This window comes from Kitasatospora sp. NPDC051705, from assembly GCF_044453265.1.
Taxonomy (GTDB): domain Bacteria; phylum Actinomycetota; class Actinomycetes; order Streptomycetales; family Streptomycetaceae; genus Kitasatospora.
The window spans coordinates 1-50,922 of the sequence record NZ_JBITCO010000040.1; the positions used below are offsets into that span (position 1 = coordinate 1).

A 50,922-nucleotide genomic window follows, 5' to 3' on the forward strand; every position below is an offset into this window, starting at 1 on the left:
GCGTTCATCATCGGGATGTGCGGGTGGCGGTCGTGCCAGCGTCGGCAGAGGTCGGCGGGCAGGGCCTCGCCGGTGACCATCAGCCAGCGCAGGTCGGGGAGTTGCGGCGCGGTGCCGTCCACGTCCCAGGCGTCGAGGGCGGCGCGCAGGAGGGAGGGGACGACCTCCAGGACGGCGATCCGCTCGTCGCGGGCCATCCCGAACAGGGCGGTCGGGTCGGCGGCCATCTCGGTGCCGGAGACCCGGACGGTGCCGCCGACGACGAGCGGGGCCAGCATCTGCCAGACCGACACGTCGAAGGTGAGCGGGGCGTTCTGGACGACGCCCTCGCCCTCGGTGAGCGAGAGGTCGTCGACCTTGGCCCAGAGGTGGTTCATCATCCCGGAGCGCTGCACCATCGCGCCCTTGGGCTTCCCGGTGGAGCCGGAGGTGAACATCACGTAGGCGAGGTCCAGGCCCTGGCCGCGGGTCGGCAGGGCCGCACCGGCGATGCCGTCGGCCGGGTCGGTCAGCGGCAGCACGGCGGCCGCCCCGGCGGCGACCTCGGCGGCCTGGTCCCGGTACCCGGCGCCGGCCAGCAGGTGGCGGGCGCCGCTGTCGGTCAGCAGCCCGGTGTTGCGGGCGGCCGGGGCGGTCGGGTCGAGCGGCAGGTAGGCGCCGCCCGCGGCCAGGACGGCCAGGACGCCGGTGACGAAGGGGACGCCGGGCTCGGCGTACATCGCCACCACCGAACCGGTGGTGACCCCGGCGTCGCCCAGCCGGGCGGCCAGGCCGCCCGCGCGGGCGAGCAGCTCGCGGTAGGTGATCCGCTCGGTGCCGTCGGCCGCGGCGACCGCGTCCGGCCGGGCGGCCGCGACGTCGCGGATCCGCTCCACCAGTCCCTGGTCGGCGGCGGCGCCGCGGTCCCAGCCGCCGAGCAGGCCGAGCTGCTCGCCGGTGGCGCCCAGGCCCACCTGGCCCAGCGGGCGGTCCGCCGGCATGGTGGCGAGGGTGCCGAGGAAGGTCTCGAACCGGGCCAGGTGGGTGGCGAGTTCGGCGGCGTCGTACAGCTCGGGGTTGCCGTCGAGGTGGATCTCGACGGTGCCGTCGTCCGCGTTGAGGACCGTCATGATGAGGTCCTTGACGATGCCCGTGGACAGGTTGACCACGACCCCGCGGCAGCCCTCGCCGAAGGCCAGCTCCGGGTCCTGGTTGAGCACGTTGATGAACGGGCCGAAGGCGCGCTGGTCGTCGATCCGCAGACCGATGTCGCGGCGCACCCGGTCCCCGCGGTAGCGCTGGTGCTTCAGGGTGCCGGCGACCTCGATCCAGGCCGCGCGCAGCAGCTCGGTGCGGGTCATCTCCGGGCGCACCCGGACGGCCAGCGGCAGGTAGTTGGCGAGCATGCCGGGGATCTCGCGGCTGACCGCGCCGACCCGGCCGGTGACCGGCAGGGTGAGCAGCGGCGCCGGGACGCCGGTGACGCGCTGGGTGTAGGCGGCCATCGCGGCGACCATCAGGACCGGCATGGTGACCTTGCCGTCCTGGGCGAGGGCGTGCAGCGCGGCGGTGGTCTCCGGGGAGAGCCGGGCGGTCTCGCGCAGGGCGACCCGGCCGGGGGCCGGCTCCTGCTCGGAGAGCGACACCAGCTCGGGCACCGCGCCGTGCCGGGCGGAGGTGAGCCGGTCCGTCCAGTAGGCGCGGTCCTTCTCGACGCTGGTGGAGTCGAGGTACTTGCGCTCGGCGTCCAGCAGCCGGTGGAAGGCCGGCATGGCGTCGGCGTCCAGCTCGTCCGGGCCCTCGCCGGCGGCCAGCCGGGTGTAGACGGCGGAGAGCTTCGGGTACAGCAGCGAGCGGCTGAACCCGTCCGCGAGGATGTGGTGCATGCACAGGTAGAGCAGGTGCCGTTCGGCGTCCAGGGTGATCAGGGCGCCGCGGAACAGCGGGAAGTCGGTGACCTTCATCGGGTCGGCGTGGTCCGCCCGCATCCAGCGCTCGGCGGCCGCCAGCGGGTCCGCCTCGCCGCTGAGGTCCACCGTCCTGAGCGGGATCTGCGCGAGCGGGCGGATGATCTGGCCCGGCGCGCCGTCCTCCTCGACGAACTGGACGCGCAGCCCCTCGGCCTCGTGGCCGAGGCGCTGCAGCGCCCGTCCGAGCAGCTCGGGGTCGAGCGGCCCGCGGATGTCGATGTAGTCCGCCATGTTGTAGGCCAGCGGCCCGTCGGCGAACTGCTCGTCGAACCAGATCTCGGCCTGCGCCGCGGTCAGCGGCAGGACTGCGTTCCGGGTGGTGGTCACTGCTTTGCTCTCCGTCATCCTCGGCCTCGGCCCCGCCGCGACACTCTCGACCTCTGACACCGCTGTTCGCGCCCGTGCGGTCCGCTCAGCCGGACACGGGCTGCAGCCCGGCGGCGACGCCCGCCCCGAGCCCGCGGTGCTCGATCCCGGGCAGCAGGCCCTCCGGGCCGACCGTGTCGCGCACCCACGCGTCGTGGTAGACGGTGTCCATGTAGCGCTCGCCCAGGTCCGGGGCGATGGTCACGGCGGTGATCCGCTCGCGCACCCCGCCCGCGCCGTCGCCGTGGTGCTCGTCCAGCCAGCGCAGCGCCCCGCTGACGGCCGTCCCGGTGGACCCGCCGAACAGGAAGCCGCCGCGCATCAGCTCGCGGCAGGTGCGGACGGTGTCGGCCTCCTCGACGAGGATCGGGGCGTCGACCAGCGTGTCGTCGAGCAGCGGCGGACGGACGCTGGTGCCCAGGCCCGGGATGTGCCGGGTGGCCGGCGGGGTGCCGAAGGTGACCGAGCCGACGCTGTCGACCGGGATCACCCGCACCGAGGGGCGCCTCTCGCGGAAGTACCGGGCGCAGCCCATCAGGGTCCCGGTGGTGCCCGCGCCGACGAACAGCACGTTCAGGTCCGGGAACTCGCGGGCGATGGCCGGCGCGGTGGTCCGGTAGTGGGCCATCCAGTTCCCCGGGCTCAGGTACTGGTTCAGCCAGACCCGCTTCTCGTCGGCGGCGAGCAGCGCCTTGACGTGGCGGATCCGGGCACCGAGGAGGCCCTCGGTCTCGTGCGGCACGTCGATCAGGTGCACCTCGGCGCCGTACGACTCCATGGTGCGCCTGGTCACCTCGTTGCAGCGCGAGTCGGTGACACAGATGAACTTGTAGCCGCGGCTGGCGGCGAGCACGCTCAGGGCGACGCCCATGTTCCCGGAGGACGACTCCACCAGGGTCGAGCCGGGGCCGAGCACCCCGGCGGCCTCGGCCTGGGCGACCATCTCCCGGGCGGCCTTCAGCTTGATGGACCCGGCGAAGTTGAACCCTTCGACTTTCAGGAAGAGACGGTGCCCGAAGAACGGCTGCAGATTCACGAAGAGGTCGCTGACCTCGAATTCGTGCGACGCGGAAATGACCGGCACTTGGAGACTCCTGGCCTTCGGTAACGAATTAGCCTCGGCGGCAAGCCTCTCGTCGCGCGCTGACGAGGGGCTGACGGATTGCTGACGGGGCCCGCCACCAGGGTTTCGGGCCGCCGGGGAGCCGCGCGTCAGCGGTCCGTCAGTTGCCGGTCAGTTGCCCGTCAGCGCCATCGGAAAACGTTTGTTATTCCGCACCATGCAGGCCTTCCATGAGGAGCCCGGTTTGAATCGGCCGTCCGCCATCAGTGAAGTCCTCCCGCTCTCGCCGCTGCAACAGGGACTGCTCTTTCTCTCGGAGTACGACCGCGAGGGGACGGACGTCTACACCATTCAGCTGGTGCTCGACCTCGAGGAGCTGACCGACGCCGACGCCGCAGCGCTGCGCACCGCGGCCGGCCTCCTCCTGGAACGGCACCCCAACCTGAAGGCCTGCTTCCGGCACCGCAAGAACGGCGAGGCGATCCAGGTCGTCCCCACCTCCGTCGAGCTGCCCTGGCGGGAGGTCGCGGTGACGGCCGCCCCGGCGGGGCCGGAGGAGGAGTTCGACCGGCTCGCCGAGGAGGACCGGCTGCGCCGCTTCGACCTCGCCCGCCCGCCGCTGCAGCGGATCACCCTGGCCCGTGCCGGGGGCGGCCGCTGCCGGCTGATCTGGACCGTCCACCACATCCTGGTGGACGGCTGGTCGATGGTCTCGCTGATCGGCGAACTCGCCGCGCTCGCAGAGGAGTTGAAGGCCGGCGGTACGCCGTCGAAGGAGCCGCGCACCGGCGCCGCCCGCTACCAGGCGCACCTGGCCTGGCTCGGCGCGCAGGACAAGGAGGCCGCCCGGCGGGCCTGGACCGGCGCCCTGGCCGGAGTGGTCGACCCGACCCGGCTGGTGCCGGCGGGCCGGGCCCGGGCCGAGGGGGCCGGCGCGCTGCCGCAGGCCGTCCCGCTGGACCTGACCCCCGAGGTCTCGGCCGCGCTGACCGCCTTCGCCCGCTCGCGCGGTCTGACCGTCAACGCCGTGGTGCAGGGCTGCTGGGCGCTGCTGCTGTCCCGGCTGACCGGCCAGGACACGGTGCTGTTCGGCGCGGTCACCTCCGGCCGCCCGGCCGAGGTCCCGGACGTCGAGCGGATGGTGGGCCTGTTCGCCAACACCCTGCCCGTCCGGGTGGACGTCGACCCGGCCCGCACCCCGGCCGAGCTCTTCGCCGACGTGCAGCGCTCGCAGGCCGACCTGCTGGCGCACGAGCACCTGACCCTGGCGGAGGTCCAGCAGCTGACCGCCGTGCGCGGCGAACTCTTCGACACCGCCCTGATGTTCCAGAACTACCCGATGGGCGGCCTGCCGCTGGCCACCGCCGGCGGCCCCCGGGTGACCGGCGCCGACGTCCGCTCCGCCACGCACTTCCCGCTCACCCTGACCGTCTTCCCCGGCACCCCGTTCGGCCTCGCGGTCAACCACGTGCCGGCGCTGGTGGACCGGGCGGAGGCCGAGCTGGTCGGGCGGCGCTTCGCCCGGCTGCTGGCCGCCGCGGTCACCGCGCCCGACGAGCCCTGCGGCCGGCTGGACGTGCTGGACGAGGCCGAACGGGACCGGGTCACCGAGGACCGCAACGCCACCGCGACGCCGCTGTCCGGGCACTGGCTGGCCCCGCTGCTGGACGCCCGGGCCGCCCTCGCCCCCGACGCCCCCGCGGTCCGCTGCGGCGACGAGCGGCTGACCTACCGCCGGCTCCACGAGCGCGCCGACGAACTGGCGGCCGCGCTGACCGCCGCCGGCGCCGGGCCCGAGCAGGTCGTGGCGATCGCGCTGGACCGCTCCTGCGACCTGGTGGTGGCCGCCCTGGCCGTCCTCAAGTCCGGTGCCGCCTACCTGCCGCTGGACCCGGACTACCCGGTCGACCGGCTGCGCTACATGCTGGCCGACGCCGCCCCGGTGGTCACCCTCACCCACCGCCGGGTCCGCGAGCTCCTCACCGCGGACGGCGGCTCGGCCACCGGCGAGCTGTGGGTGCTGGACGGCACGGAGACCGGGGCCGGTGCGCACGGGCAGCGCGCACGCACGGCCCCGCTCGCCGACCACCCCGCGTACGTGATCTACACCTCGGGCTCCACCGGCCGCCCCAAGGGCGTGGTGGTGCCGCACGGCGCCCTGGTCAACCTGGTCGAGGACATGGTCGCCCGCTTCGCGGTGACCCCCGCCGACCGCTTCCTCGCCGTCACCACCTTCGGCTTCGACATCGCCAACCTGGAGCTGTTCGTCCCGCTCGCCGCCGGCGCCGAACTGCTGGTCGCCGACCGCGGGACGGTCCGCGACCCGGCCGCGCTGGCCGACGCCGTCACCGGGCTGGACGCCACCCTGCTGCAGGCCACCCCCAGCCTCTGGCAGTCGCTGGCCGCCGACCACGCCCCCCGGCTGGCCGGGCTGCGCGCCCTGGTCGGCGGCGAGGCGCTGCCCGAACCCCTGGCCCGTACGCTCACCGCGCACTGCGCGTCGGTGACCAACGTGTACGGCCCGACCGAGACCACCATCTGGTCCACCGCCGCACCCCTGACCGACCCCGAGGCCGGCCCGCCGCCGATCGGCGGCCCCATCGCCAACACCCGGGTGTACGTCCTGGACGGCGCGCTGCGCCCGGTGCCCGACGGCACCTTCGGCGACCTCTACATCGCCGGCACCGGCCTGGCCCGCGGCTACCTGGGCCGGGCCGGCCTGACCGCCGAGCGCTTCGTCGCGGACCCGTACGGGCCGTCCGGCGCGCGGATGTACCGCACCGGCGACATCGTCCGCTGGGACGCCGCCGGCGCCGCCCTGGAGTACGCGGGGCGCAGCGACCACCAGGTGAAGATCCGTGGCTACCGCATCGAGCTCGGCGAGATCGAGTCCGTGCTCGCGGCGCAGCCCGGAGTGACGCGGGCCGTCGTCACGGCCCGCACCGACCGGGCGGGGGACGCCCGCCTGGTCGCCTATGTCGTACCGGCAGGGATCGACCGCGACCGGTTGCGGGAGCGGGCGTCATCGGTGCTGCCCACGCACATGGTCCCTGCCGTGTACGTTCCCTTGGACGATCTGCCGCTGACCCCCAACGGCAAGATCGACCGCAAGGCCCTGCCCGCCCCGCCGGACGAGCGGGCGGGCACCGGGCGCGCGCCCGTGGGCGAACGCGAGGAGCTGCTCTGCGCGGTCTTCGCCGAGGCCCTCGGCCTCGACCGGGTCGGCGCGGACGACGACTTCTTCGAGCTGGGCGGCCACTCGCTGTCCGCGACGAGGGTCGCCAACCGGCTGCGCGCCGCGCTCGGCGCCGACGTCCCGGTGCGGGCGCTGTTCGACGCCCGGACGGCCGAGGCGCTGGCCCGGGCCCTCGACCCGGAGGCGCCCGAGGCGGCCGGCGAACCGGCCGGCCCCCGGCGCCCCGCGCTGCGGGCCGTCCCCGACCGGCCGTCCTCGGTGCCGCTCTCGCACGCCCAGGAGCGGCTCTGGTTCCTGGACAAGATGGACGGCCCGACCGGCACCTACAACATCCCGCTGGCCGTGCGCCTCACCGGCCCGCTGGACGCCACCGCGCTCGCCGCCGCCGTCCGGGACGTGGTGGCCCGGCACGAGAGCCTGCGGACCGTCTTCGCCGAGGCCGACGGGCTGCCCTCGCAGCTGGTGCTCTCCCCCGGGGAGGCCGACGGGGCCGGCGCCCGGCTGGTCGTGGTGGACCTCGCCGAATCGGAGCCGGGCGCGCTCGGGGCGGCACTGGCCGCCGAGGCCGCCCACCCCTTCGAGCTCTCGGCCCAGGTGCCGCTGCGGGCCCGGCTGTTCGTGCTCGGCCCGGACGACCACGCACTGGCCCTGACGGTGCACCACATCGCCGCCGACGGCTGGTCGCTCGGCCCGCTCGCCCGGGACCTCTCCACGGCCTACCGGGCCCGGCTGGCCGGTGCCGCACCCGGCTGGGAGCCGCTGCCGGTGCAGTACGCCGACCACGCGCTGTGGCAGCGCGAACTGCTCGGCTCCAAGGACGACCCGGACAGCCTGGCCAGCGCCGAACTCGCGCACTGGCGCGAGGCGCTGGCGGGCATCCCGGAGGAGCTGGAGCTGCCCACCGACTTCCCGCGGCCGGCCCGGGCCGGGCACCGCGGCGGCGAGGTCGGGTGCACCGTGCCCGCGCCGACCCACGCCCGGCTCGCCGAGCTGGCCCGGCGCGGCGGCGCGAGCCTGTTCATGGCCGTCCAGGCCGGTCTCGCCGCCTTGCTCACCCGGCTCGGCGCGGGCACCGACATCCCGCTCGGCAGCCCGGTGGCGGGGCGCACCGACGACGCCGTCCGCGACCTGGTCGGCTTCTTCGTCAACACCGTGGTGCTGCGCACCGACACCTCGGGCGACCCGAGCTTCACCGACCTGCTCGGGCGGGTCCGGGAGAGCGACCTGACCGCCTACGCGCACGCCGAGCTGCCCTTCGAGCACCTCGTCGAGGAGCTCAACCCGGTCCGCTCGATGGGCCGGCAGCCGCTCTTCCAGGTGATCCTGGCCTTCGAGAACAGCGCCGACCCGCTGCCCGCGATGCCCGGCCTGACCGCCGAGGTGCTGCCGGTCGGCTCCACCACGGCCAAGTTCGACCTGTCCTTCCAGGTGCTGGAGCGGACCGGCCCGGACGGCTCCCCGGCCGGGCTGGACATCCGCCTGGAGTACCGCGAGGACCTCTTCACCGGGGCGACGGCGGCCCGCCTCGCCGGGGCCCTGGCCACCCTGCTCGGCTCCGCGGCCGGCACCCCCGACGCCCCGCTCAGCGCCCTCGACCTGCTCACCGCCGAGGAGCGGCGGGTCCTGCTGGAGGAGTGGGCCGGCCCGACCGCCCCGCTCACCCCGGTCACCCTGACGGAGCTGTTCGAGGGCCTGGCCGCCGCGGACCCGGAGCACCCGGCCCTGATCGGCCCCGACGGCGTGCCGGCCGGACCGGCCACCATGCGGCTGTCCTACGCGGCGCTCAACGAGCGGGCCAACCGGCTCGCCCACCTGCTGCTGGAGCGCCGGGTCGGCCCGGGCGACGTGGTCGCGCTGGCCATGCCGCGCTCCGCGCCGCTGGTGGTCGCGCTGCTCGCGGTGCTGAAGACCGGCGCCGCCTACCTGCCGGTCGACCCGCAGTACCCGGCCGACCGGATCGCCTACATGCTGGGCGACGCGGCGCCCGCCCAGGTGCTGACCGTCGAGGCCGTCGCCGACCGGCTGCCCGGGCTGCCCGACGGCGTCGTGCCGCTGGTCCTGGACTCGCTCGCCACCCGCTCCGACCTGACCGGCCGGCCGGACCACGACCCCGTCGACGCCGAGCGCACCCGTCCGCTCGGGCCGGACGACGTCGCCTACGTGATCTACACCTCGGGCTCCACCGGCCGCCCCAAGGGCGTCGTGGTGCCGCACCGGGGGGCCGCCAACCTGGTCGCCAACCACCGGGCGCGGATGGGCGCCGGGCCGGACACCCGGGTGCTGCAGTTCGCCTCGTTCAGCTTCGACGCCACCGTGTGGGAGCTCGGGGTCTCGCTGTTCTCGGGCGGCACCCTGGTGTGCGCCACCGACGAGAGCAGGGTCTCCGGGGAGTTGCTGGGCGCGCTGCTCGCCGAGCACCGCGTCAACCACGTGGTGCTGCCGCCGACCGTGGTGGCCGGCCTGCCGGACGACGTGGTGCTGCCCGAGGGCCTGCACCTGCTGGTCGGCGGCGAGGCCTGCCCGCCCGCGCTGGTCGACCGCTTCGCCCCGCTGACCGAGTTCCGCAACGCCTACGGCCCGACCGAGGCCTCGGTCTGCGCGACCTGGAGCGACCCGCTGCTGCCGGGCAGCGGCCGCCCGCCGATCGGCCGCCCGCTGGACAACCACCGCCTGTACGTCCTGGACGCGGCGCTCGCGCCCGCGCCGGTCGGCGTCACCGGGGAGCTGTACATCGCCGGCACCGGCCTGGCGCACGGCTACCTGGGCCGCCCGGTCACCACGGCCGAGCGCTTCGTCGCCGACCCGTACGGCCCGGCCGGCACCCGGATGTACCGCACCGGCGACCTCGTGCGCTGGCGGGCCGACGGCACGCTCGACTACGTCGGCCGGGTCGACCACCAGGTCAAGCTGCGCGGCTTCCGGATCGAGCTCGGCGAGGTCGAGGCCGCGCTGGTGCGCCACCCGGTGGTGGTCCAGGCCGCGGTGCTGGTCGTCCCCTCGCCCACCGGGGTGCCCCAGCTGACCGGGTACGTGGTGCCGCTGCCCGGCGTCGCCGCCGTGGACGTGCCGGTGCTGCGCGCCTTCGTCGCCGAGTCGCTGCCCGCGCACATGGTGCCCGCGACCCTGGTGACGCTGCCCACGCTGCCGCTGACCGCGAACGGCAAGCTCGACACCCGCGCGCTGCCGGCCCCCGGCTCGGCGCCCGCGGCCGGCCGGGGCCCGGCGCAGCCGCCGAGCACCCCGGCCGAGGAGGCCATCGCGGGGGTCTTCGCCGAGATCCTCGGGCTGGACGGGATCGGCGCGGACGACGACTTCTTCGCCCTCGGCGGGGACAGCCTGCGCTCGGTGCAGATCGTCAGCCGGGCCGCCAAGGCCGGTTTCACGCTCTCGCTGGCCGACGTCTTCACGCACAAGACGGTGGCGGCGCTCGCCGCGGCCGCCCGGCCCTCCGGGCCGGCCCCGCGGGTGACGCAGGAGCTGCTGGAGCCGGTCCTGGCGATCCGCCCGACGGGCTCCGCCGAGCCGCTGTTCTGCGTGCACGGCGGGGTGGGCTTCGGCCTGCCGTACGCCGAACTGGCCCCGCACGTCGATCCGGACCGGCCGGTGTACGCGCTGCAGTCCGACGGCGTCGCGGCCGCCGAGGGGGAGTGGGACCGGCCGGAGAGCGTCGAGGAGCTGGCGGAGCTCTACCTGGCCAGGGTCCGCCGGGTGCAGCCGCACGGCCCGTACCACCTGCTGGGGTGGTCCTTCGGCGGCCTGGTGGCGCACCAGATGGCGGTCCGGCTGCAGGCGGAGGGCGAGCGGGTGGCCTTCCTGGCGGCGCTGGACGTCTTCCCGGTGCGCGAGGGGGACCACGACCCGACCGACGAGGAGATCCGCTCGGCCTTCCTCGCCCACCACGCCGCGGGGGCCGGCATCGACGACCGGGAGCTCGGCCGGCTGATGACGGTGATGCGCCACCACACCGACATCGCGCGGGAGTTCACGCCCGGGCGGTTCGACGGGTCGCTGCTGCTGTTCACCGCGGCGGACGAGGTCCAGGGCGCCCCGGCCGCCGAACTGGCCGACCGCTGGCGCGCGCACCTGACCGGTGCCCTCACCCTGCACGAAGTCCCGTGCGGGCACGAGGAGATGCTCGCCCCGGCGGCGGCCCGCCGGATCGGCGCGGTGGTCGACACCGGGCTGCGCGGGTCCTGAAACGCCCGGTGGCCGGGCCCGGGAGACCGGGCCCGGCCACCGCCGGAGCGACGCACGAGAACGACACGCGCCGGAACGACGCGCAAGAACGCCGGCGGCCCCTGACGGAGCCGCCGGCGGACGGGGCGAGCTGCCCTCGCCCCGGGAGTCACCCCGGGAGCTGTCCGGGACCTACAGGGAGGGATCCTGCATCAGGATCGCCTGGTAGAGGTGGTGGAGCCGGCGGCTCGGCTTGAGCCCCAGCTCCTCGTCGAGCCACTTCCGCGTGCGGTGGAAGATGTCGACGGCCTCGGACTGTCTGCCGCACCGGTAGAGCGCGATCATCAGCTGCTCGCTGAACCGCTCCCGTTCCGGGTACTGCGCGAGCAACTGCTTCAGCTCGGCCACCACCGCGGCGGCCTCGCCGGCCTGGAGCTGAGCCGCGATCAGGTCCTCGCGGGCCGTCTTGCGCTGTTCGTCCAGACGCAGCGCGACGGCCCGGCACCAGGGCCCGTCGCTCGTGTCGAGCAGGGCCGGTCCGCGCCACATCGCGAGTGCCCCGCGGAGCGTGTCCATGGCTTCGTACGGCCGGTCGCCGACCAGCTGCGCGCCCTTCTCCGCCGTCCGCAGGAACCGGTACGCGTCGACCGACTCCTCCGAGACGTTCAGCATGTATCCGTTGTCGACCGTGCGGATGACCTCCTGGTCCGGTCCCTCCAGGCCGAGCTCCGCCAAGGACTTGCGCATGCGCTTGACGTTGGCCTGCAGCGCGTTGCGTGCGTTCTTGAGCGGTGCCTCCCCCCACAGTTCGTCGATCAGCTCGTCGAACGCGACGACCTGGCCGGCGTTGAGCGCCAGCATGGTCAACATCACGCGGTTCTTCTTCGCCCTTAGACCTACTGTGCGTTGACCGTCGCCGATCAACAGTGGGCCCAAAATGGAGATGTACACCAATTTCCCCGTCCCTAGCGGTGAACTCCAGCCACAAGCTTTTCTGTTGAGACCTCAGGCCCGCCACTACGAACAGCGGTCGACTTGTTTAGGGGGGCCTGAAAATGGGGAAAAGCCTGGGTATCATTCGCGCTGGTCAAGTATCGGTCACACGTGGCTCGTGCGGCCATGTACCTTCGTACATGAGTTGGTGGACCTGGGCCACCAGCCCTACCTGAAGCCGCGACTCCACACCGAGCTTCGCCAGGATGTTGGCCACGTGGGCCTTCACCGTGCGCTCGGTGACGTGCAGTCGGGCGGCGATGCCGCGGTTGGAGTGCCCGGCCCCGATCAGGTCGAAGACCTGTCGTTCCCGTCCGGACAGCGTCCCGACCCGGTTGAGCTCCTCATGCCAGCGCGTCGAGGCGAGGCTGCCGTCACTGTGCATGGCCACCCCCCTGACCGCCCCCTGCTTCCCCGTTGTGCGGTTGCCGGCCCGCCTCCCCCCTCGGAAGGCTCTCACGCACCGGCGAACGCGCATGCGATTCTACAACTCCCGTAACAAACCACCACAGGATAGGTGGAGTCAAACACCTTGTCATGGCCGTTATCAGACGGGTATGCGCACGAAAACGGCCGGGGGGAAGGATAGCCCTTCCCCCCGGCCGGTACGGGTGGTTCCGGTGTTACGGAAGTGTCGTCCGGGCTGCCGAGGCCGCCGCGGCGGCCGCCACGATGGCGGGGATCCGCGGGGTGCGGGTGGTGGTCTGGCGGGCCAGCCGCGAGGGCCACCAGGTCTTCCAGCCGAGCAGGGTGACCACGGCCGGCAGCACGACGATCCGGATCACCGTGGCGTCGAGCAGCACCGCGCAGGCCATGCCGACCCCCATCTGCTTCATCTCGATGAAGTTCAGCGAGGCCAGCAGGGCGAACACGCAGACCATCACCACCGCGGCGCTGGTCACCACCCCGGCGGTGCGGGTGATCCCCTGCTCCACGGCCTCCTTGACGGACAGTCCGCCGCGGGCCGCCTCCCGGATCCGGCTGACCACGAACACGTGGTAGTCCATCGAGAGGCCGAGCAGGATCACGAAGAGCATCAGCGGCAGCCAGGCGACCACCCGGCCGGTGGACTCGAAGTGCAGCAGGTCCTCCGCCCAGGTGTGCTGGAAGATCAGCGCGAGCAGGCCGAAGGAGGCCGCCGCGGACAGCACGTTGAGCACCACGGTGATCAGTGCCAGCATCACCGAGCGGAAGGCCGCGGTCATCACCAGGAAGGTCAGCACCAGGGCCACCCCGAGCACCCAGGGCATCTTGCGCATCACGTTCGCCCGGTAGTCGACGTCGAAGGCGACGTCGCTGCCGCCGACCGCGAACTGGGCGCCGGCGATCGCGCCGAGGGTCTGCGGGGCGAGGTCCTCGCGCAGCCGGGCGAGCGAGGCGCGGGCCTCCGGGGAGCCGCTGTCGAACCGGGTGCCGATCGCCACGGTGGCCACCGTCCCGCTCTGCGAGGTGCGCACCACCGGGGCGGGGGAGTGCACGAAGAGGTCGTCCCGGGAGGTGAGGTCGACCAGCGCGGTCACCGCGGTGGCCAGCTCCCAGGCCTTGCCGTCCGGGACCTTCACCGCGACGGTGTGGGTGTCCGCCGGGCTCGGGAACGACCTGGTCAGCCGCTCGTTGGCCTGCATCGCCGGGATCGAGCGGGGCAGGTCGTCGATCCCGGTGGCCTTGAGCTTCAGGCCGAGGGCCGGCACCGCGAGCAGGAGCAGGGCGCCGACCGAGAGCACCAGCGCGATCACCGGGTGGCGCAGCGAGGGCTTGAGCATCGTCGACCAGAGCCGCGGCTTCACCCCGCCGGCCTGGGTGAGCCGCCACACCAGCGGCACCCGGGGGGCGTCCAGGAAGCGGCCGAACCGGGAGAGCATGGCCGGCAGGACGGTCAGCGAGGAGATGATCGCGATCCCGACCACCAGCACCGCGCCGGTGGCCATCGACTCGAAGGCGATGTGACCGGCGAGGTAGAGCGCCCCCATCGAGATCATGACGACCACGCCGGACACCAGCACCGAGTGCCCGGAGGTGGCGGCCGCGATCTCGATGGCGTCGATGTTGTTGGCGCCCAGGGCCCGTTCCTCGCGCTGGCGCTTGAGGTAGAACAGCGAGTAGTCGACCCCGATGGCCATCCCCATCAGCACGATGACGTGGGTCACCGGCCCCGGGTCGGGCACCAGCTGGGAGGCCACCCCCCACAGGCCGAGCCCGGCGAGCACCGAGGACAGGCCGAGCACGACCGGGACGCTCGCGGCGACGATCGCACCGAAGACGAAGACCATGACGAGCAGGGTCACCGGCAGGCTCAGCACGGTGGCCTTGCCGAGGTCCTTGCTCAGCATCTCGTTCAGCCCGGCCTTGATCGACCCGGCGCCGACCAGCTCCATCCGCAGGTCGGTGTGCGACTCGTGGGTCCTCGCCACGGCGTCGATGATCGGCTGCACCCGGTCGGAGGCGGTCTCCGGATCCCCGTCCAGGGTCACCGGGACGAGCATCGCCGAGCCGTCCGGGGCGGACACCGGCTCGTCCACGGCGCTGATGCCGGGCACGTCGCGCAGGTCGCGGGCGGCGTCCGAGGCGGCCGCCCCGGCCCGGACCGGGTCGAGCTGCCCACCGCCCCACGGGGTGATGAGGACGTTCTCCACCGCGCGCTCCTGCAGACCGCCGCTGCGGGCGATCTCGGCCGCCCGGCCGGACTGCCCGATGGAGAGGTCGGAGGTGGTGGCCTGCCGGGTGCCCGTGACGCCGCCGACCACCAGGGCCCCCACGACGAACACCACCCAGAGCGTTATCGCCCACCAGGGGTGGACGGCGCTCCACCGAGCGGCCCTGGTGATCACGTTCCTGCCTTCCACGATCACGTTCCCCTCCTCAGAAGAAATGCCCGGATCGGCCACGGGCCTGACTTCCGAGTCCGGCCGGTGCGGTGCGACGTTTGCTCGCGTCCCTGAATCTAGTGACGCTCCGGCGCATGATCACGGGTACAACTTCGACGATTCGAGGGGGAGTTTCTTCTACTTGACAGCCTCGTCGAGAACCGACTCGGGGCTCGACGCGAGTACCGGTGGGAGAGTGTCGACACCGGATTCCCCAGGCGGAATTTGATACCACATCCGCCGGGACACGTTAAAGGGCCCGTCGCCGGTCAGTGCGACGGACCCCGCGTATCCCCCGGGCAGCGGCAGATCGACGACTCTCCACGGACCGGGCAACGGCCCGGAGCGTGCGTACACGGCGGCCTCCCGGCCGGGGTGGGCGACGGGGATCCCCATGCCCTGGGTGAGTCTGCCGCCGGAGGCCTTCACGCAGGCCTCCTTCCTGGTCCACAGCCGGGTGAAGACCGGCTGCCCGCCGGCGGCCACCGCGGCCCGCTCCTCCGGGGGGAAGAAGCGTCCGGCCAGCCGGTCGACGTCGAGGTCCGGGCGGGCCAGCTCGACGTCCACCCCGACCGGCCGCGCAGCCAGCGCGAGCAGGGCGGTCTCGCCCGAGTGGGAGAGGCTGAAGTGCAGCCCGTCCGCCCCCGCGACGGCGGGCTTGCCCCACGGTCCGCGGGTGAAGCGCAGCCCGTCCGGGGGGAGCCCGAGGCGCTCGCCGAGGACGATCCGGGTGGCGGCGTGCGCGATCACGAAACGGCGCCGCAGGCCGGGCAGCCGCCCGGCCCGGGCGCGCGCCCGCTCCTGCTCGTCGAGCAGCTCCTCCAGGTGCGGCGGGTAGCCGTCCGGGTCGTCCGGCGCGGCGCCGCCGCCCCGGTCCCCGGGGCGGCGCGCGCCGTTCAACGGAATCCTCCAGATCTCGACCGAATCCCGAGCGGAGGACTGTTCGGTCCTGTTCAGAACCGGCCCACCTTTCCGGTGTGCAGCCCCTGGAACAGATTGAGCTTCTGGATGTTCCGTGTCCCTTCCATGAACTCCACGCCCCTTGCGTCGCGGGCGAGTTTGTCGAGGAGCGGATGATCCAGTCGCGCACCCGGTCCGAAGAATCCGAGTGCGCTCATCGTCACGTCCTCGGCGAGTTCGCAGGCGCGGGCCTTCGCCGCGGAGGAGAGGTGTCCGGCGGCCGGCCGGCGGTCCACCGCGAGGGCCGCGCGGTAGGTCAACCCCCGTGCGGCGTCGATCCGCCGGCCGAGCGACTCGAACAGCTCGCGCTCCGCCCCGCGCAGCTCCTTGCGGTTCTCGGCGACGTAGTCGTGCGCGGCGCGGGCGATGCCGAGGGCGATCGCGGCCACGCTGGGGCGGAGCTGGTTGAAGACCGAGACGATGCTCCACATCCCGCGCCGGGTCGGTGGCAGGTGCGTGCCGAGCACCCGCTCGGCCGGCACGTGCACCCGGTCGAGGGTGATCCGGGTCAGCTGGACGCCGCGCAGTCCGAGGGTGGGCAGCGGCTCGGCCCGGAAGCCCGGGTCGGCGGTGTCCACCAGGACGGCCAGCACGCCGAGCCGCTCGGTGCCCGCGACGCGGGCGAACACCGCGCCCAGGTCGGCGCGGGCGGCGTTGCCGACGTAGCGCTTCTCGCCGTCCAGGAGGTACGAGCCGTCGCCGACCGGGGTCAGCGTGGTGGTCATCTCGCCGATGGCCGAGCCGCGCTCGGGCTCGGTGAGGGCGAAGCAGGTCCAGCGGGGGCGCTCGGCGAGCCGGCCGTACACCCAGTCCTTCTGCGCCTGGCTGCCGAGCACGCTCAGCAGGACCCCGCACATCGAGGCTCCGGGCGAGCCGAGCATCATCCCGGCGTCGCCGCGCGCCAGTTCCTCGCTGACCAGGACGCGCTCCAGGGTGGCCAGGCCGTGCGCCGGGCCGGCCCCGGCCTCGGCGGACGCGCGGTCCCAGTCCGGCGGCACCTGGTGCCCGGCCAGGAAGCGCACCGCGGGGAGGTCCAGGAAGCGGTGGACGGCCTCCGGGTCCCGGTCGAGTTCGAGCGCGCCCGCCCGCAGGTCGTCGGCCCACCGCCGCACGTACCGGTGCGTGGTGTCGAGCGAGGCCGGCAGGCTGGTCACGCGTTGTCCTTCCGGGAGGTGGCGTTCGTGGCGGGGACCCCGGCGGGGCCCGGCCAGCCGCAGTAGACGTCGGCGAGCAGCTCGGAGGCGTACGCCGTCCGGCCCGGCCCGTCGGCGGTGAAGCCGTGGGCGCCGAGCAGCCGCAGCAGCGCCCGGTCCGCCTGGGTGATCTGGGCCTGGAGCCGGGCCAGGGCCGCGGCGTCCAGCGGCAGCACGGGGGCGAGCGGGGAGTCCGGGGCGACGCCCTCGGCGAGGTCGTCGAGGACGCCCTCGATCTCGAGGTGGTCGATCAGCACGTCGGCGAGCGCCCCCTTGACCAGCTGCTGCAGCAGCAGCGAGGTGCCCTCGACCTGGCGGGCCGCGAGGTAGGCGGTGCAGGCCTCGCGCAGCCGCTCGGACGCGCCGAGCCGCAGCCAGGCGAGCCCGGTGCCCCAGTCGTGGGAGTCCGGGCCGGCCGGGGCCGGCGCGGTGGCGGCGGGGCCGAGGACGGCGAGTCCCGGCACCGGGTCCGCACCCCCGTCCCCGTCCTCCTCCTCGTCGAACTCGGGGAGGTCCCCGAGCAGTTCGCGCGGGACCACGGCGTGTCCGCGCGGGCCGCGCGGGGCCACCCCGGGGGACAGCGCGCGGGAGAGCAGGGTCAGCGCCGGGACGAGTCCGTCGTTGCGGGCACTCGTCCGTGCCTCCCGCCAGTGCTCGCGCACCTCGGCCGGAACCGTCATCGGACCCTCAGCTCCCCCGTGTCGAGCGTGCAGTAGGCCAGGAGGCCGCGCTCCCGGTCGTAGTCGGCCACCACCACCGGGCGGTCCCGGTCGGTGACGGCGAGCAGGGCGGCCCAGCCGCCGGTGGCGGGCTGCCCGTCCGCCACCCTGATCAACGTCCCGTCGTGCGACGGAAGTTCAGCGCCGGCGTCGGAGAGGCCGGCGCCGGCCACCACCGACGCCCGGTCGTCCCAGTCGGCGAACAGCCCCGGCTCGGGGAGGCCCTGGGCGGCCCCGCCCAGGGCGGCGTCGCCGCCGTCCCAGTGCAGCAGCAGGGCGACCGCGGCGTCCGCGTGGACGGCGGACTGCCCGGTCGCGGGCAGCGGGAACGGCTGGGTGCCCTGGTCCACGACCAGCAGCAGCAGCCGCGACCAGCCGCAGCGCCGGGCGTACTCCACGGCCACCCGCAGCGCGCTGAACGGGGCCAGGACGCCCTGGTCGGACAGCGCGAAGGAGAGCGGCTCGCCGGGCAGCCGCCGCTTCACGCAGGAGGCGACCAGTTCGGCGTGGTCGAAGTCCGGCGCGGCGTAGGCGACCACCACCACCTCGGGGCACTCCTCGGGGGTCAGCGGCCCCAGCGCGTCGAGCGCGCCGTAGGCCAGTTCCACCGAGGTGCGCCGCCCCGAGGCGGCGAACTGGCCGCGGTCGAAGTCCGCCCCGTAGAGCGCCCCGAGCTCGCGGTAGAACTCCTCCCGCGCGCCCTCCGGCCGGTACGGTGCGCCCGGCCCCGGCGGCACGTGGGCGGCCGCCCGGACGAGCCGGGGCAGGGCCGCCGTCGCCAGGGCCGGTCCGGCCGGGCCGTCCGCGCCGACCGGGACGGGGCGCCGTACGGGCGCACTCGCGCGGAACATGCTTAGGCGCTCGCTTCCGCGGCGACGAAGCCGGCCAGCGAACCCACGGTCTCGAAGTGGGTCATGTCCAGCTCGTCGGCGTCGAACTGCACGTCGAGGATCTCCTCGATGGTGATGAGCAGTTCGAGCGCGCTGCTGGAGTCCAGGCCCAGCTCGTCGAAGAGGCGGACGCTCTCGGCCGCGTCGGAGACGTCCTTGTTGAGGACCTCGGACAGGCCCTTGCGGACGGCGTCGACGTACTTGGCGTCGGTGACGGTGGTCTCGGTCATGCTGTTCTCCTCGGTCCGGTCCCGGCCGTCGGTCGGCCGGCGGGTGGTCAGTTCTGGTCGTCGCCGGCGGCGTAGAGCCGCTGGCGGCCGAGCATCGCCTCGACGTCGTCGCGCTCCCGGATCAGGTGCGCCCGCCCGTCCAGGACGAGGACCTCGGCCGGGTAGCCGTGGCTGAGGAAGTGCACCGGCGAGGCGGTCGGCCCGTACGCGCCGGAGCGCTGCACCCCGACCAGCTCGCCGGCCCGCAGCGCCGGCATCGGCACCTTCTTGCCGATCACGTCGTTCGGCGTGCAGAGCGGCCCGGTGATGTGCCAGGGCTCGGTGGCCGGTTCGTCCATCCGCTCCAGCGCGACCATCGGGAAGTTGCGCTTGACGTACGAGCCGATGCCGACCGCCGCCATGTGGTGGTTGGTGCCGCCGTCGGTGACCGCGAAGTTCTCGCCCATCGAGGTCTTGGTGTAGCGCACCCGGGTCACGTAGGTGCCGGAGGCGGCGACCAGGAAGCGGCCCAGCTCCATGATCATGCGGGTGTCGGGGTGCCGCTCGCGGAAGTCCGCGATCAGCGGGTTCAGCCCGGCGGTCAGCTCCGCGACGTCGAGGTCCTTCTCGTTGTCGAAGTAGGCGATGCCCAGGCCGCCGCCGACGTCGACGGTCTCCAGCGGGAAGCCCAGCTCGGTGGAGAGGCGCTCGGCCAGCTCCAGGATCCGGCGGGTGTTCTCGACGACCGACTCCTCGATCAGGATCCGGGTGCCCAGGTAGACCTGGACGCCCATCAGCCGGATGTTGGGGTAGCGGGTGGCGAGGTCCTTGCCCTCGGCCAGCAGCAGCTCCTCGTCGGTGCCGAACTGGCGGGGCTTGCCGCCCATGGTCAGGCCGGAGCCCTTCACCGAGAAGCTCGGGTTGACCCGCAGCGCGACCCGGGCGGTGATCCCGCGCTCCCGGGCCACCTCGTCGATCAGGTCCAGCTCGCCGATCGACTCGCAGACGATGGCGTGGATGTCCTCGTCCAGGCAGGCCGCCACCTCGCCGCGGCTCTTGCCGGGGCCGAGGAAGATGATGTCCTGCGGCGCGACGCCGGCCCGGCGGGCGGTGACCAGCTCGGTCAGCGAGGACACCTCGGCGCGCGAGCCCAGGTCGTGCAGCAGCGCGCAGACGGAGATGTTGGGGTTGGCCTTGAGCGAGTAGAAGATCTCCAGCGCCGGGTGCAGCGACTCGCGCAGCCCCTGGAAGCGGGTGGTGATCTCCTCGCCGTCGTACAGGTAGAGCGGGGTGCCGAACTCCTCGGCGAGCCCGGTGATCCCGAGGCCCTGGACCTCGAATGCGACGCTCACGGTCAGCTCCCTTCCGAATGCGCCGCGAGGCGGCGGGTGATGTCGGTGTCGATCGCCTCGATCTCCTCGTCGGAGGCGCCGACGAGCACGCCGTACAGCCGGCCCTCGAAGCCGTCCGCGCCGGTGCCCGCGGCGGCGTTCACCGTGGCGTAGTTGTTCACGAACAGGCCGCGCGGTCGCGGGCCCCGCTCGGTCAGCAGCAGCCCGTCCAGGAGCTCCGCGAGCTCGGCGAAGGGCAGCGGGCGGGTCAGCCGCAGCGGGAAGTGCCGGGCGACGGCGACCTCCTCGGCCCCGGCCAGGCCGCCCTCGTGCACCACGTTCTGGTACGTGGACATGTTGTTGCGGGCGTTGATCTCGATGACCGGGTACAGGCCCTCGTCCGGGTCGACCATCGCGTCGACGCCGACCACGCCGTAGTAGCCGTCGGCGGCGAGCCGCTCGCCCAGCCGCAGCGCGGTCGCGGCGATCTCGGCGACCTGGCCGTCGGTCAGCCGGGCCGGGATCCGGTGGCCCTTGTGCACGCCGCCCTCGGTGAGCAGCTCCTTGACGAAGTCGAAGTGCGTGGAGCCGTCCCGGCCGACCGTGAACTGGTAGTTGAGGTCGCAGCGCTTGGCGACCCACTCCTCGATCACCAGCGCGGTGCGCGGCGCGCCGCCCTCGGCCTTCGCGGCCTTCTCGGCCTGCTGGACGGCCATCCGGTGCAGCCGGGCCAGCCGGGCCGCGCTGTCCAGCACGACGATGCCCTTGCCGGACACGCCGAACGCGTCCTTCAGCACCACCTTGCGGCCGGCTTCGAGCAGTTCGGTGGCCGCGGCGACCGCCCCGGCCAGCTCCTCCAGCGTCTCGCAGGCCCAGCCGCGGGCCTGCCGGATGCCCAGCTCGTCGGAGAGCCGGCGGCTGTAGACCTTGCTGTTGACCTTCTTGCAGACCGCGGCGGACGGGGCGCCCAGCGCCAGCCCGGTGCGCTCGGACAGCTCCTCCTCCACGGCGGAGATGCCGTGCGCGGTCAGCCGGGCGCCCTCGGCGGCGACGGCGGACAGCGCGCGCAGCAGCGCAGGGTCGGCGAGGGCGTCCTCGCTGACGGTGCGCTGCGGGTCCTGGCCGGCCACCACGTGGACGGTGGGCAGTTCCAGCCCGAGGCCCTCCAGGTAGCCGCGGTAGCCCTCGTCCAGCGGGGTCTTCAGCACGACGTGGTCGTCCTTGCCGCCGAGCAGCAGCGCGAACTCGTCCATCCGGTTCACCACCGCGCTGCCCGCGTGCGAGGCGACCCGGGGCAGCGCGGGCTCACCGATCGCCCAGTGGTTCTCCACCTCGAAGTTGCCCAGGAACACCAGCGGGGTGTCCGCGGAGCCGGTCACGGCGCGCTTGAGGCGCGCGCTGAAGCCGGAGGACGGTAGATGCATGTCGACCTCGTCATTTCTCGTGTGCGCCCGCTCGGGCGGCGCGGCGCGGCGGGCTCAGGGCCTGGCGGCCCTCAGTGCTCGAAGACCATGGCGGCGAAGGTCGCTCCGAGCCCCACGCTGGTCATCAGGTAGCGGTCGCCGGGGCGCAGCCGCCCCAGCTCGGTGGCCTTCTGCAGGTTGATGAAGGGGTCGGCGCAGAAGCAGTGCCCGGTCTCGCCGATCAGGTCGAGGAAGACCTTCTCGAGCGGCAGTCCGAGCGCCTTGCACACGCCGATCCAGGACAGCCGGTTGACGTTGTGCGGCAGCACCAGCGCCAACTCGTCCAGGCGGCAGTCGGCCTCCTCCAGGGCGGCGCCGATCACCTCGCAGAGCCCCGGCCCGTACAGGTCCTGGAACTCCTTGGCGGCGGCGTCGCCCATGATGAACTCGTCGCCGAACTGGGTGTGGGTGCGGGTCGCGTAGCCGATCATGCGGTCGGATCCGTTGCGGTCCGCGCTGACCAGGAAGGCCACCGTCCCCTCGCCCATGACGGTGACGTCCGGGATGGACTGCGTCTGGGTGGTGCACGCCTTCTCCCCGGCCAGGACCAGGGCGAGCGCGTCCGGGTCCGGGTCGGCGGCCAGCAGGGTGCCGGCCATGTCCAGCGCGAGCAGCCCGGAGGCGCACGCGTGGTGCGAGACGACGAACCCCGCGGCGTGCTCCAGGCCGAGTTCGGCCTGGATCGGCTGCAGCGAGGTCATCGGGTACGGCAGCGGCGACGGCATGGTCCGGGCCTGCAGGACGTACTTGACGCGCTGTTCCTGTCCCCGCAGCTCGACCAGCTTGGTGGCGGCGCGCAGCAGCAGCTCGGTCTCGGTCGCCGCGGGGTCGCGGCACACCTCGGCGAGCCCGTAGAAGCGCTGGTAGCGCCGGAGCTGCACATCCGTCAGCTGGAGTTCCTGTTGGAAGCGGGCGATCGGGATGGTGTCGGGAAGACAGCTGGAGACTGCCGTGATCGACGTCATGCCAACTACAGTCGCGTGACGCGCTGACGCTTAGCTGACGCTGCGCTGACCACCCGCTCCGACGGCCGCCGCGGGAGGGCGCGGGCCGGGGCCGGGCCGGCGGATCGCGGCCGGGCACGACGACGGAGGGGCGGGCCTTCCGGCCCGCCCCTCCGGGGGTGTGACGATGATCCGCTCGGTGCTACTCGTCGTCGCCGAGGTCTCCGCCGAGGTCGCCGCCGTCCGGGGTGCCGCTGATCGCGTAGCCCTGGCGGCGGGCCTCGTAGCAGGCCACCGTCGCGGCCGCCGAGACGTTCAGCGAGCCGACCCGGCCCAGCTGCGGCACGAACACCACCTGGTCGCAGAGCGCGAGCGCCTCGGGCGTGATCCCGCGGTCCTCGTGCCCGAGCACGAAGGCCACCGCCGGGGTCAGCTCGGCGGCGAACATCGGCACCGCCTCGTCCGCCAGCTCCAGGCCGACCACCTTGAAGCCGTCCGCCTTCGCCGCCGCCACCGCCTCGGCGACCGTCGGGAAGTGCTCCACCTTGAGGTACTTGTCGGTGCCCATCGCGGCCTTCTGCGCGCCCGAGGAGCGCACCGACGGGGTGTCCCCGGTCAGGTACAGCTTCTCGGCACCCATCGCCGCGCCGGTCCGGACCACCGAGCCGACGTTGAACGGCGACTGCAGGTTCTCCAGGATGATCGCGAGCCGGAACTCGTTGCTGCGCCGCCACGAGCGGTGCAGGCGCTTCAGTTCGGTCCCGCGCAACTGCTTCACGACGACGTTCCCCGTCCACTCTCCGGCCCCTCGCCCGCCTCCGGGCGGGGCCGTGCTTCCAGAATCCGGAACCCGTTGACCGACGCGACGCGGGTGGTCGGGTAGCCCTGGTCGTTCAGCCACTTCTGCAGCGAGTCCGACCCCAGGTGCTTCTGCACCACCAGGAACGCCGAGCCGTCCGGCGTCAGCCGGCCGAGCCAGTGCGTGAGCAGCCCGCGCAGCGCGGCCTTGCCGATGCGGATCGGCGGGTTGGAGTAGATCGTGGCGAACCGCACGTCCTCCGGGACGTCGTCCGGCAGCGCCGCCTGGACGTTGCCCAGGCCGAGCGCCCCGGCGTTCAGCCGCACCAGCTCCAGCGCGCGCTCGTTCACGTCCACCGCCCAGACCGGGAGGCGCTTGCGCCGGCTCGCCCAGGTCAGCGCGATCGGGCCGTAGCCGCAGCCGACGTCCAGGATCGGGCCGCGCACCCGCGGCGGCGGGGCGTGCTCCAGCAGGATCCGGGTGCCCGGGTCGAGCCGGCTGCGGGAGAAGACCCCGGCGTCGGTGGTCAGTTCGAGGGTGAGGTCCGGGAGGGAGACCGTGATCGGCCGGCGCTCGCTGGCGACCTCGGGTGCACCGGTGAAGTAGTGCGAGCCGGACATGCTTTCCCCGTCGTTCGTAAGGGCCTCGGGGCCACCGGGTGGGTGTGGGTAAGCCCTTGGTACGGCACCGATCGTACCCCCGGCGGCCTGCGGCGCGTTCCGCCCGCGGCCCGCCCGCCCGCGGGGGGCCGGTACCCCGGCGCCGGTGCGCCCCGGGCCGCCGGTGGTGCCGTGCCCCGTCGTGGCGGCGGCCCCGGGTGCGCGGCGCACCCCTCCCGGCGGCCGCTCGACCCCCTGCTCCGCGGGCCGGCCCCGGCCCGCCCGGCCGCCCCGGCAACACGCCGGACCGCCCGGGGCTTCGCGTCCGGCCGTCCGGCGGCGGATACTGCGAGTACCGCCATCCGGGCCCCGTGGGAGCCTCCGAACGAACAGTGAGGAAGGACGCCATGCCGCAGAATCACGAGGACTACCTGATCGACGAGACGGTCGAGACCGTCGAGCCCGACGACGACGCGGCCGAGGGGGACGAGTACGACGAGGTCGCCGAGCGGCGGGCCCTCGGCGCCGACCCCGCCACCGACGTCGCGGACGCCGCCGAGCAGAGCCGGGTCGTCCAGCTCGACGAGGACGAGTACCGCGAGTAGCCGGGCCTGGCGAGACGGGCGGCTACGGGCCCTACAGTGCCTTGCGGCGCTGCAGCCAGGTCATCGCCGCCCACCCCGGCAGCACCGGCAGGATCAGCGTCAGCAGGCGGAACATCGCCACCGCCGCCATCGCGCCGCCCTTCTCCATCGACGCGGTCTGCTGCAGCAGCGTGATCAGCGCGCCGTCCACCGCGCCGGCCCCGCCCGGGGTCGGCGCGACGTTGCCCGCGGCGTTGCCCACCAGGAACACCACCGCCACCGAGGCGAACGAGGGGGCCCGGCCGATCGCCCGGGTGCAGCAGTACAGGCAGGCGATCAGGCAGATCGACACCAGCAGCTGGCCGGTCAGGCCGACCGCCAGCCGGGTCGGGCTGCGCAGCAGGTCCAGCAGCCGGGGCAGCACCTCCGCGGTCAGCGGCCGCAACCGGGCCACCAGCCAGCGCCGGGCCGCCGGGACGGCCGACACCAGCGCCAGCAGGGCCGCCGCCCCGGCGAGCCCGCCGACCACCGCGGGCAGCGCGTCCAGCTCCGAACCGCCCGGCTGCAGGTCCAGCAGGTAGACGAAGGCGCCCAGCTGCAGCAGGTGCAGCACCAGGCCCATCAGCTGCCCCACCCCGACGCTGGACAGCGCCTGCGCGGTGGGGATCCCGGCCCGCTGCAGCAGCCGGGTGTTCAGCGCCACGCCGCCGACGCCCCCGGGCGACACCAGCTTCACGAACGCGCCGGCCAGCTGGGCCAGCACCGCGTTGCGGAAGTCCAGCCGCTCCGGCACGAACCCGACGAACCCCATCGCGGCCGTCACGTGGCTCGCCGCGGCCGCGACCAGCGCCAGCGCCAGCCAGGCCGGGTCGGCGTCCGCCACCGCCGCGATCGGGTTGTCCTCGGCGGCGAACAGCTGCGGGATCAGCAGCCACCCGGCCACCACCCCGCCGACCACCGCCAGCAGGGTCCGCGGCCGCAGCCGCTCCAGCCGCACCGGCCGGCCCACCGCCTGCGGCCGGGCCCGCAGCACCTCGGCCCGGATGGCGTCCAGCAGCCCGCTGCCGGCCGCGGCCGGCGCCGGCCCGTCCCCGGCGTCCGTCTCCGCGGCGGCCGGGGCGGGCCCCGCCCCGGCCCGGTCGGCCTGCTTCAGGGCCTGCCGGGTGGGCAGGGCCAGGGCGATCGGCTGGAGCAGCGGGAGGGCGGCGGCGACCGGGTCGGGCCCGAGGACGGCGATGGCGCTGCGGACGGAGCGGGCGGCGCCGGTGCGCAGCGCCAGGGTGGTGAGCAGCTGGGCGATGTCGCAGTGCAGGACGAGTTCGCTGGCCGCGATGTCGCCGTCGGCGAAGTCGACGAGGTGCACCGCGCCGTCGTCGTCGACGAGCAGGGAGGACGGCACGAGGGCCCGGTGGGCGATCTCCCGGCGCTGCAGCCGGGCGAGCTGCCGCCAGGCCTCGGCGAGCAGCTCGTCGGTGATCTCCGGCTCGGCGAGCTGGTCGAGGGTGCGTCCGGGGAGGTGCTCGTAGGCGATCAGCGCGGTGTCGTGGCCGAGCCCGGCGGTGGCCGCGATGCGGCGGGTGCGGACGCCGGCGGCGAGTGCCGCGTAGGTGACGAGCGCCTCGTGCTCGAGGCCGGTGCGGGGCGAGCGCAGGGCCCGCGGGTGCGGGGCGGTGCGCAGCCGCAGGCGGCGCCAGGCGCGTTGCACGGCGGCGGCGGTGACGGCCTGGCGCTCGAGCAGCAGGACGTCGAGGTCGGGCCTGCCGTCGGCCTGGTGGACCAGGTGGTGGTCGGGTGCCACGGCGCGGGCCCCGGTGGGGCGCAGACCGCTCTCGCGCAGGGCGCGCAGGATCTCCCGCGGGCCGGGCAGCGGGTCGGGGGTGCCGACGGCGTAGAGGGTGCCGTGGGCACCGGTCCAGCCGAGCAGCAGGCCGAGCAGGAGGGCGGTGGGGGTGGCGTAGCCGCCGGCGAGCCCGGCGAGGCCGGAGACGGCGAGGACGGCCCAGGGGGCGCGGCGTTCGCGGCTGCCGGAGGCCGTCATGAAGGCGAGGACGGGGGCGAGGTACCCGTAGACGGGCTCGGTGTGGCCCGGGACGCCGTCGGGCAGCGGCTGGGTGAGCGCGGCCAGCAGGGAGGGCGGGGCGTGCGCGTCGGCCCACAGGTCGACGCCGAGGGTGGCGCCGTAGGCGAGGACGGCGGCGAGCAGGCCGTCGGAGACCTGCTGCAGGGCGCGTCGCCGGTCCGGGCCGAGCAGGCGGCGGGCGGCGAGGACGACCGGCAGCAGGAGGACCGCGGCGGTGGTGAGGCCGTTGGCCAGGTGGGCGAGCGGCCGGGGCACCAGGGCGGCGGCCTCGGCGACGTCGGCGGCGATGCCACCGGTGGTGGCGCGGGCGTAGTCGGCGAGCAGCAGGGTGACCGCGACGGCGAGGAGCCCGGTGAGGAGCCGGATCAGGGCGACGGGCTGCCGGATCCGGCCCGACTCGGACACCGCCCGGCTCCGGCCGCCGCCGGTGCGTCCGGGTATGCCCCGGCGCGCTGCTGTGGGCGCCTCGGCGGTCGTGCCCCCGCCGGTGTCGCCGCTCGTACTCCCCGTCACGATCGCCACGGGTGGCATGGTCCCACGCCACCCGTGCCGTCCGGGACCGGAAGCCGGCTTCCGCCCGGCCGCGGGGCAGGCGCGGCCGGGCCGCTTCCGCCGGCCGCCGCCGGGCCGCCCGCCGGTCAGGCCTGCCGGGTCGGCAGGGCGACGAGGTGGCGCAGGTTGACGTGCCGGGGGCGGCTGACGGTGTAGGCGATCAGGTCGGCGACGTCCTCGGCGGTCAGCGCCGGGATGGCGGCGAACATCCCGCCGAGCTGCTCGCGCAGGTCGGGGTTGTCGATGTGGCCGCCGAGCTCGGTGTCGGTCAGCCCGGGCTCGACGGCGCTGACCCGTACGTCGCGCGGGCCGAGCTCGCTGCGCAGGGCGGCGGAGAGCTGGGTGAGCGCGGCCTTGGTGGCGCCGTAGACGGCGTAGTCGGGGAAGACGACGTGCGAGGCGATCGAGGAGACGTTGACGAGGTCGGCGGTGCGGCCCTCGGCGGCGGCCGCGGTGAGGTCGGCGCTGAAGGCGCGGACGATCCGCAGGGCGCCGGTGAGGTTGGTGTCGACCATCCGGGTCCACTCGTCGATCCGGCCGTCGGCGAGCGGGTTGGGCAGCATCACCCCGGCGTTGTTGACCACCAGGTCGACCGGCCCGTAGGCGGCGTGGACGGCCCGGGCGGCGGCGTCCACGGAGGCCTGGTCGGTGACGTCGGCGGTGACGGCGAGGGCCTGCCCGCCGGCGGCGGCGAGCTCGGCGGCGAGGGCGTCGATCCGGTCGGTGCGGCGGGCGAGCAGCGCGACCCGGGCGCCGCCGGCGGCGAGCAGTCGGGCGGTGGCGGCACCCATGCCGCTGGCGGCTCCGGTGACGACGGCGGTGCGGGCGGCGAGGCCGGGGTGGTTCACGGTGGCTCCTGGACGGGGTGTTCGGGTGGACGCCGTCCACTCTGCGCGGCCCGTCGCGGTCCACCCAGGGCCCTGGTCCTCCCCGGTCCGCCGGACCGGGGGTCCGGCAGGGCCACCCTGGCGGTTCACCCGGACGGGTGTGTCCCCGGCCCGCCGGGCGGGCGCCGTCACTACCCTGCCAGCATGAGCGCCTGCGAAGACCTCGCCGCGGCACCCCAGGACATCGCGCCCCTCCCGCCGGCCGGCGGCTGCGCCGACTGCCTGGCCCAGGACCGCCGGGACTGGGTGCACCTGCGGATCTGTCTGGACTGCGGGCACGTCGGCTGCTGCGACTTCTCGCCGCAGCGGCACGCCACCGCGCACTTCCACGACACCTCGCACCCGGTGATCCGCTCCTTCGAGCCGGGCGAGGACTGGCGGTGGTGCTTCGTCCACGAGGTGATGGGCTGAGCCGCAGCGGGGCGCCCCGCCCCGCCCGCCGCCCAAGGCCCGCCCGCCGCCCGCTCCCGGTGGCGGTCGGGGACGATCCGGATAAAATCCGGACAAGACGCCCGTGCGGCCCCTGGCCGACATCCGTCCGGCCGGTGACCGCCGAAGGGAGGCCGACGATGACCAAGCGAACCCCGGGCAGTACCGCCAAGCTCCGCCAGGGCACCCAGGAACTGCTGGAGCGCCGGGGCATGGCGAACCCACCGAGCAGGCTCGCGCCGCGGTCGGGCGGCGGGGCCGCGTCCTCCGCCACCACCGGGTACACCGCCCCCGACGCCTTCCGGCACGGCGGGCGCGACACCGCCGCCTCGGCGCCGCACGGGGCCCCGGCGATGCACGCCGAGCTCAAGGGCCACCGGCACCGCGGCGCGGAGAAGCACTCCGCGCACTGAACCGCGGCGACGCCCCGCGGCCGGGGGCGGGCGGAGCCGTCGGGCCCCGCCCGCCCCCGCCGTCCCTCCCGGGTCCGCACCGGCCCCGCCGTCCGCCGGGCCGGCTGTCGGTGGCCCGGGGTACCTTCGACGCGATCGAGCAGTGCGGGGCGGGAGGACGGGGGCACACCATGGCCGACGTGATCACGGAGGAGCCGGTCGAGCTCCAGCTGGAGCGGTACCGGACGGAGCTGACGGGCTACTGCTACCGCATGCTCGGCTCGGTCTTCGAGGCCGAGGACGCGGTGCAGGAGACGATGGTCCGCGCCTGGCGCGGTCACCGGGGCTTCGAGGGCCGGGCCGCGCTGCGCTCCTGGCTGTACCGGATCGCCACCAACGTCTGCCTGGACGCACTGAACGGCCGCCGGAACCGGGCCCGTCCGATGGACCTCGCCGGGCCCGTCACGGTGGCGACGGCGAGCGAGACCCAGCTGCCCGAGGCGACCTGGATCGGCCCCGCGCCGGACGGCAGGGTGCTGCCCGAGACGGGGGACCCGGCCGACGTGGCCGCCCAGCGGGAGTCGGTGAAGCTGGCCTTCGTCGCCGTCCTGCAACGGCTCGCGCCCCGGCAGCGGGCCGTGCTGATCCTGCGCGAGGTGCTCGGCTGGAAGGCCGCCGAGGTGGCCGAACTGCTCGGCGTGACGGTGGCGTCGGTGAACAGCGCGCTGCAGCGGGCCCGCGGCGTGCTCGCCGGGGACGCGGCCGCCCGTCCGGCGCCGGACCTGGACGACGACCACCGCGCGCTGCTGGACCGCTACGTCCGCGCCTTCGAGGCCTACGACATGGACGGCCTGGCCGCGCTGCTGCACGAGGACGTCACGCTCAACATGCCGCCGTTCGCGATGTGGCTGTGCGGGCGGGAGGAGATCCGGGCCTGGATGCTCGGGCCCGGCCACGGCTGCCGCGGCTCCCGGCTGCTCCCGGTCACCGCCAACGGCGGCCCGGCCTTCGCCCAGTACCGGCCGAGTCCGGCCGGCGGGCACGAGCCGTGGGCGCTGATCGTGCCGGAGGTGTCAGCGGGCCGGATCACCGGGTTCACCAACTTCCTGGACACCGACGTGCTCTTCCCGCTGTTCGGCCTCCCGCCCCGGCTGGACGCCGAGTAGCGCCGTCAGGCAGGGCGGGTCGGCGGCCGCCGGCAGCAGCGCCGCGAGCCCGCTGAACGCGAGCAGTTCGCGCAGCGGGCCGCCGGCGTTCCGCAGCACCACGCCCACGCCGTGGCGTCCGGCGGCGAGCCGGAGCCGGGCCAGGGCGTCGACGACGGCCAGGTCGGGCGCGTCCAGGGCGCCGAGGTCGCAGACCAGGGCTCGGTCCGGCCGGTCGGCCGGGGTGTTCCGGGTTTTCTCCATGCTGCTTGGACCGGTCCGGCGGCCCCGGCTCATCGGTGTGCGCGGAAGTTCCGGCCGGGCCGGCCCGGCCGAAGGGTCTCCGGGCGCCGTGCGAGGCCTCCCCGAAGAAAGTTCCGCGGGGAGCGATGAGTTCGCGGCGCGGCCCCGGTCCACCCCTGTGGAAGCGCCACCGAGGGCGCCGTGACGAGGAAGAGGACCGACACCATGACCGAGAACCCGAGCGAGCTGACCATCACCCGGGAGCTGCCGGCCACTCCGGACGCCGCCTTCCGCGCCTACGTCGAGCCCGAGCAGTTCGTCCGCTTCTGGGGCCCGGTCGGCACGCACGTCGAGCCGTCCACCGTGACCATCGAGCCGCGGGTGGGCGGGCGTTACGACAGCACCCTGACCATCGACGCGACCGGCGACGAGTACCCGATGCGCAGCCGGATCACCGACATCCGCCCGGGCGAGCTGATCGCCCTGGTCGAGGAGGGCGTCGGCATGAGCTCCACGCTGACCTTCCGGGACCTCGGTGACGGCCGCACCGAGGTGGTCCTGCACCAGACCGAGGTGCCCGCGATGTACTGCGGCCCGGAGGCCCGGGCGGGCCTCGACTCCAGCTTCGACCGGCTGGTCGAGCACCTCGCCGCGCGCGGCTGACCGGCACGGCCCCCGCCGCTGCCCGTCGGCCCACCGGGCCACCGGGCCGGCGGGCGGGTGGTGGCAGAGTAGGCGGTCCGAAAGCCCCGTGCCCGAGGAGGACCGCAGTGACGGCTGAGCCCTTGAAGTCCCGCGAGGAGTGGTTGGCCTCGCTGCCCCGGATCTACGCCGCGGCCGGCTGCCTGCTGCGCGACGACTCCGGCCGGATCCTGATCGTGAAGGCCGGGTACCGCGAGCACTGGCAGTTCCCGGGCGGGACGATCGACCTCGGCGAGGGCCCGGTCGAGTGCGCCGTACGGGAGTTGGAGGAGGAGACCGGCATCGTGAAGGAGGCCGGCGCCCTGCTGGCGATCTCCTGGACCCATCCCTCGGCCGAACTCGACCACCCGGCCGAGCACTTGATGTTCGACTTCGGCACCGTCCCGGACGGCACCCCGGTGACCGTGCCGGCCGGTGAGCTGGACGAGCACCGCTGGGCGCCGCTGGACGAGGCCCTGGAGCTGCTCGGGCCGGCCCGTTCGGCCCGGCTGCGGGCGGCTCTGGAGGCGTCCGTCGACGGCCGGGTCCGGATCGTCACCACGCACGTCTCCGGTTTCTGAGGAGCGCGGCGGAGCGCGGCGACCGGGCCGGGCGCCGCGCGGCGCGGCGGGCCGCACCGGCGGGCCCGTGCGGCCGACTGCCGGCCCCCGGGCGGGAGTTCCGCCCGGGGGCCGGTCCGGGTCACGCCTGCTCGGCGTTCCGGGCGGCGATGAAGGCGGCGACGGCCTCGGCGGTGAAGGTCTCCGCCTCGGACTTGTCGACGCTCAGGCCGGCGAGCACGCCGGCGCCGTTCTCCAGCTCCAGCAGGGCCAGCAGGATGTGCTCGGTGCCGACGTAGTTGTGTCCGAGCTTGAGCGCCTCGCGGAAGGTCAGCTCCAGCACCTTCTTGCCCTGCGCGTCGTACGGGATGAGCGCCGGCACCTCGGCGACGGCCGCGGGCAGGGCGGCGGTGGCCGCGGTCCGGACGGCCTCCGGGCCGACGCCCTGGGCGGCGAGCGCCTTGACCGCGAGGCCCTCGGGCTCGGCGAGCAGCCCGAGCAGCACGTGTTCGGCGGTGATCTCGGCGTTCCCGGCCCGCCGGGCCTCCTCCTGGGAGGCCATCACGACGCTGCGGGCCCGGTCGGTGAACCGGCTGAAGCCCTGGTTCGGGTCCAGGTCGGAGGGAGTGCCCGGGTCCTTGGGGACGAAGCGCTTCTGGGCGGCCTGCTTGCTGACGCCCATGCTGCGGCCGATGTCGGTCCAGGACGCGCCGGAGCGGCGGGCCTGGTCCACGAAGTGGCCGATCAGGTGGTCGGCGAGGTCACCGAGGTGGTCGGCGGCGATGACCGCGTCGGAGAGCTGGTCGAGCGCGTCGGGGTGGACCTTCTTGATCGCGGCGATCAGGTCGTCGAGGCGCAGGGGAGTGGTGCTGGGAACGACGGAATTCTCCATGCGTCAACCGTAGGTTGTCGACGCCTCATCGTCAACCATCGGTTGACGATGAGGCGGGAGGGGTTCCGGAGTCGCGGAAGCGGCGCGGTCCGCCGGGCGGCTGCTACTCGGCGGGCAGCAGGCGGGCCCGGACGGCGGCGACCTCGGCGGGGGCGGCCCCGGCGGCGAGCAGGTAGCCGGCCGGGTCGAAGTCGCTCAGCGCCGCCTCCAGGGCGGCCTCGGCGGTGGTGCCGGCCCCGGCGAGCACCGCGTCGATCCGGTCGTACTGGTCCGGGAGGCCCAGCATTCCGTACAGCGGCCGGACGTTGGGGCCGCTGATCAGGTAGTCCTCGACGATCGCGGCCCGCTCGACGCCGGCCAGGGCGAGCAGCAGCAGGGCCGCCAGGCCGGTGCGGTCGCGGCCGGCGCCGCAGTGCACGACCAGGCCGCCGGGGCGGGCGCCGGCGACGGCCGCGACCAGCGCGGCGGCGGCGTGCGGGCAGTGGTCCAGGTAGGGGCGGAGCGCGAGCGGGGTGCCGTCCAGTCGGCCGTAGGCCTCCCACCAGGCGGGGCCGGCCAGTTCGTCCAGCGGGACCCGGATCAGCTCGACGCCCTCGGGGAGCGGGAGGAGCGGCTTGTACTCCTCGGTGTTGCGCAGGTCGACCACGGTGCGGACGCCGTGGTCGAGGAGGGCGTCCCAGCCCTCGGCGGTGAGGCGGTCCAGGTTGTCCGCCCGGACTATCGCCCCGCGGGCGGTCGGTCGGCCGGAGGCGGTGGGCAGGCCGCCCAGGTCGCGGACGTTCAGGCAGCCGTCCCAGACGAGGGTGCGGTCCTCGGCGGTGGTCAGCGCGCGCGTCCGGCTCATGGGGTTCCCCGATTCCTCGACGGGGGTCCCGTTACCCCCTCGTTATGTAAGGACTCCCGGGAGATCCGGATGGTTCCTCGGCGTTCGGATCGCCGGCATCCGGCGTTCAGGACGCGGCGGGCGGTGCCGGGTGGTGCCGGGTGGTGCCGGGTGGTGCGGTCCGGGGCCGGGTCGGGGCCGGGTCGGGGCCGGGTCAGGCGGTGGTCGGGGCCTCGGCCTCGGCGATGACCAGCTTGGCGATCGGGTCGGTGGCGCTCTGGCCGAGCACCGAGCCGGCCGCGATCGCACCGACCAGGAACACGGTGGACAGCCAGGCCATGGTCGACACCGGCAGGGTGAAGGCGCCGACCACCCGGGCCGCGCACTCGGCCAGCAGCGCGGTGCCCCAGATCCCCGCGAACACCCGCTCGTGGCGGCGGAAGGCCCGGGAGCCGGCCGCCGCACCCCCGGTCAGCCGGTGCCAGGCGGCGGTGCGGTCCGCCCGGCCCCGGGTGACGAAGGGCATCAGCATCGGGGTCATCACCGACCGGCCGACCAGCCCCGAGAAGAGGATCGCCAGCGCCACGGTGCCGCTCAGCACACCGTCCTTGGCGATCATCAGCCGGGCGTCGCCGGTGACGAAGGTGAGCGCCAGACCGGCCAGGTTGACGGTGAGCATCAGCGCGGCCCACAGGTTCAGCCGCCGCTCGCGCAGCAGGCCGAGGACGGTCCGGGCGGCCGGGATGGTGCTGCTCCAGGCCAGCGCGGCGAACTCGCTCAGGCCGCAGGCCGAGTGGAGCAGGAAGTAGCCGGCCAGCGGGGCGGCCACGTCGAGGGCGAGCGGGCGGAGCCCGGAGAGCAGCGGGTTCGAGGCCCGGGCCGCGGGAGCGGCGGCGATCGGGGCGGTGGTGGCGGTGTTGACGGGCTGGCTCACGGTGGGTTCCTCCCCGGCTCGGCGGCCGCGGGCCCCTGCCCGCGTCGTGCCTCCAGTCTTTCCGTCCGACCCTCCGTCAGAGCAGTGCCGTCCGTTGCGGGATCCGTGTGACAGCTGTCATGGTGCGGCCCGTGACGACCCGTCCGACCTGCGGGTTTCCCGGGGTGTGCCGCCGCGGGGCGTGCCCCGGCAGCGAGCCCCCGGGCACGCGCGACACGGCCTAACCCCGGTGGGGGAAGGCCCACAGTTCGCGACCCCGGGTGTCCAGGCAGCGGACGGTGCGGTAGCGCTCGTCCCCGGCCGAGAGGAAGCCCCGCGCGACGCCCTCCAGGACGGTCCGGGAGACGGCGTCGCCCCGGGTCCAGGCGCCGGTCAGGACGAGCTCCCCGGCGATCAGCTCGGCGCGCTGCACCCGGGCCACCGAGGCGGTCAGCAGGGCGGCGTTGACGTCCTCCAGCCCGGCGCGGGAGAGGTAGCCCTCTCCGGTGCCGTCCCGGTCCCGCGCCGCCCGGTGGCGCAGCTCCGGCAGGCCGTAGCGGCGGACGGCGGCGACCGCGTCCTCCAGCACCAGCGGCCAGCGCGGCCCGGGCAGGACCTGCCACCAGACGTCCTCGCCGACCGGCAGCACCTCGCCGATCCGCGCCCGCCAGACCTCCAGGCCGTACCGGGTGCGCGGGTCGGGCCGGTGGCCGGGGAGACCGGCGGCGGCCCAGTCGGCCCGGCGGACGGCACTGAGGTCGAAGGTGAAGGAGGTCCGGTCGGCGGAGGGGCGTTCCACCACGCCCAGCAGCAGCCAGTGGGTCTCGTCCGGCAGGGCGAAGGTGCGGCGCCACCCGCGCAGTCCCAGGGCGCGCAGGCCGGGTGCGAGGTGGTGGCGCAGCCCCTCCGCGTGGAGCTGGTGGGCGGTGGTCATCGCGGGCGTCCCTGCTGGTCGTCACTGCTGGTGGGGGCGGCCGGCCCGGCCGCCGGCCCGGGCGCGCGGCGGCGCGGGGGCGGGCGGACGGAGGGGCGGCGCGGCGGCCGGTCGTCGAGGCGGTCCGGGCGCCCGGTGCGCACGGCGGCCCCGGGGCCCGACCGGGCCCGGACTGCTTCGCCCACGGACAACGTAGGCGGCGGAGGGCCTCCGGGGCCGCGGGCGAAGGGCGGCGGCCGACGGGACCTTGGGCCCGGCGGCCCGTGGTCCTTCGACCGGACCCGGACCCGGTCGCCCGGATGGCGCATGATGTGGCGGGTGCAGAGTGCAGAGCGCCCCGGAGCGGGCACCGACAGCCCCGTCGGCCGGTCCGGACCAGTCCCTTCCGCCGGCCCACCACCCGGCGGGCCCGTCGCCCCCGTCGATCTGACCGAGGCCGTCCGGGCCGCGCAGGCGGGGGACGAGGAGGCGTTCCGGCTGCTGTTCCGGACGGTCCAGCCGGGCCTGCTGCGCTACCTGCGGGTACTGGTCGGCGGGCGTCCCGAGGACGCCCAGGACGCCGAGGACATCGCCTCCGAGACCTGGCTGCAGATCGCCCGCGACCTGCGCGGCTTTTCCGGGGACGGGGACGGCTTCCGCGGCTGGGCCGCCACCGTGGCCCGCCACCGCGCGCTCGACCACCTGCGCGCCCGCCGCCGCCGCCCGGTCACCGACCTGCCCTTCGAGTACCTCGCCGAGCTGGCCGCCGGGGACGACACCGCGCGCGCCGCGCTCACCACCGTCGGCACCGCCGACGCACTGGCGCTGATCTCCCGGCTGCCGCGCGACCAGGCCGAGGCCGTCCTGCTGCGGGTGGTGATGGAACTGGACGCCGAGAGCGCCGCCCGGGTGCTCGGCAAGCGGGCCGGCAGCGTCCGGATGGCCGCCCACCGGGGGCTGCGCAAGCTGGCCACGCTGCTGGAGCAGCCCTTCGCGGCCGGTACCGGCATCCCGGCCGCGCGGGCGGCCGCGGAGCCCGCCGAACGACCCGCGGGACGGGCCGCGGGGCGGTCCGCGAAAAAAAGTACTGCGCAGGGTGTGACAGAACGCCGGGCCGCGACGCTGAAGGACATGAGATGAGCACCAACCGATCCCGTCGGATCGACCGTGACACGGCCGAGCACCTGCTCGGCGGTGCCGTGGGCGGCCCGCCGGCCGGGCAGGACGCCTCGCTCACCGGACCGGACGGCGGTCCCGGGGCAGTCGCCCGGGTCCTCGCCGCGGCCGCCGCCCCGGCGACGGTCGACGAGCTGGCCGGGGAGGAGCACGCCCTGGCCGCCTTCCGGGAGGCCCGTCTCGCGTCCGACCCCGTAGTGACCGCACCCGTCCGGAGACGATCGATGGCGACCGCCACGCTGGCCAGGGCCTTCAGCACGAAGGCCGTTGCCGTCGTGCTCGGCGCCACGGCGCTGTGCGGGGTCGCGGTCGCCGCCGGCACCGGGAACCTGCCGTCCCCGCTGGGCGGCCCCGCCGAGCCGGAGCACATGCTCGCCACCGGCGGCGGCAGCGCGTCCGGCCACCCGTCCGGCACCCCGCCGCGCAGTGCCGCGCCGGCCGGGGCGTCCCCGCGCCCGTCCGGCACCGGCCCGTCCGGTGCCCCGCAGCAGGTCGCGCCGTCCACCGCCCCGACGCCCGGCGCCCCCTCCGCCGGTGTCGACGGACGCGGCGCCCGGCAGGTCCCGCCCGCGCTGGTCCCGCTCTGCCGCGGGTTCGCCGACCGGACGGGCAAGGGCGAGCGCTCGCGCCAGCTGCTCACCGACCCGCTCTACGCCCCCCTGGTCGCGGCGGCCGGCGGGGCGGAGAAGGTGGCGGAGTACTGCGCGGACGGCGCCGGGAAGCAGGGCGACGACGACCACCAGGGCGCCGCCCCGCAGCCCCGCGACCCGGGCCGGGCGGTGCCGAGCCCCGGCGCCGGCAAGGGCGGCAACGACAACACCAACGGCAACGACAACGCCAACGGCAAGGGCAAGGGCGGCACGGACGCCGGCACCAACGGCGGCGACGCGGCCAAGCAGCCCGGCAGGGCCGGCGGCACCGCCTCCACGGTGCCGGCCGTACCGGTCGTGCCGGACGCCCGCCCGAGCCCGGTCAAACCGGACCGGCCCGAGGACGACCAGTCGGGCCGGCGGTAACCCCCCGGACTCCGGGTGGGCGGCGGGCGACTCCCCCCGGGCCCGCCGCCCACCCGGATCGCACCACCCGCACCACCCGCAGGACCTGCAGTACCCGCAGTACGCAGGACCACCCGAAGACCCCGGGTGGCCGGTCGGCTCCCCCGTGCCCACCGTCCACCCGGCCGGCCCCGGCCGGACCGGCAGGCGCATCACCCCGGACGCGCCGCCGGCCGGCCGGCCCGGAACGTGCGGCCCGCCCGCCCGCAGTCAGGGCGGGCCGCACCCCCCGTGCCGGCGGCCGGGGGACCGCTGCCCGGTCCCCCGACCGCCTCCCCGCCCCCGGCGGGGCGGTCCGGCCGGGCGGCTATCGTGCACGGGTGCACGAGGCGGCCCGGAACCCCGGGCACGGCACGTGAGGGGAGCTCCAGTGATCGGACGGGCGCTGAACGGGCGTTACGAACTCGTCGAGATACTCGGCGTCGGCGGCATGGCCACCGTCTGGCGCGGCGTGGACCACGTGCTGGGCCGGCAGGTGGCCGTCAAGGTCCTCAACGGAGGCCTCGCCGACGACCCCCGCTTCGCCGAGAGGTTCGGCCGGGAGGCGCAGCACGCCGCGATGCTGGTGCACCCGAGGATCGTCATGGTCTTCGACTCCGGCGTCGACGAGGGCACCCCGTTCATCGTCATGGAGCTCGTCAACGGGCGTTCGCTCGCCGCCGTGCTGGCGCAGCAGCCGGCCCTGCCGGTGGAGCGGGCCGTCGGCATCGCGGCGGCGGTCTGCGAGGCGCTGGCGGTCGCGCACGCGGCCGGGCTGGTCCACCGCGACATCAAGCCCGGCAACATCATGATCACCGACGACGGCGGCGTGAAGGTCGTCGACTTCGGCATCGCCCGGGCCGGGTCCTCCAGCAACCTCACCCAGACCGCGAGCGTGCTCGGCACGGCCGCGTACCTGTCGCCCGAGCAGGCCACGGCCTCGGCGCTGGACGGCCGCACCGACCTCTACGCCGTCGGCTGCGTGCTCACCGAGATGCTGACCGGCGCGACCCCGTTCACCGCCGAGAGCCCGGTGGCGATCGCCTTCAAGCACGTCGGCGAACAGCCGCTGCCGCCGTCGGCCCGCCGCCCCGGTCTGCCGCCGGCCCTGGACGCCGCGGTCCTGCGGCTGCTCGCCAAGAAGCCCGCCGACCGGCCCGCGGACGCGGCCGCGGCGCGGTACGAGCTCCTCTCCACCGTGCCCGGGCTCGCGGTCGGCGACCCGACGACCGAACTCCTCGCCACCGCCGCCGCCACCCAGCTGCTCCCGCCCGTCCCGGCGGCGAACGCCGACCAGCAGCACACCACTCTGCTGCCGCCGCAGGCCGCGGCGCCCGCCACCTCGCTGATGGCCCCCGTCCCGGCGGCCCCGCCGGCGCCCGCCGCCCGCAGCCGGCGCCGGCCGCTCGTGCTGGGCGCCCTCGGGGTGGCCGGGCTCGCCGGGGTCACCGCGCTGGCCGTCACCGCCTTCGACGAGCCGGCCGGCCACGCGACCCCGGCGGCCAAGCCGCCCGCGGCCACCGCCTCCGCCCGCCCGACGGCCACGCCCACCCCGACCCCGACCCCGGCGGCGCCCACCACCCCGGCCGCCCTCCCGACCACGGCGGCCCCCGTCGTCCCCCGCAACCAGGCCCCGGCGCTCCAGCTCAACGCCTTCCGCCAGGCCGTCGCGCAGGCCCAGGTCGGCAAGGACCGCGACCGCCAGGTCGAGCTGCTGCGGATCCTCGACGACGCCTCGGCCCGCCTCAACGAGGGCTCCCCGGACGACGCCGCCCAGGAGCTGAAAGACGCCCAGAAGGTGATCCGCGACATGGCGAAGAAGCACGCCATCGACCCTGCGACCAACGCCAACTGGAACGCCCGGCTGTCGGCCCTGCTGATCACCCTGCACGCGACGGCCGGCGACCAGAACGACTGAGGGACCGGCTGAGGGCCCGGCGCCGCAGGGGTGCTGGCGGGCCGTCACAATGGCGGGATGCTGACTCTCGGATCCGTCGTCCTCGGTGTCTCCGACATGCCGCGCGCGGTCGCCTTCTGGACCGCGGCGCTCGGCTACCGCGCGCGCGACGGCGAGGTCGGGGCGGACTGGACGGTGCTCGTCCCCGCCGCCGGCGGCGGCGTGCAGATCGCGCTGGGCGTCAGCGAGTCGCCCGTCCAGGAGCACCCGCGGGTGCACCTGGACCTCTACGCCGGCGACGCCGGCGACCAGGCCGCCGAGGTCGAGCGACTGGTGTCGCTCGGCGCCCGGCGGGTCGACTGGGACGGCTACCCCGAGGACCCGGACTTCGTGGTGCTCGCCTGCCCCGAGGGCAACCGCTTCTGCGTCATCGACACGAGCCGCTGACCGCGGCGCCGCGGGACCGTCTCAGAGCCAGCCGGCCTGGGCGGCGCGGACGCCGGCCTGGAAGCGGCTGCGGGCGTCGAGGCGCTCCATGAGGTCGTTGGCGATGCGCCGCGCGGTGCGCGGGGACACACCGAGGCGCTTGGCGATGGCCTCGTCGGTGTGGCCGTCGGAGAGCAGGGTGAGGGCGGTGTGCTCCTGCGGGGTGAGGCCGTGCTCGTCGGGGGCGGCGGCGTCGCCCAGGGGCTGCGCGCCGGCCCAGACGGTCTCGAAGAGGGCGCACAGCGCCGTGAGCATGCCCTCGCCGCTGAGGACGACGGCGCCGGCGGCGGTGTCGTCGCTCTGGACGGGGATGACGGCCGTGGAGCGGTCGACGACGATCATGCGGGTGGGGAGCGCCGGGACGGTGCGGACCTGGCCGCCGTGGGTGGCGAGCCAGTTGACGTAGTCGACGGTGTGCGGGCTGTTGCGCACGCTGTCGAGGTAGACGGTGCGCATCCGGATGCCGCGGGACAGCAGGTCCTGGTTGAGCGGCTTGGCGGCCTCGATGTTCTCGGGCTTCTGGGCGCCGTCGGGGGAGAAGGTCATCACCTCGTGGCGCATCTCGCGGGTGAGGGCGGAGAGGCGGTCCCGGATCCGGTCGAGGCCGACGAGGTGCTCGACGTCGGGGTGGGCCTTGGTGGGCCGCAGGTCGGCGTACTCGGCGATGAGCTGGGCGGCCGCGGCGCGGGAGGCCTCGATGCGCAGCTGCTGGGCCGCCAGCTCGGCCTGCTGGCGGGCCATCAGGATCTCCATGCCGACGTCCGGGGAGACGGCCCGCAGCTCGCCGGGGCGTTCGGCGGAGGGGCGCAGCAGGGCGAGCTCGCTGAGCAGGTCGAGGGCGTTCCTGACCTGCTCCTCGGTGAGTGAGAGCCGGGTGCACAGACCCTCCACCCCGTCGTTCGGATGGGCGAGCATGGCCCGGTAGACCGCCTCCGAGGCGGTGTCCAGCCCCAGCGTCGTCAGCATGTCCAAACCCCCGTGATGGACTCGTGTTCGAAGCGTAGACGATCATTCCACAGCAGGTCGGAGGGGTGCCACACCGCCCGGTGGACGGTTTCGGCCAAGGACGGGAGCGTCCATGTTCGGCCCCTGTGCATCGTTTGCCGGGTTCGGCACGCTCGTCGTATGTATCTCGTTCATGCCGTACTGCGGCCCGTGTCCCCGGGGCTGGCGCTGCCCTCCGACGCCCGTGAGCTGCTGCGCGGAGAGGTGTGGCCGGAGGACCGGATCGAGCACCTCGTCGTCCACCCGCACCCGGGCGCGGATCCGGTGCTGGGCGTCTACCTGCTGGCCGACCGGCTGGAGGACGCCGAGGCGCGGACCGACCGCTTCTGCCACCGGGCGCTGACCGCGCTCCCGCAGTTCGCGGGCTGGCGTGCGGCGCGCGGCGCCGCGCCGCTGCTGGCGCCCTTCTACGAGCGGCTGCTGGGGCTCTGAGACGGGCCCTGGCCGGAACGGTCCAGGGACGTTTCCGGCCAGCCGGATTCCCTTCCACTGCCGCTGAGCTGCGACGAAGCTAGTGATCGCCGCCAGGGAGCACCGCTCCGGACGGCGCCGGAGGATCCGTCACCGCGGGACGCGACCACCGGACCCACTCAGCCGTCGCACCCGTAGAAGAGGACACCGTCATGCTCCGCACCGTCATCGCCAAGGCCGCCGCGGTCGCCACCCTCGCCCTCGCCCTGGCCGGTCTGGCCCCCGCCGTCGCCGGCAGCGCCACCACCGCCAGTGCCGCCACCAGCACCACCGCCGGCGTCTCCGGCGCCCCCGTCGTCGCCTACGACATGATCTGGGGCTGATCGAGCCCCGCCCTGCGCAGCGCCGTCCGGGCCGTTCCGCCCGCCCGCTCCGCGTAGTGCCACCCTGCCCACCCCGCCCGCGCCGCCCGGCCCGGGCCGTTCCACCCCGGCCCCACGGGCCGCCGCACCCCGCCGCACCGGCTGCTCCTGCAGGGCAGCCGCCCGGCCGCGGCCCGCACGCCCTCCCCCCTCCGGCGGTTCGACGCCGCCGTCCGCTCCCGCCCGGTCCCGCCCGGTCGCGGGGGAGCACCACCGAAGAACTCTGACCCGATCATGACCATCAAAGGATCCGTCGTGTCCCGTCGCGCCCTCTCCCGCTCCCTCGCCATCGGCCTCGCCGCCGTCTCCGCCTCCGCGGTGTTCTCCGTCATGCCCGCCCAGGCCGACACCGTGGTCGCCTCCTGGCGGACCCCGACCTCGACCGGCACGCTCGGCAACGGCGCCGCCCCCGGCGGCACGGTGACCCGCAGCCAGGCCGTGGCCCGGGCCCAGGACTGGGTGAACAAGGCCGTCCCGTACAGCCCCAACGGCCTGGTCAGCCCGTACGGCTGGTGGGCCGACGCCGAGACCGGCGGTCGCTACCGGCAGGACTGCTCCGGCCTGGTCTCGATGGCCTGGCAGCTGACGGACAGCCTGAACACCAACTCGCTGGTCAACGTCTCCACCCGGATCGGCCTCGACGACCTCCAGCCGGGCGACGCCCTCAACAACATCGACACCCACACCGCGCTCTTCGTCGGCTGGACCGACGGCTCGCACAACGCGGCCAACATCATCGAGGAGTGGAGCCGCTCCGGCCCGACCCGCGCCCGGGTGATGAACCGCAGCGAGATCAACAGCCGGCACTTCTACGCCTACCGCTACAACCGGATCGCGGACGACTCCGCGCCCACGGTCAGCAAGACCAAGGGCCAGTTCTTCCACGGGACCCGCAACGCGGACGGCACCTGGACCGGCCTCGGCGCGCTCAACGGTGTCGCCACGGCCCCGCAGTTCAACGGCACCGAGGAGGCCATCGCGGCCGCGCCCGACGGCTCCTCGCAGGTGGTCGGCATCGGCCTGGACGGCAACGTCTACCACACCGTCCGTTACACCAGCGGCAGTTGGCAGCCCTGGGGTGCCCTGACCGACTTCAACGGCAAGCAGATGGCCGCCAGCCAGGTGTCGATCGCGGTCGGCCCGGACGGCTCGGCCCAGGTGCTCGCCGTCGGCGCCGACACCGTGCTCTACCACGCGATCCGCAGCGCGAACGGCTCCTGGAGCGCCTTCCAGCCGCTCGTCCTCAAGGACGGCTCCCCGATGAAGGCGGGCCGGGTGTCGATCGCGGTCGGCCCGGACGGCTCCTCGCAGACCCTGGCGATCGGCGGCGACGGCGTCGTCTACCACACCGTCCGCGCCGCCGACGGCTCCTGGACCCCGTTCCAGCCGGTGCTCGGCACCGACGGCGGCCCGGTCCACGCGTCCGACGTCTCCATCGCCGCCAACCGCGACGGCTCGGCCCAGCTCCTCGTCATCCCCGGCGACGGCAACGTCTACCACGAGATCCGCCGCTCCGACGGCAGCTGGACCGGCTTCGCCCCGATCGACGGCGTCGGCACCCCCACCATGGCGGCCAGCCAGGCCTCGATCACCATCACCCCGGACGGCACCGCCCAGGTCCTGGCCATCGGCAACGACGGCAACGTCTACCACCGGAGCCGCAACTCGGACGGCAGCTGGACCGGCTTCGCCCCGATCGCCGGCGCCTACGGCGCGAGCACCTTCAACGCCCAGCGCGTCGGCATCGCCGGCATGCCGGACGGCTCCGCCCAGATCCTGGTCACCGGCGGCCGCTGACCTCCACCGGCCCCGCCCGCCCCGTCGGCGGGCCCACCGGCACCGCCCCGCGAGCCCCGCCCGACCAGGGCGGGGCTCGCCGTCGTCACTCCGGGTCGTCACCCCCCGTGACGCCGGCCGCGCCGGGGCCGCCCGCCCGTCCCCTGGGCGATCCGGCTCTCCACGTTGCTGCGGACCGCCTTCGACAGCGTCCCGGCGGCCGCCGCGAGGAAGACGAAGTTGTAGGCGATCTGCATCGTCACGATGAGCCGCGCCGTCTGCCCCGCCGGGGTGATGTCGCCGTAGCCGACCGTCGCCATGGTGACGACCGTGAAGTACAGCGCGTCCAGCCGGGTCTCCAGCCCCGCGAACTCCGACTTGTGACTCCCCATCACGTAGTACGTCGCGGCGAAGATGGTCAGCGCCATGCAGATCAGGAAGATCAGCCAGACCACCGGCCGCTTGGCCGTCCCGCGCATCACGCCGGCCATCTTGGCCAGCAGCAGCCAGGTCATCCCGGCCACCGCCGCCGCGAAGAAGGTCCAGCTCACCACCGGTCGGCGGTTGCCGAACCACTCCAGCGGCAGGGTGAAGTACCCGACCATCAGCAGCGTGAACGCGAGGAGCAGATAGGACCAGGCCCGCAGGTCGACGGGCGCGGGAGGCGGCAGCGGGTTCTCGGACATCCCGCCCAGCCTGTTCCGCCGGGGCCTCCGGCGCCCGCCGGGCTGCTCCGTCCGGGTCGGGCCGTCGGGCCGGGCGCCGTGCGGGTCACCGTACGACGAAGCCCCCGGCGCCGTCGTCGGACGGTACCGGGGGCTCCGGGGGCGAGTGCGGGACTCAGGCGGTCGTCTCGGGCCGCTTCGTCTCGGTGGCCTTGGTCACGTTGGTCGGCGTGACGGCGGGCTGGGGGGCGGCCGTGCTCTGCGCGGTGCCGGCGGCCTGTGCGGCGTCCGCCGGGGCGTCCTCGTCGCGCAGAGCCTTGGTCTCCGCCTTCAGGATGCGCATGGACTTGCCCAGGCCACGGGCCATCTCCGGCAGCTTCTTCGATCCGAACAGCAGGACCACGACCGCCAGCACCACCAGGAGGTGCCAGGGCTCAAGACCGTTCCGCAGCATCCCTGGCCACCGGTCCCTTCTTGTCTAGAGTCACGAGGTGGGCTGTTGCCCGTGCTGGCCAGTATGCCTGGCACTGACGGCGAACGGATACACCGGCCGGGAAACGCTGGCCGAAAACCAGGTGCCGTTCGAGCGGAACGCAAGCGTCGTGTGCGTCGCCGACGCGGCCGCGGGGTCAGCCGGAGTAGCCGATGATCAGCCCGCACAGCACCGCCGCGACCACCGCGACCCCGGTGGACAGCACCAGCAGCACCCGGGTCCGCGGCAACGGCGCGCCCGCCCGCATCGCCGCCTCCACCTTCGTCCACCGCTGGTAGGCCGTCAGCCCCAGCACCGCGCCGCCGAGCGCGCAGACCACGGCCAGGGTGACCCGCAGCGGCTCCGGGGCGATGTCGGGGGTGAGCTGGTCCACCGCGATGCCGCCCGCGAGCAGGCCCAGCGAGGTGCGGATCCAGGCCAGGAAGGTCCGCTCGTTGGCGAGCGAGAAGCGGTAGTCGAGCGGTTCCCGCTCCTCGTCGGCCTCCCCGGGCTCCGGCATCACGGCCTCCTCGCGCTCCTCGCGCCCACTGCGCCAGAGCCTAGACCGCCCCGCCCCGGCCCGCCTTCCGCGGTCCGGCGGCCCGGGGCGGCGGTCGGGGCGGCGGTCGGGAACCGTCGGGAGGCGTACCGCGGCTGCCGGGAACGGCGGAGAGCCCCCGCCCGGGTGGGCGGGGGCTCTCGATGACTCGCGTGGACCGGGCCGGCCGGGTGGGCCGGTCAGGCGGTGACCGTTTCGGCCCCGGCCTTCGGGGCGGGGGCGGCGGCGGGGAGGTGGCCCATCAGGCGGCGGGCCAGCACCGCGGCGCCGAGGGCGAAGACCAGGCCGACGACGGCGGCGACGTGCAGGCCGTCGGTGAAGGCGGTCCGGGCGGTCTCCAGCAGGTCGGAGCCGAGCCGGTCGGGGAGGTGGGCGGCGGTGGTCACCGCGCCGCCGAGGGTGTCCCGGGCGGCCCGGCCGGCCTCGCCGTCGAGCCCGGCCGGGAGGGCGCCGTCCAGCTGGTGGCGGTAGACCGCGGCGCCGGCCGCGCCGAGCAGGGCGATGCCGAGCGAGCTGCCCAGTTCGACGGCGGTCTCGGAGGTGGCGGATGCGGCGCCGGCCCGCTCGACGGGTGCGGCGGAGACGACCATCTCGGCGGTCATGGTCATGGTGCCGACGGTGCCGGCGGCGAGCACGCCCGCCGCCACGAGGATGACCGCCAGCGGGGAGTGGGCGCCGACCGCGGTCATCATCGCGAAGCCCGCGGCGGCGACGAGGAAGCCGCCGCCCATCAGGACCGCCGGGCGGACCCGGCCGGCCAGCGCCGAGGTGATCCCGACGGCCGCACCGACGCCGAGGCTGGGCGCCAGCGACCAGAGCGAGGCGGTGAGCGGGCTCATCCCCTTGACCAGCTGCAGGTACTGCGAGGTGAAGAGGGAGAAGCCCATCATCGCGAACATCGCGATGGTGTTGACGGTGATCGCGCCGGTGAAGGTGCGGATCCGGAACAGGCCGAGGTCGAGCAGCGGGTGGGCGGCGGTGCGCTGGCGCCGGACGAACGCGGCGCCGAGCAGCAGACCGGCCGGGATAGCGAGGGCGGGCAGCGGGTGCCAGCCGTCGACGGCGAGGGTCTTGACCCCGTAGACGAGCGGGAGGATCGCGGCGATCGAGAGGGCGGCGCCGGGCAGGTCGAAGCGGCCGGCGGGGGTGGCGGCGCGGTGCTCGGGGAGCACGGCGGGGGCGGCGAGCAGGACCAGGGCCATCACCGGGACGGCGGGCAGGAACGCGGAGCCCCACCAGTAGTGGTCGAGCAGCAGGCCGCCGGCGACGGGGCCGAGGGTGGCGCCGGCGGTGAGGACGCCGCCCCAGGCGCCGAGGGCGGCCTGCCGCTGCCGCGGGTCGTGGAACATCGTGCGGATCAGCGCGAGCGTCGAGGGCATCACGGTGGCCCCGGCGACGCCGAGCAGGGCGCGGGCGGCGATCAGCCCGCCGGCGGTGTCGGCCCGGGCGGCCAGCAGTGAGGCACCGATGAACCCGGCCGCGCCGACCATCAGCAGCCGGCGCCGGCCGATGCGGTCGCCCAGCGCGCCCATGGTGATGAGCAGGCCGGCGAGCAGGAACGAGTAGATGTCCATGATCCACAGCTGCTGGGTGCCGCTGGGGGCCAGCTCGGTGGAGATGTACGGGACGGCGAAGAAGAGGACGCCCATGTCCATGGCGAGGACGAGCGTCGGGAGCAGGAGGACGGCCAGGCCGATCCATTCGCGGCGGCCTGCGCGGCCGGTGGTTGCGGTCATGGGGATGACAGTACGGATGTGTCAGACGCTTGTCTAGTACAGATGTGTAAATCGATCGTCCAAGACATTCGTGCAAGACATTCGTCCAGACCTTCCGTAGGATTCGGGGCATGGGAAACCGCGAAGACCTGATGGCCGGCGCCAAGCGCTGCCTGTACGAGAAGGGCTACGGACGCACCACGGCCCGCGACATCGCGACCGCCTCGGGCGTCAGCCTCGCCGCGATCGGCTACCACTTCGGCTCCAAGGACGCCCTGCTCAACGCGGCGATGATCGAGGCGATCGGGGACATGGGGGCGGCCCTGGGGGCCGTCGTGGACGCCGCCAACCAGGTCTCGGCCGACCCGGAGGAGCGCTTCGCCGCCGTCTGGGACGGCCTGCGCGGCGTCTTCGCCACGCACCGCGGACTCTGGGCGGCCCAGTTCGAGGCGCTCGCCCAGACCGGGCACGCCCCCGAACTGGCGGAGGCGTTCGCGGGCGCGCAGAAGGAGGGCCGGCTCGGCCTGGCCGCGCTGTTCCAGGGGCTGCCCGAGGTCCCGGACACCGAGGAGGAACTCGTCCGCGGCGCCTTCTACCAGACCCTGCTGGCCGGGTACGCCGCGCAGTGGCTGGCCTCCCCGGACCAGGTGCCGAGCGGGCGGGAGTTCCTGCGCGGGCTGCGCCTGGTCAGCGGCGGGGTGCTCGGCCCGGCCGCCGCCTGAGGGCGGGCGCCCTCACGGTGCGGTGACGGCGGTCACTCTCACGGTGCGGTGACGGCGGGCCTCATACGGTGACGACGGTCAGCAGCACCACCGAGTCGACGTGGGCCAGCAGCCCGTGCCGCTCCTGGGGCACCGGTTCCAGCCGCCCCGTCGGCAGTTCCAGGTGCCGGCCGGCGATGGTCAGCGAGACCCGGCCGCGCAGCACCTGCACGCTGCCGGCGGTGGGCGGGGTGTGCTCGTCCAGCGAGGTGCCGGCGGTCAGGGCGATCACGGTCTGCCGCAGGAGGCCGTCGTGCAGCACCAGGTGGGCGCTGCGCCCGTGCGGGCTCTCGGCCGCGCGGGCGGCGTGCTCCACGGCGAGCTGTTCGAGATCGGGCATCGGGCGTCCTCCCGGCCCCGCCGGCCGGGGTCCTGCGCCCAGGGTCGCGGACGCGTCCGCTCCGCGCACCCGGAGCCGGCGGTCCGCCCCCCGGTCCGCCCGGGCCGTCCACTCCGCCGGCCCGCCCGCCGCGGGCCCGGCGGAGCCTGTCCGGGGCCCGTCCGGGGCCGTCGACGCCCGCCCGGAGTCGTTCGACGTGCGACTCCCGCCGAGTGCCCGCATCGTGGAGGCATGGCGACCAACCAGAATCTTTTCAGCGGCTTCCAGGTCAACCGCCCGATGCTGGCCGGCGGTGCGGTGCTCAGCGGCGTCGGCGCCGTGATCGGCATGGCCGGCGCGGTGATGGTGTGCGCGGCACTGGCCACGGCCGGCCGCAACTGGATGCGCGGGCTCGACACCCCGCCGTCCGCGATGGCCCACCGGGCACTGCACGAGGCGAAGGTGGCGTCCAACGCCGGCTGGGAGGCCTGGCGCACCGAGCACAGCTCGCCCAACTGACCGCGGCCCCGCCGTCCGGGCGCACCCGACCGGCCGGCCCGCGCCGCCACCGCGCGGCGCGGCGGGCCGCCATGGGGGTGCGGCCCGCCGCGGCCGTGAACCGGACCGCGGGCCGGGCGACGCCCGCGGTCCGAGCAGCGCCTACAGCCCGAGCGACTTGGCGATGATGCTGCGCATGACCTCGCTGGTGCCGCCGTAGATCCGGAAGACCCGGTTGTCGGTGTAGAGCCGGGCGATCGGGTACTCCAGGATGTAGCCGTAACCGCCGTGCAGCTGAAGGCACTTGTCGATCACGACGGACGCCGACTCGGTGCAGAACAGCTTGGCGGCGGCCGCATCGGCCACGCTCAGCTCGCCGTTCTGGTACAGCTCCAGCGCGCGGTCGACCATCGACTGCTGCGCCACCACCTGGGCCTCGCAGTCGGCGAGGGTGAACTTGGTGTTCTGGAACTCCGCGACGGCCTTGCCGAACACCTTGCGGTCCTTGACGTACTGCACCGCGAACCGCACCGCGGCGGCGGCGGACGCGTACGCGCCGACCGCGATCGCCAGCCGCTCCTGCACCAGGTTGTGGGTCAGGTAGGCGAAGGCCATGCCCTCCTCGCCGAGCAGGTCCTCCACCGGCACCTTGACGTCGCTGAACGCCAGTTCGGCGGTGTCCGAGGTGCGCAGGCCGATCTTCTGCAGCTTGCGGCCCACGCTGTACCCCGCGGAGGCGGTGTCCACGCAGAGGATGGAGAGCCCGGCCCGGCGGTTCTCCGGGTCGTACGGCGCGGTGCGGCAGACCACCAGGACGAGGTCGGCCAGCACGCCGCCGGTGATGAAGGTCTTGGCGCCGTTCAGGACGTAGTGGGTGCCGTCCTCGGAGAGCCGGGCGGTGGTGGTGATGCCCGCGAGGTCGGAGCCGGCGCCCGGCTCGGTCATCGCGATCGCCGTCATGATGTCGCCGGAGACGAAGCCGGGCAGCCAGCGCCGCTTCTGCTCCTCGTTCGCGTACTCCAGCAGGTACGGCAGGACGAGCCCGGTGTGCACGCCCGAGGAGCCGAAGCTCACGCCGGCTCTGGCGGTCTCCTCGGCGATCACGGCCTGGTACTTGAAGCCGCTCTCGCCGGCGCCGCCGTACTCCTCCGGCACCTCGATGCCGTAGACGCCGAGCTCGCCGAGCTGGCGGTAGAAGTCGCGCGGCGGGTGCCCCTCGGCCTCCCAGCTCTCGTAGACCGGGACGACCTCGTTGGCGATGAAGTCCCGGATGGTCTCCCGGAAGGCCTCGTGGTCCTCGCTGAACACGGTGCGGCGCACGGTGGCGCTCCCTTCGGTGGCGACCGGCCGGTGGGGCCGGCGGAGGCTGAACGTGCCAGGTGATGGCCCCACAAGTTAATCCCGGGTAGCTTCGACTGTCCAGGGTCGACGAGGCCGGAAACGGGCGGTGGTCGCGGGCTCGCGGTGCCGTCAAGTGAATCCTTGCTAGCCTGATCCCAAGAGTCCGGGAGTCCGGGAGTCGGCGGGTCCGGGGGGCCGGCGGCGCCGCGGTCCGGCGGCCGGAGCGGACGGGGGAGGGAGGCGGCCATGGTGGTCCGGAGGCCGCCCGGTCGGCGCGCCCAGATCCTCGCGGTGGCGGCCGACCGCTTCCACCGCAGCGGCTACCACCAGGTCTCCATGAGCGAGGTCGCAGCCGGGGTCGGCATCACCGCGCCGGCCCTCTACCGGCACTTCCGCGGCAAGCCCGAACTGCTCGACCGCGCCGTCCGGTTGGGCCTGGACGCGCTGGCCGACGGGCTGCGCGCGGCCCGCACCGGCGGCGAGCTCGGTGCCGCGCTGGCCGCCGTCGCGGTCGGGCACCGCCCGCTCGGCACCCTGGTGCAGCGCGACGCCCGGCTGCTGCCACCCGCCCGGCGGGCCGAGCTGCGCCGCGAGCTGCGCGCCGACGTCCGGCTGATGGCCGCCGTGCTGGGCGCGGAGCGCCCTGAACTGTCCGCTCCGGACGTCGAGTTGATCTGCTGGTCGGCGCTCTCGGCGGCTGCCGGGCTCTCCTACCAGACGGTCGCGCCGCAGCCCCGCCGAGCCGAGGCGGTGCTGCGCGACCTGGTCGCCGCCGTCCTCGCGGTCGGCCCGGGTACCGCGGAGGCCGGCTCCGCCGCCCGGGGCGCCCGGGTCACCGAAGCCGTCCCGGCCTCCCGGGCCGTCGCTGCCGCCGACCCGCTGCCCGCCCCCCGGCCGCCGGCCCGCCGGGAGGAACTGCTCGCCGCGGCCGTGCGGCTCTTCCACCAGCGCGGCTTCGACAACGTCAGCACCGACCAGCTCGGCGCCGCCGTGGGCATCTCCGGCCCCAGCGTGTACCGGCACTTCGACAGCAAGGCCCAGCTGCTCGCCGCCTCGCTGGTGCGCAGCCGTGAGCGGCTCTGGCAGCAGGTGGACGGCGCGATCACGGCCGCCGACGGCCCGCGGGCCGCACTCGAGGCCGGCCTGGGCGCCTACGTCGGCTTCGCGCTGCGCAACGGGGACTACCTGGGCGCGATGCTCAGCGAGACGGAGCGGCTGGCCCCGCCCGACCGGCGGGCCGCGGTGGACTTCCGGCGCGACTTCCTGCGGACCTGGGTCGGCCTGCTGCGCGAGGTCCGGCCCGGCTACGACGCGGTCGAGGCCCGGATCCGGGTCCACGCCCTGTTCGCGCTGGTCAACGACGGGGTCCGGAACCGTCCGCACAGTGCCCGGCCGGACCTCGGCGAGTGCCTGCTGCGCCTGGGCCGGGCCGTCCTGGGCTCGTCCTGAACGGCCGCGGGCGGGGGGGCGCCCCCCCCCCCCCCGGGGGGGGGGGCCGGCCCCCGGGGGGGGCGGGGGGGGGCGCCCCCCCGGGGGGGCGCGCGCGGGCGGGGGGGGGGCCCCGCCGGGCGCCGGGG

The 50,922-nt window shown here is 74.9% G+C and carries 46 protein-coding genes; 17 read left to right on the forward strand and 29 right to left on the reverse strand.

The genetic code is table 11. The annotated features are described in order from the left end of the window. Both ACIA8Q_RS31710 and sbnA read right to left on the reverse strand, forming a co-directional pair. Window positions 1-2,276, reverse strand: a 2,276-nt coding sequence (locus tag ACIA8Q_RS31710) for a condensation domain-containing protein (RefSeq protein ID WP_396318132.1), incomplete at its 3' end; no start/stop codon positions are given. 85 nt (window positions 2,277-2,361) lie between these two features. Beyond that, window positions 2,362-3,399 carry a 2,3-diaminopropionate biosynthesis protein SbnA gene (sbnA, locus tag ACIA8Q_RS31715; RefSeq protein ID WP_360211127.1) on the reverse strand — a complete coding sequence of 346 codons (1,038 nt, stop codon included), beginning with the start codon at window positions 3,397-3,399 and terminating at the stop codon, window positions 2,362-2,364. A gap of 223 nt (window positions 3,400-3,622) precedes the next feature. Here sbnA and ACIA8Q_RS31720 point away from each other — a divergent pair, with 223 nt between their 5' ends. Then, on the forward strand, window positions 3,623-10,771 hold the full coding sequence (locus ACIA8Q_RS31720; RefSeq protein ID WP_396318133.1) for an amino acid adenylation domain-containing protein: 7,149 nt from the start codon (window positions 3,623-3,625) through the stop codon (window positions 10,769-10,771). A 171-nt stretch (window positions 10,772-10,942) separates the two neighbouring features. On the opposite strand, the gene ACIA8Q_RS31725 is transcribed toward ACIA8Q_RS31720, so the two are convergent. The 13 genes from ACIA8Q_RS31725 to ACIA8Q_RS31785 all read right to left on the reverse strand — a co-directional run bounded on the left by ACIA8Q_RS31725 (window position 10,943) and on the right by ACIA8Q_RS31785 (window position 23,735). After that, window positions 10,943-11,623: an AfsR/SARP family transcriptional regulator gene (locus ACIA8Q_RS31725; RefSeq protein ID WP_360211131.1), complete on the reverse strand. Its 681-nt coding sequence runs from the start codon at window positions 11,621-11,623 to the stop codon at window positions 10,943-10,945. A gap of 214 nt (window positions 11,624-11,837) precedes the next feature. Further along, window positions 11,838-12,128 (reverse strand): helix-turn-helix transcriptional regulator, encoded by a 291-nt coding sequence (locus ACIA8Q_RS31730; RefSeq protein WP_360211133.1) that lies wholly within the window; start codon window positions 12,126-12,128, stop codon window positions 11,838-11,840. A gap of 238 nt (window positions 12,129-12,366) precedes the next feature. Beyond that, entirely contained in the window at window positions 12,367-14,592 is a 2,226-nt protein-coding gene (locus ACIA8Q_RS31735; protein WP_360211135.1) for an MMPL family transporter, read from the reverse strand. Between the two features lie 153 nt (window positions 14,593-14,745). Further along, window positions 14,746-15,507: a 4'-phosphopantetheinyl transferase family protein gene (locus ACIA8Q_RS31740; RefSeq protein ID WP_387901907.1), complete on the reverse strand. Its 762-nt coding sequence runs from the start codon at window positions 15,505-15,507 to the stop codon at window positions 14,746-14,748. Window positions 15,508-15,560: 53 nt separating this feature from the next. Beyond that, the gene (locus ACIA8Q_RS31745; RefSeq protein ID WP_360211139.1) at window positions 15,561-16,721 is read right to left on the reverse strand and encodes an acyl-CoA dehydrogenase family protein; all 1,161 of its coding nucleotides are present in this window, start codon (window positions 16,719-16,721) and stop codon (window positions 15,561-15,563) included. Beyond that, window positions 16,718-17,440, reverse strand: coding sequence for a hypothetical protein (locus tag ACIA8Q_RS31750; protein WP_396318134.1), 723 nt, complete (start codon window positions 17,438-17,440; stop codon window positions 16,718-16,720). The genes ACIA8Q_RS31745 and ACIA8Q_RS31750 overlap by 4 nt, the downstream gene beginning before the upstream one ends. Beyond that, window positions 17,437-18,330: a hypothetical protein gene (locus ACIA8Q_RS31755; RefSeq protein WP_396318135.1), complete on the reverse strand. Its 894-nt coding sequence runs from the start codon at window positions 18,328-18,330 to the stop codon at window positions 17,437-17,439. Before ACIA8Q_RS31755 ends, ACIA8Q_RS31750 begins: the two co-directional genes overlap by 4 nt. Window positions 18,331-18,332: 2 nt before the next feature. Next, a complete protein-coding gene (locus ACIA8Q_RS31760; protein ID WP_360211145.1) occupies window positions 18,333-18,599 on the reverse strand; it encodes a phosphopantetheine-binding protein in 267 nt (88 codons plus the stop codon). A gap of 47 nt (window positions 18,600-18,646) precedes the next feature. Beyond that, window positions 18,647-19,930 (reverse strand): type III PLP-dependent enzyme, encoded by a 1,284-nt coding sequence (locus tag ACIA8Q_RS31765; RefSeq protein WP_360211147.1) that lies wholly within the window; start codon window positions 19,928-19,930, stop codon window positions 18,647-18,649. A gap of 2 nt (window positions 19,931-19,932) precedes the next feature. Next, window positions 19,933-21,333: a hypothetical protein gene (locus ACIA8Q_RS31770; RefSeq protein ID WP_360211149.1), complete on the reverse strand. Its 1,401-nt coding sequence runs from the start codon at window positions 21,331-21,333 to the stop codon at window positions 19,933-19,935. A 71-nt stretch (window positions 21,334-21,404) separates the two neighbouring features. Beyond that, entirely contained in the window at window positions 21,405-22,337 is a 933-nt protein-coding gene (locus ACIA8Q_RS31775) for a 3-oxoacyl-[acyl-carrier-protein] synthase III C-terminal domain-containing protein (RefSeq protein ID WP_396318136.1), read from the reverse strand. Window positions 22,338-22,518: 181 nt separating this feature from the next. Next, window positions 22,519-23,094 carry a TrmH family RNA methyltransferase gene (locus ACIA8Q_RS31780; RefSeq protein ID WP_360211153.1) on the reverse strand — a complete coding sequence of 192 codons (576 nt, stop codon included), beginning with the start codon at window positions 23,092-23,094 and terminating at the stop codon, window positions 22,519-22,521. Further along, entirely contained in the window at window positions 23,091-23,735 is a 645-nt protein-coding gene (locus tag ACIA8Q_RS31785) for a methyltransferase (protein WP_360211155.1), read from the reverse strand. Before ACIA8Q_RS31785 ends, ACIA8Q_RS31780 begins: the two co-directional genes overlap by 4 nt. A 386-nt stretch (window positions 23,736-24,121) precedes the next feature. On the opposite strand from ACIA8Q_RS31785, the gene ACIA8Q_RS31790 reads away from it, so the two are divergent. Then, window positions 24,122-24,319, forward strand: a complete 198-nt coding sequence (locus ACIA8Q_RS31790) for a hypothetical protein (RefSeq protein ID WP_360211157.1) — start codon at window positions 24,122-24,124, stop codon at window positions 24,317-24,319. Window positions 24,320-24,350: 31 nt separating this feature from the next. On the opposite strand, the gene ACIA8Q_RS31795 is transcribed toward ACIA8Q_RS31790, so the two are convergent. Together ACIA8Q_RS31795 and ACIA8Q_RS31800 are read right to left on the reverse strand one after the other, a co-directional pair. After that, window positions 24,351-26,900, reverse strand: a complete 2,550-nt coding sequence (locus tag ACIA8Q_RS31795; protein ID WP_360211159.1) for a lysylphosphatidylglycerol synthase domain-containing protein — start codon at window positions 26,898-26,900, stop codon at window positions 24,351-24,353. Between the two features lie 116 nt (window positions 26,901-27,016). Next, window positions 27,017-27,721 (reverse strand): SDR family oxidoreductase, encoded by a 705-nt coding sequence (locus ACIA8Q_RS31800; RefSeq protein ID WP_387902133.1) that lies wholly within the window; start codon window positions 27,719-27,721, stop codon window positions 27,017-27,019. A gap of 240 nt (window positions 27,722-27,961) precedes the next feature. Between ACIA8Q_RS31800 and ACIA8Q_RS31805 the strand changes: the two genes are divergently transcribed. The 3 genes from ACIA8Q_RS31805 (at window position 27,962) to ACIA8Q_RS31815 (ending at window position 29,804) form a co-directional block, all read left to right on the forward strand. Continuing rightward, window positions 27,962-28,228 carry a UBP-type zinc finger domain-containing protein gene (locus ACIA8Q_RS31805; protein ID WP_360211163.1) on the forward strand — a complete coding sequence of 89 codons (267 nt, stop codon included), beginning with the start codon at window positions 27,962-27,964 and terminating at the stop codon, window positions 28,226-28,228. A gap of 158 nt (window positions 28,229-28,386) precedes the next feature. Then, the gene (locus tag ACIA8Q_RS31810; RefSeq protein ID WP_360211165.1) at window positions 28,387-28,659 is read left to right on the forward strand and encodes a hypothetical protein; all 273 of its coding nucleotides are present in this window, start codon (window positions 28,387-28,389) and stop codon (window positions 28,657-28,659) included. Window positions 28,660-28,829: 170 nt separating this feature from the next. Continuing rightward, a complete protein-coding gene (locus tag ACIA8Q_RS31815) occupies window positions 28,830-29,804 on the forward strand; it encodes a sigma-70 family RNA polymerase sigma factor (protein WP_360211167.1) in 975 nt (324 codons plus the stop codon). Here the strand turns inward: ACIA8Q_RS31815 and ACIA8Q_RS31820 are convergent. Further along, complete coding sequence (locus ACIA8Q_RS31820; RefSeq protein ID WP_360211169.1) at window positions 29,712-30,047, reverse strand: STAS domain-containing protein; 336 nt, start codon at window positions 30,045-30,047, stop codon at window positions 29,712-29,714. The genes ACIA8Q_RS31815 and ACIA8Q_RS31820 overlap by 93 nt on opposite strands. Before the next feature lie 204 nt (window positions 30,048-30,251). Here ACIA8Q_RS31820 and ACIA8Q_RS31825 point away from each other — a divergent pair, with 204 nt between their 5' ends. After that, entirely contained in the window at window positions 30,252-30,689 is a 438-nt protein-coding gene (locus ACIA8Q_RS31825; protein ID WP_360211171.1) for an SRPBCC domain-containing protein, read from the forward strand. A 107-nt stretch (window positions 30,690-30,796) separates the two neighbouring features. Next, window positions 30,797-31,288 (forward strand): NUDIX hydrolase, encoded by a 492-nt coding sequence (locus tag ACIA8Q_RS31830; RefSeq protein ID WP_360211173.1) that lies wholly within the window; start codon window positions 30,797-30,799, stop codon window positions 31,286-31,288. A gap of 121 nt (window positions 31,289-31,409) precedes the next feature. On the opposite strand, the gene ACIA8Q_RS31835 is transcribed toward ACIA8Q_RS31830, so the two are convergent. The 4 genes from ACIA8Q_RS31835 to ACIA8Q_RS31850 form a co-directional block, all read right to left on the reverse strand. Then, window positions 31,410-32,159: a Clp protease N-terminal domain-containing protein gene (locus tag ACIA8Q_RS31835; protein ID WP_360211175.1), complete on the reverse strand. Its 750-nt coding sequence runs from the start codon at window positions 32,157-32,159 to the stop codon at window positions 31,410-31,412. Window positions 32,160-32,262: 103 nt separating this feature from the next. Continuing rightward, the gene (locus ACIA8Q_RS31840; protein WP_360211177.1) at window positions 32,263-33,003 is read right to left on the reverse strand and encodes a tyrosine-protein phosphatase; all 741 of its coding nucleotides are present in this window, start codon (window positions 33,001-33,003) and stop codon (window positions 32,263-32,265) included. A 193-nt stretch (window positions 33,004-33,196) separates the two neighbouring features. Further along, a complete protein-coding gene (locus ACIA8Q_RS31845; RefSeq protein ID WP_396318137.1) occupies window positions 33,197-33,916 on the reverse strand; it encodes a VC0807 family protein in 720 nt (239 codons plus the stop codon). A gap of 220 nt (window positions 33,917-34,136) precedes the next feature. Further along, window positions 34,137-34,829, reverse strand: coding sequence for a hypothetical protein (locus ACIA8Q_RS31850; protein WP_360211181.1), 693 nt, complete (start codon window positions 34,827-34,829; stop codon window positions 34,137-34,139). A 309-nt stretch (window positions 34,830-35,138) separates the two neighbouring features. Between ACIA8Q_RS31850 and ACIA8Q_RS31855 the strand changes: the two genes are divergently transcribed. The 4 genes from ACIA8Q_RS31855 to ACIA8Q_RS31870 all read left to right on the forward strand — a co-directional run bounded on the left by ACIA8Q_RS31855 (window position 35,139) and on the right by ACIA8Q_RS31870 (window position 39,362). Further along, entirely contained in the window at window positions 35,139-35,948 is an 810-nt protein-coding gene (locus ACIA8Q_RS31855; RefSeq protein WP_396318140.1) for an RNA polymerase sigma factor, read from the forward strand. After that, the gene (locus ACIA8Q_RS31860) at window positions 35,945-37,000 is read left to right on the forward strand and encodes a hypothetical protein (RefSeq protein WP_396318138.1); all 1,056 of its coding nucleotides are present in this window, start codon (window positions 35,945-35,947) and stop codon (window positions 36,998-37,000) included. Before ACIA8Q_RS31855 ends, ACIA8Q_RS31860 begins: the two co-directional genes overlap by 4 nt. A gap of 409 nt (window positions 37,001-37,409) precedes the next feature. Then, complete coding sequence (locus ACIA8Q_RS31865) at window positions 37,410-38,936, forward strand: protein kinase (RefSeq protein WP_360211185.1); 1,527 nt, start codon at window positions 37,410-37,412, stop codon at window positions 38,934-38,936. Window positions 38,937-38,993: 57 nt separating this feature from the next. Next, on the forward strand, window positions 38,994-39,362 hold the full coding sequence (locus ACIA8Q_RS31870; protein ID WP_396318139.1) for a VOC family protein: 369 nt from the start codon (window positions 38,994-38,996) through the stop codon (window positions 39,360-39,362). A gap of 21 nt (window positions 39,363-39,383) precedes the next feature. On the opposite strand, the gene ACIA8Q_RS31875 is transcribed toward ACIA8Q_RS31870, so the two are convergent. After that, on the reverse strand, window positions 39,384-40,367 hold the full coding sequence (locus tag ACIA8Q_RS31875) for a LuxR C-terminal-related transcriptional regulator (RefSeq protein ID WP_360211189.1): 984 nt from the start codon (window positions 40,365-40,367) through the stop codon (window positions 39,384-39,386). A 159-nt stretch (window positions 40,368-40,526) separates the two neighbouring features. Here ACIA8Q_RS31875 and ACIA8Q_RS31880 point away from each other — a divergent pair, with 159 nt between their 5' ends. From ACIA8Q_RS31880 to ACIA8Q_RS31890, 3 genes are all read left to right on the forward strand, one after another. Next, a complete protein-coding gene (locus tag ACIA8Q_RS31880) occupies window positions 40,527-40,838 on the forward strand; it encodes a hypothetical protein (RefSeq protein ID WP_360211191.1) in 312 nt (103 codons plus the stop codon). Between the two features lie 191 nt (window positions 40,839-41,029). Next, entirely contained in the window at window positions 41,030-41,200 is a 171-nt protein-coding gene (locus ACIA8Q_RS31885) for a hypothetical protein (RefSeq protein WP_360211193.1), read from the forward strand. A 294-nt stretch (window positions 41,201-41,494) separates the two neighbouring features. Next, a complete protein-coding gene (locus ACIA8Q_RS31890; protein ID WP_360211195.1) occupies window positions 41,495-43,036 on the forward strand; it encodes a hypothetical protein in 1,542 nt (513 codons plus the stop codon). 98 nt (window positions 43,037-43,134) lie between these two features. Here the strand turns inward: ACIA8Q_RS31890 and ACIA8Q_RS31895 are convergent, their stop codons facing one another. The 4 genes from ACIA8Q_RS31895 to ACIA8Q_RS31910 form a co-directional block, all read right to left on the reverse strand. After that, window positions 43,135-43,701 carry a potassium channel family protein gene (locus ACIA8Q_RS31895; protein ID WP_360211197.1) on the reverse strand — a complete coding sequence of 189 codons (567 nt, stop codon included), beginning with the start codon at window positions 43,699-43,701 and terminating at the stop codon, window positions 43,135-43,137. A gap of 154 nt (window positions 43,702-43,855) precedes the next feature. Further along, complete coding sequence (gene tatA / locus ACIA8Q_RS31900) at window positions 43,856-44,134, reverse strand: Sec-independent protein translocase subunit TatA (RefSeq protein ID WP_360211199.1); 279 nt, start codon at window positions 44,132-44,134, stop codon at window positions 43,856-43,858. Window positions 44,135-44,309: 175 nt separating this feature from the next. Continuing rightward, window positions 44,310-44,672, reverse strand: coding sequence for a DUF202 domain-containing protein (locus ACIA8Q_RS31905; RefSeq protein WP_360211201.1), 363 nt, complete (start codon window positions 44,670-44,672; stop codon window positions 44,310-44,312). A gap of 218 nt (window positions 44,673-44,890) precedes the next feature. Next, on the reverse strand, window positions 44,891-46,447 hold the full coding sequence (locus ACIA8Q_RS31910) for an MFS transporter (protein WP_360211203.1): 1,557 nt from the start codon (window positions 46,445-46,447) through the stop codon (window positions 44,891-44,893). A gap of 110 nt (window positions 46,448-46,557) precedes the next feature. Between ACIA8Q_RS31910 and ACIA8Q_RS31915 the strand changes: the two genes are divergently transcribed. Continuing rightward, window positions 46,558-47,148, forward strand: a complete 591-nt coding sequence (locus tag ACIA8Q_RS31915; protein WP_360211205.1) for a TetR/AcrR family transcriptional regulator — start codon at window positions 46,558-46,560, stop codon at window positions 47,146-47,148. 61 nt (window positions 47,149-47,209) lie between these two features. On the opposite strand, the gene ACIA8Q_RS31920 is transcribed toward ACIA8Q_RS31915, so the two are convergent. Then, the gene (locus ACIA8Q_RS31920) at window positions 47,210-47,527 is read right to left on the reverse strand and encodes a cupin (RefSeq protein WP_360211207.1); all 318 of its coding nucleotides are present in this window, start codon (window positions 47,525-47,527) and stop codon (window positions 47,210-47,212) included. A gap of 231 nt (window positions 47,528-47,758) precedes the next feature. Between ACIA8Q_RS31920 and ACIA8Q_RS31925 the strand changes: the two genes are divergently transcribed. Then, window positions 47,759-48,025 carry a hypothetical protein gene (locus tag ACIA8Q_RS31925; RefSeq protein WP_360211209.1) on the forward strand — a complete coding sequence of 89 codons (267 nt, stop codon included), beginning with the start codon at window positions 47,759-47,761 and terminating at the stop codon, window positions 48,023-48,025. Between the two features lie 141 nt (window positions 48,026-48,166). Here the strand turns inward: ACIA8Q_RS31925 and ACIA8Q_RS31930 are convergent, their stop codons facing one another. After that, on the reverse strand, window positions 48,167-49,324 hold the full coding sequence (locus ACIA8Q_RS31930; RefSeq protein ID WP_360211211.1) for an acyl-CoA dehydrogenase family protein: 1,158 nt from the start codon (window positions 49,322-49,324) through the stop codon (window positions 48,167-48,169). 267 nt (window positions 49,325-49,591) lie between these two features. On the opposite strand from ACIA8Q_RS31930, the gene ACIA8Q_RS31935 reads away from it, so the two are divergent. Next, window positions 49,592-50,794 carry a TetR/AcrR family transcriptional regulator gene (locus ACIA8Q_RS31935; protein WP_387901958.1) on the forward strand — a complete coding sequence of 401 codons (1,203 nt, stop codon included), beginning with the start codon at window positions 49,592-49,594 and terminating at the stop codon, window positions 50,792-50,794. The last annotated feature ends 128 nt before the right edge of the window (window positions 50,795-50,922 follow it).

What these genes read in the sequence shown, in the direction of transcription:
- ACIA8Q_RS31895 (WP_360211197.1), bottom strand. Translation starts at nt 43,701, where the DNA reads ATGTCCGAGAACCCGCTGCCGCCTCCCGCGCCCGTCGACCTGCGGGCC.
- ACIA8Q_RS31770 (WP_360211149.1), bottom strand. Translation starts at nt 21,333, where the DNA reads ATGCATCTACCGTCCTCCGGCTTCAGCGCGCGCCTCAAGCGCGCCGTG.
- ACIA8Q_RS31855 (WP_396318140.1), top strand. Translation starts at nt 35,139, where the DNA reads ATGTGGCGGGTGCAGAGTGCAGAGCGCCCCGGAGCGGGCACCGACAGC.
- ACIA8Q_RS31915 (WP_360211205.1), top strand. Translation starts at nt 46,558, where the DNA reads ATGGGAAACCGCGAAGACCTGATGGCCGGCGCCAAGCGCTGCCTGTAC.
- ACIA8Q_RS31825 (WP_360211171.1), top strand. Translation starts at nt 30,252, where the DNA reads ATGACCGAGAACCCGAGCGAGCTGACCATCACCCGGGAGCTGCCGGCC.
- ACIA8Q_RS31785 (WP_360211155.1), bottom strand. Translation starts at nt 23,735, where the DNA reads ATGTCCGGCTCGCACTACTTCACCGGTGCACCCGAGGTCGCCAGCGAG.
- ACIA8Q_RS31870 (WP_396318139.1), top strand. Translation starts at nt 38,994, where the DNA reads ATGCTGACTCTCGGATCCGTCGTCCTCGGTGTCTCCGACATGCCGCGC.
- ACIA8Q_RS31880 (WP_360211191.1), top strand. Translation starts at nt 40,527, where the DNA reads ATGTATCTCGTTCATGCCGTACTGCGGCCCGTGTCCCCGGGGCTGGCG.
- ACIA8Q_RS31790 (WP_360211157.1), top strand. Translation starts at nt 24,122, where the DNA reads ATGCCGCAGAATCACGAGGACTACCTGATCGACGAGACGGTCGAGACC.
- ACIA8Q_RS31775 (WP_396318136.1), bottom strand. Translation starts at nt 22,337, where the DNA reads ATGACGTCGATCACGGCAGTCTCCAGCTGTCTTCCCGACACCATCCCG.
- ACIA8Q_RS31755 (WP_396318135.1), bottom strand. Translation starts at nt 18,330, where the DNA reads ATGTTCCGCGCGAGTGCGCCCGTACGGCGCCCCGTCCCGGTCGGCGCG.
- ACIA8Q_RS31920 (WP_360211207.1), bottom strand. Translation starts at nt 47,527, where the DNA reads ATGCCCGATCTCGAACAGCTCGCCGTGGAGCACGCCGCCCGCGCGGCC.
- ACIA8Q_RS31860 (WP_396318138.1), top strand. Translation starts at nt 35,945, where the DNA reads ATGAGCACCAACCGATCCCGTCGGATCGACCGTGACACGGCCGAGCAC.
- ACIA8Q_RS31815 (WP_360211167.1), top strand. Translation starts at nt 28,830, where the DNA reads ATGGCCGACGTGATCACGGAGGAGCCGGTCGAGCTCCAGCTGGAGCGG.
- ACIA8Q_RS31885 (WP_360211193.1), top strand. Translation starts at nt 41,030, where the DNA reads ATGCTCCGCACCGTCATCGCCAAGGCCGCCGCGGTCGCCACCCTCGCC.
- tatA (WP_360211199.1), bottom strand. Translation starts at nt 44,134, where the DNA reads ATGCTGCGGAACGGTCTTGAGCCCTGGCACCTCCTGGTGGTGCTGGCG.
- ACIA8Q_RS31750 (WP_396318134.1), bottom strand. Translation starts at nt 17,440, where the DNA reads ATGACGGTTCCGGCCGAGGTGCGCGAGCACTGGCGGGAGGCACGGACG.
- ACIA8Q_RS31805 (WP_360211163.1), top strand. Translation starts at nt 27,962, where the DNA reads ATGAGCGCCTGCGAAGACCTCGCCGCGGCACCCCAGGACATCGCGCCC.
- ACIA8Q_RS31760 (WP_360211145.1), bottom strand. Translation starts at nt 18,599, where the DNA reads ATGACCGAGACCACCGTCACCGACGCCAAGTACGTCGACGCCGTCCGC.
- ACIA8Q_RS31810 (WP_360211165.1), top strand. Translation starts at nt 28,387, where the DNA reads ATGACCAAGCGAACCCCGGGCAGTACCGCCAAGCTCCGCCAGGGCACC.
- ACIA8Q_RS31835 (WP_360211175.1), bottom strand. Translation starts at nt 32,159, where the DNA reads ATGGAGAATTCCGTCGTTCCCAGCACCACTCCCCTGCGCCTCGACGAC.
- ACIA8Q_RS31820 (WP_360211169.1), bottom strand. Translation starts at nt 30,047, where the DNA reads ATGGAGAAAACCCGGAACACCCCGGCCGACCGGCCGGACCGAGCCCTG.
- ACIA8Q_RS31730 (WP_360211133.1), bottom strand. Translation starts at nt 12,128, where the DNA reads ATGCACAGTGACGGCAGCCTCGCCTCGACGCGCTGGCATGAGGAGCTC.
- ACIA8Q_RS31925 (WP_360211209.1), top strand. Translation starts at nt 47,759, where the DNA reads ATGGCGACCAACCAGAATCTTTTCAGCGGCTTCCAGGTCAACCGCCCG.
- ACIA8Q_RS31850 (WP_360211181.1), bottom strand. Translation starts at nt 34,829, where the DNA reads ATGACCACCGCCCACCAGCTCCACGCGGAGGGGCTGCGCCACCACCTC.
- ACIA8Q_RS31875 (WP_360211189.1), bottom strand. Translation starts at nt 40,367, where the DNA reads ATGCTGACGACGCTGGGGCTGGACACCGCCTCGGAGGCGGTCTACCGG.
- ACIA8Q_RS31800 (WP_387902133.1), bottom strand. Translation starts at nt 27,721, where the DNA reads ATGGGTGCCGCCACCGCCCGACTGCTCGCCGCCGGCGGCGCCCGGGTC.
- ACIA8Q_RS31905 (WP_360211201.1), bottom strand. Translation starts at nt 44,672, where the DNA reads ATGCCGGAGCCCGGGGAGGCCGACGAGGAGCGGGAACCGCTCGACTAC.
- ACIA8Q_RS31935 (WP_387901958.1), top strand. Translation starts at nt 49,592, where the DNA reads ATGGTGGTCCGGAGGCCGCCCGGTCGGCGCGCCCAGATCCTCGCGGTG.
- ACIA8Q_RS31840 (WP_360211177.1), bottom strand. Translation starts at nt 33,003, where the DNA reads ATGAGCCGGACGCGCGCGCTGACCACCGCCGAGGACCGCACCCTCGTC.
- ACIA8Q_RS31910 (WP_360211203.1), bottom strand. Translation starts at nt 46,447, where the DNA reads ATGACCGCAACCACCGGCCGCGCAGGCCGCCGCGAATGGATCGGCCTG.